A 57,099-nucleotide genomic window follows, 5' to 3' on the forward strand; every position below is an offset into this window, starting at 1 on the left:
AACCCGGTCGCGCGCAATGCGCTTGCCAACCTGCATCGCCCGGGCTCATCCACCGGCGCGCTGGTAACCGCCCTCGGTTTCGGACTTTCGGCCTTTGTCCTGCTGGCAGCGGTTCAGAGCGCCATCGACGGCAATATCGCCAAACGCGTGCCGGACCGTGCGCCCGACTATTTCGTGCTCGATATCCCGCGCGACCAGGTGGACGAATTCGAGACGTTGGTCCGCAATGCCGATCCGGGCGCAAGCTGGCGCATGGTCCCCGCGCTGCGTGGCTCCGTGCTCGCATTCGGCTCTGAAGGGGCAATGACCCGCACCGCTGATCTGGACGAAATTCCGGACGGCGCGTGGGCCCTGCGCGGGGAACGCGGCCTGACCTATGCCGATCGTCTGCCGGAAGGCAACGAGTTGACCGAAGGCACGTGGTGGGGCCCAATGTATGCGGGCGAGCCGCTGGTTTCGGTCGACGAGGATTTTGCCGACGCCGCAGGCCTGAAGGTCGGCGACATGCTGACCTTTGGCGTACTCGGCGTAGATCGGACCGCCCGCATCGCCAATCTGCGCCGCATCGACTGGGAAAGCATGGGCTTCAACTACGTCTTCGTGCTCAGTCCCAACGCCCTTCAGGATGCACCGCATAATCTCGCGGCGACCGTCGAACTCAGCCGGGGCACGCCGACCGGTCCACTTCTGCAATCGCTGGTGGCCGCCCTCCCCTCGACTTCGGTGATCGAGGTTGGCGGTGTGCTGGAACAGGCGCGGACCATCCTGGAACAGGTCGGCTTTGCCACGCTCGCCGCCGCCAGCGTCGCGGTCCTCGCCGGTCTTGCCGTTCTGCTGGGCGCCATTGCCGCCGCGCGCGCGGCGCGGACGTACGATACCGTCATCCTGAGGGTGCTAGGTGCCGATCGCCGCCAGATCATTGCTATGCAATTGATTGAATACGTCGCCTTGGCGGCAACGCTTGCGGTCGTGGCGCTTGGCATTGGCAGCCTTGCTGCATGGCTGGTCATCACGCAGTTGTTCGAATTCGACTGGCTGCCGGATTGGGGCCAAGTGCTCGCTGTGCTTGGCCTCGGCGTCTTCGTCGTTCTGGCCTTCGCTCTTGGCGCTTCGATGCCGCTACTGCGTGCCAAACCTGCGCAGGCGTTGCGAGACCTCTAAGAGCCAATGCGATCCAAAAAAAAGCCCCGCGAGAACGCGGGGCTCTAAGATAAAGCGCTCGGTGCAATGCACGAGCCCTTCGGGTCGCATCTGCGATATATCACGCATCCAGCTGGACTACCGCGTAATGCGTATATGCTGTGCCGAAATGGGACAAAAGAAAAAGGGGGCCACGCGGGCCCCCTTCTCCATTCCAATTTTTCCCGCGATCAGAAGCGATAGCGAACCGTGGCGCCGTAGGTGCGCGGCTGGTTGGGATAGCCCGAGATCGTACCCGGCTGTGCAACACCCGGGAAGATCTGCGACAGATAGCGCTGATTGGTCAGATTACGGACAAAACCGCTGATTTCGAACCCGTTTTCGAGCGCGAGGGTCAGCGACCCGTTTACCTGATTCACTTCACGACGATAGTTGCGCGCAAGGGCGATCGGATCCGGAGCGTCGGGTACGCCGTCGATGATCTGAGTGTTGCTTTCGTGATAATAGTCCAGGCGGCCAATCAGCAGATTGCCCGTATTGCCGAACTCGTGTGTGTAGGTTGCCGAAGTCGCAATGGTGAATTCCGGAACACCGGCGACCTGCTGCCCGGAAAGGTCACCAACGACCGATCCGGGGAAGCTGTCATACTTCGAATCCAGATAGGTCAGTGCGAAGGTGAACACGAGCGGATCGATCGGCGTGAGCGTCGAATCGAATTCGAAACCACGGACCGACTGCGATCCGGCGTTGACCAGCGCGAAACCTGTCCCGGTGAAGGCGTTCGACTGGAAACCGTCGATGGTCTGATCGAACAGTGCCAGGTTAAAGGCCATCCGGTCGAAATCGGCCTTGAGGCCCACTTCGTAAACTTCCGATTCCTCCGGAGCCGCGAAGCGCGAGCCAGTGGAAAGGTTCGGCACCGCAATACCGGCATCGCGGATCGGCGAAGATGGCGCGAGGATGGTCGAACCGAAAGGACCAGGCGTGTAATCGGCGTTGGTCGGGCGGCTGTCGCGTGACAGGTTGACCGAGCTGGCCTTGAAGCCCGTCGCATAGGTGAAATATGCATTCAAGCGATCGCTGACATCGTAAGCCACACGAAGCGTGTAGCTCAGATTGTCATCATTCGTCCTGCCCGGCTCTACTGCGTTGGGCACCGCCAGGAACGGCGGCAGGAACTGCAGCGCCTGGAGGGGGAGCAACTGGTTACAGGCGGGCGGCGGCGAACCGGCCGAGCACGGCGTGGTCGCAATCGCTGCGATTTGCTGGAAGCCGGCCGGCTGGGCAGCAGCGAACTGCTGGATCACGCCGGGCGTCACCTGTGAGGTGGGGATCTGCAGCGCCTGCGCGATACCGCCAACGATGACAGCATCGACGAAGTTCACATTCGCCAGCGGATCGAAGGAGTCCTGACGGAGCGAGAAATCCTTCCTGTCGTCGGTGTAGTTGAAGCCGGCGGTGAGGGTCAGGCGATCCGTCACTTCGAAATCGACCTGCCCGAAGACCGAGTAGGATTCGTTATCAAGCGTGAAGAATTCTCGGGTCGAAGGGCCTTCTGCAAAGGTAGCGCCGACCGGAATGCCGAGCTGCGATTCAACGAAGGACAGCGTGCCGGGAGTGCCGCCACCTGCCAGCAGATCGAAGAACGCGCGTGCATCTTCGCCATTGTCGAGACCGCTGTTCTGCTTTGCCTTCTCGTTGAAGTAATAGCCGCCGAGCAGGAAGTTCACCGGACCGTCGAAGTCGGAAGCGACGCGCAGTTCCTGCGTGAAGGTGTCGACCGCCTGGTTGCGGAACTCGCTGACCACGGCCGCGCTGGAGAAGTCCACGTCCTGCTGGTTGAACGCGCGCAGTTCGCGATAGGCCGTGATCGACGTCAGCGTCAAAGAGCCGAGGTCGAGGTCGGCCTGAACCGAACCACCGTAGTTCTCGATGTCGTTGACCGGCAGCGTGTCGAGGAAGGCACGGTCGGAAAACACATCTTCAACTGCCAACTGGCCGCCAACGGCGAACAGCAGCGGAACGGTCGGACCGGCAAGAACGTTGCCGGCATAGCAGCACAGTTCGTCGATCTTGGAATAGTCGCCGATCGCGCGAATCCTAAGCGGGCCACCATTGTCGAACAGCAACTGGCCGCGAACGACGTAGCGATCGCGTTCGTTGATCTTCTCATCGAGGTTCACGACGTCGACGAAACCGTCGCGCTTGTTGTAGGTGCCGTCGAGAGAGAAAGCGATCGAGTCAGTCAGCGGGCCGGTAATGTCGGCCTTGGCGACGATCTGGTCAAAATTGCCGTAGGTGAAGCTGGCCGAACCGCCGAACTCGAACTGCGGCTCACGGGTAACGACCGAGATGACGCCGGCGCTGGCGTTCTTGCCGAACAGCGTGTTCTGCGGTCCGCGCAGCACTTCGATGCGGCTCACATTGGCGAGGTCGTTGATCGAGGATGCCGAGCGCGAACGATAGACGCCGTCGATGAATACACCGACGGACGGTTCGATACCGACGTTGTTGGCGCCGTTGCCGAAGCCGCGAATGATGAAGGTGGTGTTCGCCGAGCTCTGAAGCTGGCTGACGCGCAGCGACGGGGCCACGGTCTGAAGGTCCTGCAAGTCGCGGATTTCCGCACGCTCCAGCGTTTCGCCGCTGGTGACGCTGACCGAGACGGGCGTTTCCTGAAGGGTCTGTTCGCGCTTGGTGGCGGTAACGATGATGACATTGCCGGTCGAGGCATCGGCAGCATCGGGGATGTTATCGCCGTCGCTGTCGGTCTGCTGCTGGACCTCTTCCAGATCTGTATCTTGTGCCGAAACGCTCGCCGGGATGGCTACAGCAGCTACCCCTGCAAGCATGACGGTACGGACGGTCGCGGTGCGGCCGAAAGCGGTGAATTTCATGAAAGGTCCTCTTCTCTCAAGACGTATCTTGGTCCGCTGCGCGGCTCCCAAAATGCGCGCATGCAAGGGCGCAACTACCAGACTCCCCCGCCCTCTCAAGCATTTAGCGGACCAACGCCATAGCTGACTCGACGACTGTGCCTTTCGCGCTACACCGCAACACCTTGCCGCATTGCAGCATCTCCGCTAGGGGCGCGACCGAAACAAGCAGTGCCACTGGGCGTTGACGCTACGGCACCCTAATCGAAAGCACACTTCATGTCCCGCGACCTGCGCAACGTGGCGATCATCGCCCACGTCGACCATGGCAAGACCACTCTTGTCGATCAGCTTTTCCGCCAGTCCGGCACCTTCCGCGAAAACCAGCGCGTGGAAGAACGCGCGATGGATTCGAACGACCTGGAAAAAGAACGCGGGATCACGATCCTTGCAAAGTGCACCAGCGTCGAGTGGAACGGAAAGCGCATCAATATCGTCGATACCCCGGGCCACGCCGACTTCGGCGCCGAGGTCGAGCGTATCCTTTCGATGGTCGATGGCGTCATCCTGCTGGTCGACAGCGCCGAAGGCCCAATGCCGCAGACCAAGTTCGTTACCGGCAAGGCACTCGCCCTCGGTCTGCGTCCGATCGTCGTGGTCAACAAGATCGACCGTGGCGATGCGCGTCCCCAGGAAGTTCTCGACGAAGTCTTCGATCTCTTCGCTTCGCTCGATGCCAATGACGACCAACTCGATTTCCCCAGCCTGTGGGCTTCGGGCCGCGATGGCTATGCCAGCGATGACGAACACGCCCGCGACGGCAATCTCGAACCGCTGTTCCAGTTGATCGTCGACCACGTACCCGCGCCGGGCCTCGATGCGGAAGCGCCTTTCAGCTTCCTCGCCACTCTGCTCGACCGCGATAATTTCATGGGCCGTGTTCTGACCGGACGCGTTCAGTCGGGCAAATTGAATGTCAACGATCCGATCCATGCGCTCGATTCACAGGGCAATGTGATCGAAGTCGGCCGCGCGACGAAGCTGCTGAGCTTCGATGGCCTCGACCGCGTACCGGTCGATAGCGCCGAAGCGGGCGACATCATCGCTCTTGCAGGTCTGGAAAAAGCCACGGTGTCGAACACCGTCGCAGATCCGAGCGTAAAGACGCCGATCGAAGCGCAGCCGATCGATCCGCCCACGCTCGCCATGCAGTTCTCGGTCAATGACAGCCCCCTCGCCGGTCGCGAAGGCAGCAAGGTCACCAGCCGCATGATCCGCGATCGCCTTTACCGCGAAGCGGAAACCAATGTCGCCATCCGCATTACGGAAAGCGAAGACAAGGACAGTTTCGAAGTCGCCGGTCGCGGCGAACTCCAGCTCGGCGTGCTCATCGAAACGATGCGCCGCGAAGGGTTCGAACTCGGCATCAGCCGCCCACGCGTGCTGTTCCGCACCGAGGATGGTCAGCGTATGGAACCGTTCGAAACGGTCGTCATCGACGTGGACGACGAACACTCCGGCACCGTCGTAGAGAAGATGCAGCGCCGCAAGGCAGAGCTTACCGAGATGCGCCCGTCGGGCCAGGGCAAGACGCGCATCACCTTCTCCGCTCCCAGCCGCGGCCTTATCGGCTACCACGGCGAATTCCTGTCCGACACGCGCGGCACGGGCATCATGAACCGCCTGTTCGAGAAGTACGATACCTATCGCGGCCCTATCGAAGGACGCCAGAACGGCGTGCTTATCTCGATGGTCCCGGGTGAAGCAGTCCCCTATGCGCTTAACGCGCTGGAAGACCGCGGCGAATTGTTCATCCGTGGCGGCGCCAAGATCTATGAAGGCATGATCATCGGCGAAAATGCCAAGCCGGACGATCTCGAAGTGAACCCGATGAAGTCGAAGCAGCTCACGAACTTCCGTTCGACCGGCAAAGACGACGCCATCCGCCTGACTCCTCCCCGCGTCATGACGCTGGAACAGGCCATCGCCTATATCGATGACGACGAAATGGTCGAAGTCACGCCCGAGAGCATTCGCCTGCGCAAGGCGATCCTCGATCCGCATGAACGCAAGCGCGCCAAGCGCGCAGCGCAGAGCTAAGCTCTTCGCCGACGCTGCCGTCGGCATCGGCTACGGAAAGTAGCGCGGCGGCAGCAGCAAATCGGGCATACAAAAAGGGCGGCCGCAGCGATGCGACCGCCCTTTCTATTTTAGCTTGTGACCTGGATCAGAAGCGGAAGTTGAGACCCGCACGGAACGAGTTCACTTCGAGCTGACGTCCGGTCGAACGCAGGTTCGTTTCGCCCGAGTCGAGCAGAAACGGGTTGGTTGCAGGAGCCGAACCGGCGCCGACTACAACGTAATAATCGTCCTTTTCGAAGTGGGTACGAAGGTATTCCACGTTCAGGCTGATGCTGTCGGTCAGGTAGATTTCTGCACCTGCGCCGTACTGTGCACCCCACAGCCACTCATCGCCGTTCACCGGGGTGAAGCTGTTGGCAGTGTTGGTCGTGGTGAATTCGTGATCGATCCGGCCATACGTCACACCACCGGTAGCGTAGAGAAGACCGCGGCCATCACCGGGCGAGATACCGAGGCGTGCGCGAAGAGCGCCAGCATAATCGATCTCACGGGCAATGGTATAGCTCGCAGGCGTCGTGCTGAACCCGGTGGTGTAATCGGTAGCGTTCGACTTCGAACCTTCCAGCACCACACCGGCTACGAACATGTCGCCGATGCGACGGTCCATACCGATCTTGATGGCGTAGCCCAGTTCCTGTTCATCGTCGCTGCAGGTCGGCGTAGCCGGACCGGCATTCGGCCGACCGTTGCACAGACCGGGCGAGAACGCATCTGCACCGGTAATGGTGCGCACGACATCGTTGTATTCACCGTCGCCGTCGGTGTCGAAAGCCAGACCTTCGTCCTTGCCATCGTCGATGGATTCGACGCTGAGCGTGCCGCCGACATAGACGCCGTTGAAGTAGTCCGGATTGCTGTCCTGCGCGAAGGCAGGCTGAGCGATTGCGCCCGCCAGAACGGCGGTTGCCAGAAGTGTCGATTTTTTCATTGAGAAACCCTGTAACTGTTTGACCCTGTTGCAACACAGACGCCCGAGGCTGGCCCGCGTTCCCTTGCTAAATGCAGCTTTTCTGAAGTGTCGCTTTCAAGTCACACTTGGGTTTTCGCATCGGTGCGGTATCGATGACGCACAGCGGCGGTTCTCCACCCGAAACCCGTGCAGTGGCCATTGGTCCGCGGTTCTGTTAAAGGGCGCACCCATGCCAACGGGAACATATATTTCACTCGCCTTATATTTTATTCTCATGATCGCGATCGGTCTGTGGGCTTGGAAACGCTCCACCGATACCAGCGAAGGGTATCTCCTCGCCGGTCGCAATCTGCACCCTGCGGTGGCCGCGCTTTCGGCTGGCGCTTCGGACATGAGCGGCTGGCTGCTGCTCGGTCTGCCCGGCGCGCTCTATGCCAGCGGCCTGGTCGAAGCATGGATCGGCATCGGTCTTTTCATCGGCGCGCTAGCCAACTGGTTTATCGTGGCACCGCGTCTGCGTGAACAGACCGAGAGCTACGGCAATGCGCTGACCATTCCGGAATTCCTCGCCAATCGCTTCCCGGACAGGGCCGTGGCGCTGCGGGTTGTGTCGGCTTTGATCGTGGTGGTCTTCTTCGCGGTCTATACCGCCGCGGGACTTGTCGGTGGCGGCAAGCTGTTCGAAACGAGCTTTGCGGGCTTGTTCGGCGATGTTGGCATGTCTGATTACATGCTGGGCATCTGGATCACGGCGCTTGTGGTGCTTGCCTATACCATGGTTGGCGGTTTTCTGGCGGTGAGCCTGACGGACTTCGTCCAGGGCCTCATCATGGTCGTCGCGCTGGTCGTAATGCCCTTGGTCGTGATGTTCGGCGAAGGTGGCAGTGCGGGCGGTTCGCTCACGCAGGTTCCCGTCGAAGGCTTTCTCAGTCTTACCAACGGCCTGACCGTGCTTGGCTTCATCAGCGCTGTAACCTGGGGTCTTGGCTACTTCGGTCAGCCGCATATTATCGTGCGCTTCATGGCAATCGATACGGTGGCGAAGGTTCGGCCCGCTCGTAACATCGGCATGACGTGGATGGGCGTAGCCCTGCTCGGCTCCATCGGCATCGGGATCGCGGGCCGCGCCTTTACGCAGCGCAATGGCATCGTCGTCGAAGATCCCGAAACGATCTTCATCGTCCTGGCGAACCTATTGTTCCATCCACTGGTGACCGGCTTCCTTCTGGCCGCGCTGCTAGCGGCCATCATGTCGACAATTTCCTCCCAGCTCCTGGTCGCATCCAGTTCGCTGACCGAGGATTTCTACAAGCTTTTCTTCCGCAAGAATGCCTCCGAACGTGAGAGCGTGAATGTGGGGCGCATCTGCGTCGCTCTCGTGGCGATCGCGGCCATCATCATAGCCAGCGACCCCGAGAGCGAGGTGCTCGGCCTCGTTTCCAACGCATGGGCCGGCTTCGGCGCGGCGTTCGGGCCGCTTATCATCCTGTCGCTGACGTGGGATCGCATGACGGGCACCGGTGCAGTTGCCGGTCTCGTTACTGGTGCTGCCGTTGTGATGGCCTGGATCGCGCTCGGCTGGAATTCGGCCCTGCCGGGAATGAATCAGGGCCTGTACGAGATCGTACCCGGCTTCATTGCCGCCTGGATTGCAATCGTCATGGTGAGCAAGGCAACATCGGGAACGACCGAGCGCCCCTTGCCAGCCTGACACGCTTTCTTCACACGTCTCCCAAACGGAGGAGACGAATATGAAAGCGTTACTGACCGGCGCTGCCGCCCTTGCCCTGACCGTGAGCCCTGCCACCGCGCAGGTCTCCGCGGATAAGCCCTCTGTCGAGCAGCAGATTGGCGCCGGCGGCCGTCCGGTCGGCGCGAACTGGTCGCGCAGTCCGGTAATCGCACAGCATGGCATGGCGGCCACCGCGCATCCCCTTGCCACGCAAGTCGCGCTCGACGTTCTCAAGGACGGCGGCAACGCGGTCGATGCGGCGATTGCCGCCAATGCCGCGCTCGGCCTGATGGAACCCACTGGCAATGGCATAGGCGGCGATCTGTTCGCGATCATCTATGATCCCAAGAGCGGAAAGCTTTACGGCATCAACGGTTCGGGCCGCAGCCCCAAGGGCCAGACGCTCGACCAGCTCAAGCAGAAACTGAACGGCGCCGATGCCCTGCCTCCCTATGGCGCCTTGCCCATTACCATTCCGGGCACGGTCGATGCGTGGTTTGCCATGCACGAGCGGTTCGGCAAGCGTCCGATGGCCGATAACCTCGCGCCTGCCATACGGTATGCCCGCGAAGGCCACCCCATCGCCCCGGTCATCGGAATGTATCTCGACCGGGCGTTCAAGGCCTATTCCGCTCGCGAGGATGAATTCGATTTTTCCAATGCGCGCAAGGTCTGGTTCGCCGACGGCGCCGCCCCCGAGGCTGGTGAGATTTTCCGCAACCCCGACCTTGCCAATACGCTCGAGACTATCGCCCGCGAGGGGCGTGACGCCTATTACGATGGTGCGCTCACCGATGTCATGGTGGACTATCTCCAGGCTCAGGGCAGCGCCTTCACCCGCGAAGATTTCGCCTCCCATCACAGCGAGTGGGTCGATCCTGCCTGTGCGGACTACAAGGATGGCTACGAACTGTGCGAATTGCCACCGAACAGCCAGGGCTTTGCTGCTTTGCAGATGGTCAACATTCTCAAGAATATCGACCTGTCGCAGTGGGAGCGTGGCAGTCCCGAAGCGATGCACTATCTCGTGGAAGCGAAGCGCCTCGCTTACGCTGACGTTGCACGTTTCTACGCCGATCCGGATTTCAGCCCGTTCCCGCAGGCCTTGCTGTCGGACGAATACGGTGCGGAGCGGTTCGGACTCATCGATCCGGCTCGTGCCACCCCGGAATTCGGACCGGGCGAGCCGAAGCTGGAGGGCGAAGGCGATACCACCTACATGACAGTGGTGGACGGCGACGGCATGATGGTCAGCCTTATCCAATCGAACTATCGCGGCATGGGCGGCGGGCTGGTTGCGCCCGGGACCGGCTTCATGTTCCAGGATCGCGGCGAGCTATTCAGCCTCGATCCGGCGCATCCCAATGCCTACGAGCCCGGGAAGCGCCCCTTCCAGACGATCATCCCGGCGTTCGTGAAAAAGGATGGCCATCCCTACATGACCCTTGGCCTGATGGGCGGCGGCATGCAGCCGCAGGGCCATGTGCAGGTACTCGTCAACATAGTCGATTACGGCATGAACCTGCAGGAAGCAGGCGATGCCGCACGCTTCAACCACGATGGTGGCCCACAGCCGACAGAGGCGTTGAACGGTCCCTTTGCCGACCCGCTCGGCACCCTCTTCGTCGAACCCGGCATTCCTGCCGAAACGGTGGAGCGGTTGCAGGCCATGGGCCACAAGGTCGAGGTGATCGACAACGGCATCATGTTCGGTGGATATCAGGCAATCGCCCGCGATCCCGAAACCGGCGTGCTGACCGGCGCAACCGAAATGCGCAAGGATGGGCAGGCCAGCGGGTACTGATCCCGCCCCGGCCTGCCCTTTCCGGCAACCTTAGAAGTCGACCGAGACCGATCCGCGGAAGGTACGCGGGCGCCCCTGCAGCAGCCGCGCCGTGTCTCCCGATGCGAACGCGCTGTATGAGGAGCTCCAGAACCGTTCGTCGGTCACATTGTCGACGCCAAAGCGCAGGGTGATCGGCGCGCCGCCCGCTGCAAGCACATAGCGGGCTCCGAGGTCGAGCGTGGTCCAGTCGTCCAGATAGCTGGTATTGGTCACGTTTGCAGCCTGCTCGCCCGTATGGATGGCGCGTCCGGTCAAGGTGAAACCGGGCACGAAGGGCACGTCCCATTCGACATTGGCGTTAAGGGTATAGTCGGGCACACCCAGCGCATCGTTGCCTTCGTTCACGCCTCCAGGGGTACGCTTGAGCTTCGCATCGACCACCGACCCGCCGGCTATCAGGCGCAGTCCATCTGTCGGCTGGACCGTAAAGAACAGCTCGATCCCACGGTTGCGCTGCTCCCCATATCGGCCGAACCGCAGCTGCCCCGGCACGTCGGGATCAACCGCCAGATAGCTGCTGGGCTGTTCGATCGTGAATAGCGCAAGGCTTGCCTGTACACGATCCAGCCCAACCTTGCCGCCGACTTCATATTGCACGGACCGCGCCGGTGCGAGCGCCTGTCCACCATTGGTAACCGGCAATTCTCCCGACCCGGGATTGTCCGGATCGATACCGCTGACAGGCGCGCGGGCGCCGGGTTGCAGCCCTTCGATGCGGTTGGCGAACAGCGAAATTCGCTCGGTCGGCTTGACCACCAGGCCGACAACCGGGGTAATCGCAGAGGTGCTGAGCCGGCCCGTGAAGTCGCCGGTGGCAACGTCGTAGTTCTTCTGCGTGATTTCCTGAAGCCGCAACCCGCCCGTCAACAGGATGCGATCGTTCCAGAAACCGATGGTGTCGGAAGCAAATGCGCTAAGCTGGACCGATCGCGAATTTAGCTTTGGATCGTCCAGATCCCCGCTGGCAAAAGTGCTGACAGGGGAAATGGGCGCGTCCACAGGGTCGTAAAGATTGGTGTCGTACCCCGCGCGGAAATCGAAGGCGGTACGGAATTGCTGCCAGTTGATATTGCCGCCGAAGTTGATTTCGTGCGTCACGGCCTCACCCAGTTTGACGCGCAGCCCCGCTTCCACTGCCTCATTGTTGATACGCGCGGGAATGATGGACGGGCCGATCGTGCCAGCACCGGTGTCGGCATCGGTTATGGTGATCCCGCCGTAAGTGCCCTCTTCATTGCCATCCAGCGCGCCGCCACTGACATAAAGCATGGCATTGTCGGCTACATCGTATTCGATGCGGGCAAGGCCGAAAATGTCCTGCAGCTCGGTACGGGCGAAAGACGGACCATAATTGAGATCCGCCTCGGGCACTTCGGGAATTGCGCCGTTGCCGATCACTACCTGCGGGCGAAGATGGTTCACCTCATAACGCTGATAGGCGCCATCCAGCGTGACCCGCAGATTATCGGTAGTCCAGTCGAACGATGCGCCGCCAACGATGGTGCGGCGAAACTCGTCGTTCACTGCGACATCGCCGCTGCGGTAGGCACCGTTGACCCGCACACCGAACTGGTCATTTTCGCCAAACCGGCGCGCAATGTCTGCGCTGCCGCCGAAGTGGCTGTCGGACAGATAGCTTGCCGTGACTCGCGTCAGCGGGCTGTCACCTGCACGCTTCAGCTGCAGGCTCACATTGCCGCCGATCCCGGTTCCGCCCGGCGCCGCGCCATTCAGAAATGCGTTCGCCCCGTTCAGCACCTGAACACCCGAATACAGCTCGGGCGCGATCAGCTGGCGTGGGCTGATGCCGTAAAGACCGTTCATCCCGATATCGTCGCCGTAAAGCGGGAAACCGCGGATCACGAACTGTTCCGCTGCATTTCCGAACGCGTAGGTAGTCCGGATCGAAGGGTCGTTTTCCAGAACCTCTCCCAATGTCAGCGGTTGCTGGTTCAGGATCAGGCTTTCATCGAATGTGCGCACCACGAACGGTACGTCCAGAGCATCCTTGGCGCCCAGAACTCCCAGCGTTCCGCCCGCGATGACTTCCGTCTGATTGGCCCGCTGGGCGGAAACGACGATCACTTCCTGTGACGTCCCCTCCTGCGCCTGCGCAGGGGCAGCAATGACCGAGGCAATGGCAAGTGCCGGAAGCGGGAGGAGGTGCAGTTTCATCATTGGTTCTTTCATCGGTTCTAGCGGGAAGTACGGCGCGCTAGCGCCGCGAAAATGACGGTCGGGGCAATGCCGACCAGGATCCAGGCTAAAAGGTCACGCGCGCCATCGCCGGTCAGTCCGAGTACGAGTCCGGCGAAGGAAGCCACGCCGATCGCAATCGGCCAGCGAAACACCGCGGCAGTGCTCTGACGATGCCGCGTCCTGTGGCTCATGCGCGCATCTCCTTGCGTGCACCAAGGGCGATCTCATCGACGCGGCGGTCGATCTCCCCGCCACGGCGGCGTAGCCACAGAAAGATGCCGGTCCACAGCACCGAGATCGTTGCCAGCGTCAGCAGCGCCCACAGGATTTTGAGCGGCAAGCCACCATAATCACCGAAGTGCAGCGGCTTGGACATCATCAGTGCCTGATTGATTGCAGGCATGGTCCGCGCATCCGTGAGTTCGCCCGTCGCAGCATCGACTAGCGCCGGGGTCAGCAGGTGTTCCGTGACAGGGCGGTCGCCCTGAAAGAAAATCGCATAGTGATGACCGGAACTCCACGATCCGCCGGGAAATCCGATAAACTGCGGGTTACGGCCGGGTAGTGCGTCCTGCGCCGCAGCCATGGCCTTGTCGATCGAACCGTAATCTGCGGGCGCCAAGGGCTGCGAACTGGCATAGGCGGCCGTCATTTCCGCAATTTCGCCATTGCGCCACGCGTCCGTCAGCGGATCGGCAAAGGCATTGATCGCACCCGTCGCGCCTACGACGAGCGCCCAGACCAGTGTGACGATACCAAGGAAATTATGCCGATCGAGCCGTTTGACGCGCAGGCTGCGTCGCGTGCGCAGCGTGCCGAACCGCAGTCGGCGCATGAATGGTGCATACAGTACCGTGCCGGATATCAGGGCGACGATGAAGCTGATGCCCATTACGCCGAGAAAAAGCATCCCGGGCAGGCCGAGAAACATGTCCGTATGCAGTTGCAGCAGAAAGTCGAGCAGCGGATTGACCGGCGCAGGCCCCAGCGCTTCGCCTGTAACGCGATCGAGAAATTGGAGATGCATGTCACCGCTTGCCGCATCCGGCGCCGGGCCGGTCGTAACGGTCAGCAGCGGGCTGTCCTGACTGAACGCCATGAACAGAGGGACTTCACCGGGCCGTTCCGCCAGTGCGCGGTCCAGCATCGTATCCAGCGGTAGTCCGCCTTCCGACGAAGCGACGCCCGACAGCGATTTCTCCGTGTCGAAGCCCATGGCGGCATCGATCTCGTCGTGAAAGATCAGCGGCAGTCCGCTCACGCACAACATGAGCAGGAACGCCGTCGGGATGAGGCTGCTCCATTTATGGATCAGATACCAGATTCGGATAGTCGTGCGGCTCACGCCCCGCCCGTTACGAACTCATGGACGGATTGGCAATGATAATCATTCGCAATAGCATGGCTCCGTGTTTGCGTTGCCGAATTTCTACACTTGCGGCGCTCGGGTGCATCTCTTTTTAAAGTCCGTTAGGACGAAATTAACCATGTCTGGTAAATACATCGCTCGATGCGATTGCAGCCTGCCTTCTTAGCCTTTCTCCTTCTGGCCCTGGCGGGTTGCGGCGCAGTACCTGGTTCCAAGCCGACTGAACGGGTCGCGCGGCAGGCAGGGTCCGTCCCTGTGGCTGTTGCGCGACCCGAAGTTCGCCAATGCCAGGCCGAATTGGGACAGACGGGCTCGCGCTTCTCTCCTTTGACGGACAGGTTTTACGGAGCTGGCTGCTCGACCACGAACAGCGTGAGCCTGCAGGGCGTCGGCGGCGACCGGGGCGAATTTACTGTTACCAATCTGGGCGCTGTGGCCTGTCCGCTCGCCAATACCTTTGCCGCTTGGGCGCGGTACGGGGTTGATCGTGCAGCACGCCAGATCCTTGGCAGCCCGCTGGTTCGCATCGAAACCATGGGCAGCTACTCCTGCCGCAATGTCGCCGGAACCGGCCGTTTGAGCGCCCATTCGCGCGCTGAAGCGATCGATGTCTCCGCTTTCGTTCTGGCCGATGGACGGCGTATTTCGGTGTTATCGGGCTGGAACGCCTCTCGCCAGGAACGCGAATTCCTGCAGGTCATCCATAAAAGCGCGTGCAAGCGCTTCGGCACCGTACTGGGTCCCGATTACAATCGGGCGCATCACGACCACTTCCATCTGGAGCACGGAACAGGAAATTTCTGCCGCTAGGCCGCGTTGGCCCCGATATCGGGTGTTGGGTCGTCGCCCAGCCGCGCTTCGAAAAACAGCTTCACTGCCTTGGCCAGATGATCGGCATCCAGCTTCGTCATCATGTTTGCCCGGTGGATTTCCACGGTGCGCGGACTGATATGGAGCTCGCGCGCGATGACCTTGTTGCTGCACCCTTCGGTCAACCAGTCGAGCACCTGCCGCTCGCGCGGAGACAGATTGGCAATCCTGTCGCGCGCTTCCGCAATTCTGCGCCGCGCCATCACGTGATTGTCGGCATCGGTCAAAGTTCGCGAAATCGCTCGGGTGACGCGCTCGCCGCGCAGTGGCAGCTTCATATAGTCCAAAACGCCCGCCTTGATCGCTTCCACCACATGGGTCGGTCGCGGTTCCTGGGACGTTGCTATGACCGGGATCCAATGCCCTCTGTCTGACAACGCCTTGAGGACGTACGCAGCGTTCTCGCCCTCCGGATCGTCATAGGCCATTACTATGCCCGAGTGAGGGGGGCGCTCCATGAGCTCGGCGACATTACCATAAATTTCAGAGTGAAGCCCGAGACTGTAAATCAGATGAGCCTGCTCCGCCCTGCATCTGCTATTACCACCTACGATATGTACCGTATGTCGTTCGTTCATGATTGACGAGGTGAGGGAATCCGGCACCGACCGTATATCCGTAATATTACGGGTGCGGATTATTACCGAGGCCACAGACCCCTGATCGGGTAATTTTACCTAGTCGATACGCTATAGTAAAACCCTGTTTTCGTTAATCTTCTCGGTAAAAGCTGTAATCCGGCAGGGAATGAAAAGCGCTTTTGAGCGCGTCGCCCCAGCTCGAAGAGATCGCCTGGAAGTACGGATCGTCATGCGTGATGCGATGTTCGTGCTTCGGTTTGAACCCGTTGCGTTCGATCACCTGCAGATCCAGCGGCAAACCGACCGAAAGGTTCGCCTTCAGCGTGGAATCGAAACTGACCATCAGCAGTTTCACCGCATCTTCCATGCTCATCTCCGGATCATAGCCGCGGATGATGATCGGTCGTCCGTATTTGGTCTCGCCGATCTGGAAGAACGGGGTGTCCCGGCTCGCCTCGATGAAGTTGCCTTCGGGGTAGACCATGAACAGCCGCGGCTCCATGCCGGCAATCTGCCCTGCGACGATGATCGACGCCGTGAAGCGCCCCCTGCCCTTTACCCCGTTTGAATCCTGGCGTTCCGCGATGATCGTTCGCAGCAGCTTGCCGATTTCGGTCGCGACCTGGAACATGGTCGGCGATTTGAGGATGATGTTGTCCCGCTCGTCGGGTTCCTTCATCCGTTCCTCGAGCTGGCTGATGACCGCCTGCGTGCTGGCGAGATTGCCGGCCGTCAGCAGGGTGATGATCCGCTCGCCCGGGACGTTCCAGGTGAACATCTTGCGAAAGACCGAGATATTGTCGACGCCGGAATTGGTGCGCGTATCGCTCATCAGGACGAGTCCCTTGTCGAGCATCATGCCCACGCAATACGTCATCTGGATTTTCCTCTCGGCAGAATTACTGCTGCACTTGCTGCTGCTCTACCGCCACATCGACTTCGAGCACGGTTGACGTCGTGCCGAAACTGATTCCGGTCACAGGCGCGGCATCGCGATAATCGCGACCGGTTGCAACCCGTACATATCGTTCGTCCGGGCTGATCCCGTTGGAAATATCGAATCCGACCCAGCCGAGTTCGTCGACATAGGCTTCCGCCCAGGCATGGCCCGCCTCCTGCTCGACCCGGTCGTTCATCATCAGATAGCCGCTGACATATCGCGCCGGAATGCCCAGCGATCGGGCGATACCGATGAAGATATGCGCGTGGTCCTGGCACACGCCGTTTGCCGCCGCATAGGCCTCTTCGGCGATGGTGCGCGAATGGGTCGTCCCGGTCTTGTATTCGACCCGGTCGAGGATCGCGCCGGACAGGTGATGCAACGTATCGAGGCGACTTTCGCTGCGCTTGCCCACTTCGCCGGCCAGCTTGCGCATACCGGGGCCCGGCGTCGTCTGCGGCGTCTGCGCAAGAAAGCTCCACAGCGGAAGATGTCCTGCATGGCGCCCGATCACGCCGGCATGATCGTGGGTATCCACCCGCCCGTGGCAGGTGACGGTCACCTCCTGCGCCCCGGTTTCGACCGAGACCAGGTTTACCGTGTTGTGATGCTGGTCCTCGTAAACGAACTCGGGATGGGCATTGTGATATTCCATCTCCCATTCGAGGATTTCCTGCCCCTGCGTCTGCTTCGGGGTCAGCCGCAGGCGCTGCAGCGCATGAACGACGGGCGTGTCGAAAAGATAGCGAGTCGTATGACGGATAGAGAGGCGCATCAGGCAAGGAACCTGTAATCTGTGGCGATCGCTTGTCCGATCGCGACGTTCGACGCCATGAAGTCGACAAGGAACTCGTGCAGCCCCTGATCGAAGACGTCCTCGATGGTAAGGTCGGCTATTCGCGTATCCGCCTCGCGCATCAGGCTGTTGCTTACGCCTTCCTGGCCGTGCAGCCGGGCCAGCGCTGCAAGGTTGGCGCGCAGTTCGGAATGGCAGAACGCCAGGCTGCGCGGGAATCCGTCGTCCAGTATCAGGAATTCGCAGATCCCGCGGGCATCGATCTGTCCGGCGTTGAGCCAGCGATAGGCGCGGTCCCCGGAGACGGAGCGCAGGACCTGATCCCACTGCCCTGTATCCAGGCTCGATCCGACGTAGGAAAGCGACGGCAGCAACAGGTAGTATTTGATGTCGAGGATGCGGGCGATGCTGTCGCCGCGCTCGATAAAGGTGCCGGCCTGTGCGAAATGGTACCCTTCGTCGCGCAGCATGGAACCTTCCATCGCCCCGTGTGCCAGCGTGCCGGCGCGCCGGATGGTGGCGACCGTATCCATGACGCGGTTCTCCCCCACTGGCTTTGCCAGCTGGTCCTTGATCTCCAGCCAGGGTTCGTTGATCGCTTCCCACAACTCGCTGCTGATCGCATTGCGCGCCTGCCGCGCGTTCTGGCGAACCTGCCCGAACATGGCGAGGATCGAGGACGGATTGTCCTTGTCGCGAAGAATGTGGTTCCAGGTCTGCATGCCCGTATATGTCGCATGCTTCGCCTCGTACCCGACCCGCTGGCCGGCCGTGGCGATGACCGATCGCCATTCTTCCTCCGCCGTCACCAGATCGCGGGTCAGCGCCATGCGCAGACCGGCATCGAGAAGACGCGCCGTGTTTTCCGCCCGCTCGAGATAGCGGAACATCCAGAACAGGCCGTTGGCTGTCCGCCCTAACATGATGAATTCCCGCGCATCAGTCTTTCAGCACCCAAGTATCCTTGGTGCCCCCGCCCTGGCTTGAATTCACGACGAGCGAGCCTTCCTTAAGCGCGACACGCGTGAGCCCACCGGGCGTAATGTCGATCTTGTCCGGTGAAACCAGCACGAACGGCCGCAGATCGACGTGGCGCGGCACCAGCCCCTTCTTCGTAAAGATCGGGCAGGTCGAAAGCGCCAGCGTCGGCTGGGCAATGTAATTCCACGGCTTGTCGACGATCTTGCGCCGGAATTCCTCGATTTCCTTCTTGGTCGCGGTCGGACCGATCAGCATTCCGTACCCGCCGGAACCGTGCACTTCCTTCACCACCAGCTCGGCCAGATTGTCGAGCACGTATTTGCAGGATTCCTCATCTGCGCAGCGATGGGTTTCGACATTGGGCAGCAACGGCTTTTCGCCGGTATAGAACTCGACGATCTCGGGCATGAAGGAATAGATCGCCTTGTCGTCGGCAACGCCCGTCCCCGGCGCATTGGCGATGGTCACGCCGCCGCTCCGATAGACATCCATGATGCCCGGCACGCCCAGCACGCTGTCCTCGTTGAAGCTCAGCGGATCGAGGAATTCGTCGTCTACCCGCCGGTAAATCACATCGACGGGCTGGTAACCGTGGGTGGTACGCATCGCCACTCGACCATCGACTACCCGCAGGTCGCTACCTTCGACCAGTTCGGCACCCATCTGGTCGGCCAGAAACGCGTGCTCGAAATAGGCGGAATTGTAGATGCCCGGCGTCAGCACCGCGACAACCGGTTTGCCGCGCGTGCAATCGGGGGCACAGGCCGCAAGGCTCTTGGCCAGGCGGCGTGGATAGTCCGATACCTGCTCCACCGGGACGCGCATGAACAGCTCGGGGAACATGGCCATCATCGTCTCGCGGTTTTCCAGCATGTAGCTGACACCGGACGGCGTGCGGGCGTTGTCCTCCAGCACATAGAATTCATCGGGCCCGGTGCGCACCAGATCGATACCGACGATATGGGTGTAAATCCCGCCGGGGGGCGTGAAGCCGACCATGTGCGGCAGCCATGCGGCATTATTGCTGAACAGTCGTTCGGGTATGCGGCCCGCCCGGATGATCTCCTGCCGATGATAGAGATCGTGCATGAATGCGTTGAGCGCCGATACGCGCTGTTCGATCCCGCGGGTGAGCTTGCGCCACTCGGCCGCGCTGATGACGCGCGGCACCATGTCGAACGGGATCAGCCGCTCTTCGGCTTCATTCTCGCCGTACACATTGAACGTGATGCCAGTCTTGCGGAAATTGGTCTCGGCTTCGGCATGTTTGCGCCGAAGCAAGGCATTGTCCTGTCCGTCAAACCATTGGCAATAGCCTGCGTAGGCATCTCTCACGCCGCCATCCGGCTTGCGCATTTCGTCGAAATAATCGGCGCTGCCGGTCATGGGTCCCCGAACTGGATGTGATGTCGTCCTTGGACAAGACGACGCGAGGGCAGGAAGCCCCCCTTCAAGGGAACAAGTATCTAATCCCTATCCAGTTCCCCCAGCACCGCTTCGACCGCTTCATTTGTCAGCACGAAGCCCATGTGCGAACAACGCAACGCGCGTGCACGGTCACGCTCTCCCGGCTTGCCGCAGGCAGCGCGCGGATCGACGATACCATCGCACGGGCTCCAGAAAGCAACCGTTTCGACGGGGGGTTTCTCATGTACGACGGTATCGATCTCGGGTTCATCGACCCGGTGGCCGGCAATTGCCTGATAGGCACGCCAGCCATTGTTCGCTCGCGGGCTGCCTGAAAACGGCGATCCCATCGTGACGACCTTGGCGACCTTGTCAGGATGGGCCTTTGCCAGTTCGCGCGCCATGACGCCGCCCAGGCTCCATCCGACCAGATAGATGGGCGTGCCGGTCCGGCGATAGATATCGACCAGGCGGCGTTCGACCATCTGGAACCGCGCCTGGGTGGCGCCGAAATTATAGCCCAACCCCCATTTCTTGGTAATGTGCCCGGCCTTTTCCAGCTTGCGCGCCATCCACCGCATACGGATGGGATGGGCGCCAAACCCGGGCAGCAACATCACGGTCTTCGGAGTTTGGGCCGCGGGAATCTCCAGCGGCGGACCTACCAGACGGCGCAACGGTTCGATCGGCCACAGGAATTCCCGCAGCATCAGCTGCCAGCGCGGTCCGCACGCGTCGTCGGGGCATGGCTCGGCGGCCAGCGCCCAACGTCGCGCGATTTCCTCGCGGTGCGTGATCACGGTGTCTTTGAACGGTAACGTTGCCATCACCGCGTAATAATGCGCGAAGCCGATTAATGGCTCCCGAATTTCAATTCGTCATTCAAGCGTCGCAATCACCTAGGCGCTGCTGCGAACTTTTCATCGTCATGGTCATGGTCTGACCGTCCGGCCCTTCGCCGTTCATGGTCATGTTCATTTCCGACGATGTTTCGGTGCCGGTTCCCGTCATGACCATGCGGGCCGTGCCCTGCCCTTCCGCCTTGCAGTTCATGACCGCATCGATGCTGCCGCCATCGACATCGAATTTCTCGAATGTGCAATCCGAATTGCTGTCCTGCGCCTGCCGGGCCATTTCCTCGAAGCCCTTGTCCGCTTCTTCCTTGGTCAGGCAGTATTCGTGCGATTGCGCTTCCTTGTCGAACATGCTGCGCATCATGTCCTGTACCTGCTGGGGCGCTCCTGGCATGGATACGTCGACGAATTCTACCGTGGCGCGATACTTGCCCGGCTGCGGTCGGACCATGTCGGCCGACCTTGCGGCTGCCTCTTCCATACTGATCTCGCCATCGCCATCGGCGTCCGCATTGCTGCCTCCACAGGCGGCGAGAGTCAGGCAGGCGGCAGCGGCAATCACGAAACGGCGCATCGAATATTCTCCCGAATTGGTGCCCGAAAGCTAGCAGTCGGATCGCCCTTGGCAAGCACCGTTGCGCCTTGCCCCCATGTTCCCCATATGTGCGCATATGAGTGAACTCGTCATCCGCCGCGGCCTCGAAGAACCCGACACAACCGGCGAATTCGTCCCTCACAAACCTGCCCGCCCGGAAAAGTCGATGGGCGGCAAGAAGTTCAAGCTTGTCAGCGAATATACGCCCGCCGGCGATCAGCCCACTGCGATTGCCGAACTGACGGGCGCCGCCAAGGATGGCGAACAGACGCAGGTGCTCCTCGGCGTTACCGGATCGGGCAAGACATTCACCATGGCCAAGGTGATCGAGGAATTGCAGCGCCCCGCGCTGATCCTTGCGCCGAACAAGATTCTGGCTGCGCAGCTCTACGGCGAATTCAAGAGCTTCTTCCCCGAAAACGCGGTCGAATATTTCGTATCCTATTACGACTATTACCAGCCCGAAGCCTATGTCCCGCGGTCCGACACCTACATCGAGAAGGAAAGCTCGGTAAACGAGGCGATCGATCGGATGCGCCACTCGGCCACGCGCGCCCTGCTTGAACGAGACGACGTGATCATCGTCGCCTCCGTATCCTGCCTCTATGGTATCGGTTCGGTCGAAACCTATTCCGCGATGATCTTCGACATCAAGAAGGATACACAGGTCGACCAGCGCGAGCTCATCCGCAAGCTCGTGGCTTTGCAGTACAAGCGCAACGATGCGGCTTTCGCACGCGGCAATTTCCGCGTCCGCGGCGACAATCTCGAAATCTTCCCGTCCCACTATGAAGACATGGCCTGGCGCGTCAGCTTCTTTGGCGACGAGATCGAGGAGATCAGCGAATTCGACCCGCTGACCGGCAAGAAGGGCGCCAGCCTCGACAAGGTGCGGGTCTATGCGAACTCGCACTACGTCACGCCGGGGCCGACGATGAAACAGGCCGCCGAAGCCATCAAGTTCGAATTGCAGGAACGGCTGAAGGAACTGCACGAAGAAGGCCGGCTGCTCGAAGCTCAACGTCTGGAACAGCGGACCAATTTCGATCTCGAAATGATCGCGGCAACGGGCAGTTGCGCCGGGATCGAGAATTACAGCCGCTTCCTCACCGGCCGCCTGCCCGGCGAACCGCCGCCGACCCTGTTCGAATATCTGCCTGAAAATGCGCTGCTGTTCGTCGACGAAAGTCACCAGACCGTGCCGCAGATCGGCGCGATGGCGCGCGGGGACCATCGCCGGAAGATCACCTTGGCCGAATACGGTTTCCGGCTGCCGTCGTGCATCGACAACCGCCCGCTGAGGTTCAACGAATGGGACGCCATGCGCCCGCAGACCTTCGCGGTCAGCGCCACGCCGGGCACGTGGGAAATGGAACAGACCGGCGGCGTTTTTGCCGAACAGGTCATCCGCCCCACCGGCCTGATCGACCCTCCGGTCGAAATCAAGCCGGTCGAAGATCAGGTTCAGGACTGCATCGAAGAATGCAAGGCGACGGCCGCCAAGGGCTATCGCACGCTTGTCACCACGCTGACCAAGCGCATGGCGGAAGATCTGACCGAATTCATGCACGAAGCGGGCGTTCGCGTGCGCTACATGCACTCCGATGTCGAAACGCTGGAGCGTATCGAACTGATCCGCGACCTGCGTCTCGGCGTCTACGATGTGCTCGTTGGCATCAACCTTTTGCGCGAAGGTCTCGACATTCCCGAATGCGGCCTCGTCTGTATTCTCGATGCCGATAAGGAAGGCTTCCTGCGCAGCGAAACCAGCCTCATCCAGACCATCGGCCGTGCCGCGCGAAACGTGGAAGGCCGCGTCATCCTTTACGCCGATCGCATCACCGGCAGCATGGAACGGGCGATGGCCGAAACCGACCGGCGCCGGGAAAAGCAGCGCGAATACAACGAAGAACACGGCATCACGCCGCAGACGATCAAGCGCCAGATCGCCGATATCGTCGCCCATACCGCCGCACAGGACGGCGTCACCGTCGATACGGGCGATGACGAGCGCAACAATCTCGTCGGCCACAATCTGCGGGCCTATATCGAAGATCTCGAAAAGCGCATGCGTACGGCTGCTGCCGATCTCGAATTCGAAGAAGCCGGGCGCCTGCGCGACGAAATCCGCCGCCTCGAGAATGACGAGCTCGGCCTCGGAGACGAGGAAAAGAAAGCTCCGCGCGTCGGTCGCAGCGATGCCGGGCGTCCGGGAACCCGCAAGACGCGCTACGGAAAGACCCGCTATAAACGGATGGGCGGCAAACCCTGATCGACGGACGTATTTGACGCGGCTTCGCCTCCCCCCTCATAGACTGTCCGACAAGGGGGACCGAACACCGTGACAAAGAACCGTATTCTCGCCGGCCTGTGCGCCGCCACCGCCCTGACGCTGGCGCCGCAGGCCGTCGCTGCACAGGACAGCACCGACGCCGCGGCGGCTGCCGAACAGCCCCTCACAATCGAACCGCAGGTCCGCACCCGCGACATGACGGGCACGTTCGGCGGGCAGCGCGTTTCCTACACGGCCACCATCGCCGAGACCGTGCTCAAGGCCGACGACGGCAAGCCGGAAGCGGTCATCGTCACCACCAGCTACGTGAAGCAGCCCCGCGACACCGCGCGCCCCGTCTTCTTCCTCTTCAACGGCGGCCCAGGCTCGGGCTCGGTATGGCTGCAAATGGGTGCCTTTGGCCCCAAACGCGTCGCGATCCCCTCCGACGCGCGCGACGATGGCGCGCCGCCCTACCCGCTGCTCGACAACCCCGACAGTCTGCTCGACGTCGCCGATCTCGTCTTCATCGATCCCCCCGGGACCGGCTTCAGCTATCTGACCGACGGCACCGATCCGAAGAAGTATTACGGGCTGGAACCCGACGCAGAGGCGGTCGCCAAGGTCATACGCCTGTGGCTCAACAACAACGGCCGCTGGAACAGCCCGAAGTATCTCGGCGGCGAAAGCTACGGCACCACACGCACCGCGATGGTAGCCCGCGAACTGGAAGGCGCGACGTACAACGATGTCGGGCTCAACGGGCTGATCCTGATCTCGACGATCCTCGATTTCGCCGGACGCGAGCCCACACCGGGCAATGAGATGGCCTATGTGGTCACCCTGCCCAACATGGCAGCGGCGGCCTATTATCATGGCAAGGTCCAGGCCCCCTCGGTCGAAGCGATCGTGGAGGAAGCGCGCCAGTTCGCGATCGGGCCGTTCGCGACCGCGCTCCTCAAGGGACAGGATCTTCCCGATGCGGAACGGGCTTCCGTCCGGGCCGAACTGTCGCGCCTGACCGGCCTGTCCGAGCAATATCTGGACAATGCCGACCTGCGCGTGACGGACCAGCGTTTCTACAAGGAACTGCTGCGCGACCGGGGCCTCACAATCGGGCGGCTCGATTCTCGCTATACCGGCCAGGATTATGACAATGCGGGCGAGTACCCGGACGACGATCCCAGCTTCTACGGCATCGATGCAGGCTATACCGCGGCAATCAACAGCTGGGCACGCGACACATTGGGTTTCGAAACCGATCGCGAATACCAGTCCATCGGTCGAGAACCGGGCCGCAACTGGCAGTGGACGCTCAATCAGGGACGCGGCGCCTATCTCAACGTCGCCCCCTTCATCGGGCAGGCCATGCGACAGAACTCCGGCCTCAGGACATTCGTCGCGCAAGGATACTACGATTTCGCCACGCCCTTTTTCGGTGCGGAATACTCTTTGAACCGGACCGGCATTCCGCAGGACCGGGTGGAGTTCCATTATTACGATGCCGGCCACATGATGTATGTGCGCGACGAGGATCGGGCCAAGCTGTCGAGCGATATTCGCGCCTTCATCCGCAGCGGACGCTGAGGATAGCTTCGGCTGGCAGCTTGAACGCCGTCACGCCTGTGTCATAGGCCGAAAATGCGTCGCACACTCGCCCTCCTTCCGCTCGCGCTTCTGGCCGCTTGCAAACCGCCGGCTTCGGACGACTATATCGAGCGTGCGAGGATCGACGAACCCGCCGAGGGCCCGTCGGAACCGATCGATTCCCCCGACACGGACGACGCGATCTGGGCACCGGCCGAAGAAGGCGCGCGTCTGCTCTACGGCAATCCCGGCGAACATCCCCTGTTCGCGATCGAGTGCCTCAGCGACGGCAGCGAGCCCATGCTCGGCTATACGCGCTTCGCCCGCGCGGATGCCCATGCCAAGGCGATCCTTGCCCTGATCGGCAATGGCCACGTTTCACGGCTCAATATCGATGCTGTGCAGATCGGCGATATATGGCGCTGGGAAGGCGCCATAGAAGCGGACGACCGGCGGCTCGACGCGTTGACCGGACGGCGCGAGGTAGAAGCGACGGTGCCCGGCGCGGGAAGCGTCATTCTCAATGCGAGTGCGTTGCCCGGCGAATTGGTCGAACGCTGTCGCAATCTTGCCGAACCGCTTACTGCGGAGCAGCCGATGCCTGCGCCTTCTTCACCAGAAGATCCGGCGTAAGCACCTGCGGCAACTGCTCGGCATCGCCGCCGGGTTCGTACCAAAGATAAAGCGGCACGCCGGCGGCTCCCTGCTCGTTCAGCATCCGGCTGATTTCCTCATCGGGCTGAGTCCAATCTCCGCGCATGGCAACGACCCCGGCCTGCTCGAAAGCAGCTCGAGTAGCCTCGCGTTCGATTGCTACACCCTCATTGACTTTGCAGGTGACGCACCAGTCGGCGGTAAACCATACGAACACGGGCTTGCCCGCCGTTCGCGCCTCGGTCAGCGCCGCTTCGCTATACTCGACCGGATCAAGCAAGCTTGCCTCAGACGCCGCCTGCGCTTCGGGCTTCGGCAATACCACTATGCCCAAAGCCATTACGGAAAGCAGGGCCACCATCGCTATTCGTACGCTGCCGCGACCGCTTCGTTGAAAACGGCCGATCACCGCCAGACCGACAAGCGCAAGCACGGCCAGAAGCGCCACGAGCGCCAGATAGCCCGCCCCTCCGATCCGCCACACCAGCCATGCCAAGGCGATTGCCGTGAGGCCCATGGGCAAGGCCATCCAGCGACGGAAGGTTTCCATCCAGCTTCCCGGTTTCGGCAAACGACGACGGATAGCGGGAACGAAGCCGATCAGCAGAAACGGTAGCGCCAAACCGACGCCAAGTGCGACAAAGACCAGCAAACCATAGATCGGTTGAATAACGAGCGCAGTACCAAGCGCCACGGCCATGAATGGTCCCGTACAGGGTGTCGCGACGAAAGCGGCCAGCAGGCCGGTCGAGAACGAGCCGCCGCGGGACGGCGCTCCGCCCGAAATCGCTACTCCCGGCACTTCGAACAATCCGGCGAAATTGGCGGTGATCGCCAGCGACAGCAAGAACAGGCCGACCACGACGACTGGCTGCTGCAACTGGAATGCCCAGCCCACCTGTTCACCCGCCGAACGCAGTAACAGGATTGCAGCCCCCAACCCAGCACAGGCGATCACTACGCCGGCTGTATACGCAAGAGCATCGCGCCGCGCCCCGCGTTCTTCGCCACCGGCCTTGGCCAGTGCCAGCGCCTTGAGGCTGAGAATTGGAAAGACGCAGGGCATGACGTTCAGCAACAGACCGCCTGCCAATGCAGCGAGAAGCAATTGCCAAAGCACCGGTTCCGCATCACCGCCACGGATCGGCTTTGCCCCTTCGAGCGGCACGTCCCCCGGCTGCGCAGTGAAGCGCACTCCGCGCCCCTCGCCCAGATCGAGTATGCCGCCGATCGTTGCGGGTCTTGGATCGGCACCCGGGTTGGCACTGCTTGTCGGCGCCAGGCGCTCGATCGGAATTTCTGCAACCAGTAGATTGCCTTCGCTGATGAAAGTTTGCGTCGCGGTGTAAATGGGCCTGTCGCCCTCGCCCAGTTCGCCCGTGCCGAGAAAAACATGCAGATCGCCGAGCGCCGTTTCGGACGGAATGGGAATTCCAACACGCAGATGCGTCGCCGTGAATTCGAAATGCGCAGGGCTATCGAGTTGCGGCACGATGGCGGATTGCCAACCGGCAAAGCGCGGATCAGCCGAAATGCTCGAGGGATCCAGTGAGAGCCTCGCCTGCTGGGGGACGCAAATAGTATCCGTGCAGGCGAGATAGCTCGCCGTAACTTCGATCGGACCGGACTTGCCCACGTCAGCGCCCAACGGCACCGAAACCGGTACCAGCACGGCGTATTCGCCCTCGTACACGTGGTTCATAAGGCCGCCGATTACCAACCGATGCGGTAAAGGATACAGCGCATCACCCGCCTCCCATCCGTCCGGCAGCTGCCAGTCGAGCTGCATACCGAGGCCGGCATCGCCGGGGTTTGACCAGTAGCCGTGCCATTCAGGCGTCGATGGGAAAAAATGTAGCGCGACCATCCACGTATCGCCGGGCACCGGCGCACCGTCCGCCGCGATTTCCACCGGCATCCGGTCGCTGCCGGGCCCGCGAATTTCCTGTTGCGCACTGGCCGGCAGCGCGAGCGCCAGCAAAACGAGCATCGCCAGTGCGGCAAGCCGCTCCATAATCCTTGCGTGGGTCACGTCCGCCGCTCTAGGGACACACCCTATGACAGACAAGCGAGACCTGCTGATCCTGGGCGGCGGCCTGGTGGGCATGACACTGGCGATGGCCGCTGCGAAAAAAGGGCTGTCCAGCCATCTTGTCGATCGGGCCGATCCGGCGAGCCTGACCGCAGAAGGTTTCGACGGTCGCGCATCCGCGATTTCCACCGCCAGCTGGCGTCTTTTTCGTCATCTCGGGCTTCACGAAGTCCTTGAGCCGCATGGGTGCGACATCGCAGCCATCGCCGTCCTGGACCAGATGAAATCCGGTCGGCTGGACTTCAGGCCTGAACCGCACGAGGGCACGCTGGGCCGGATGTTCGCCAACCGCCAGCTGCGCCTTGCCCTGCACGAAGCGGCAGCGAAAGAACCATTGATCGAATGGCATGCTCCGGTTGAAATCGTCTCACGCGAGCGGGGCAAGTTCGGCGTATCGACCACCCTTGGTAATGGCCGCGTACTCGAAGCAGCCTTGATGGTTGGTGCCGAAGGCCGGGGATCGCCCAGCCGTGATGAGGCAGGGTTCAAGATGGCGAGCTGGGACTACAGCCACCGCGCCATGATTGCCGGCCTGGACCACAGCAAGCCTCATGAAAACGTGGCATGGGAGATATTCTACCCTGATGGTCCGTTCGCTCTGCTGCCTATGCTCGATGGACCGGACGGCCAGCATCGCAGTGCACTGGTGTGGACGGTCGACGAGAAGGATGCGGCGGGTGTATTGAAACTGTCCGATCGCGCCTTCCTGGCCGAAGTCCACAAACGCATGGGCGACCTGCTCGGCGAACTGACGCTTAACAGCGGACGGTCGTCCTATCCACTCAGCTTCCAGCATACAGCGAAGATCGTAGAGCATCGCCTTGCGCTGATTGGCGACAGCGCGCATGGTATGCACCCGATTGCGGGTCAGGGCCTCAATCTGGGCCTCCGGGACGTCGGAGCGCTGGTGGAAGTGCTCGACGAGGCGATCCGGCTCGGTCTCGATCTTGGGGATGCACAGGTGCTCAAGAAATATGAAGAATGGCGGGCGCTGGATGCCTTGATGGTCATGGGCGCGACCGACAGCCTGACACGGATTTTCGGTGTACCCGGCAAATCGGCAAGCGCCATACGCCGTCTGGGCATGGCAGGAATTCAGCGTTCGGGCTGGCTCAAGCGCTTCTTCATGGACGAAGCCCGCGGTATTTCGGGAAAGCTTCCCGAACTGCTCAAAGCCTAGCTTTCGTCAGCGGGGCTCGGCTGTTCGATCCTGTTCCCCGCCCCGTCGCGTAGCCGGCGAGGTTCTAGCACCGCAGCGGTTTCGATAAGATCGAGCGCACGCTGCACAGCGGCATAGCGCTCCGCATCGCGGATCCAACCTTCCGCGCTGCTGGCGCCGGGCAGATTGCGAACCTCGGCAATAGCGGAATCCGTCCGCCCGCTTTCGAGAAACAAACGCGCCCGATCAAGCCGACGTTGCGGTTGCGGAGACGGCGCGCTTTCCCGGCGCACAACGAATAGCTGCGAGAGTTCCTCGCTCAGACGCGCAAAGCCGAACTGACCGTTGGTTTCGGAAAGCCGCGGCGAAAGTCCTTCAAGCCGCGCGATCAGCTGGTCCAGCGTGATCGGATTGCGGCTGGTGCGGATGATCGTGTCTACCGCATTGGGCATCGCATCGCCAAAGCGCAATCTCAACTGGTCGGAGAGGTAACCGAGCTCCGCCCCTTTTTCGAGAGCGCGGCGCGTGGCGAAGGCGATCAGCAATCCTTCAGCGCGGGCCGTGTTGCCGGCCGCGGCCTGAGCCTGCAGGTCCAGCCGCGCGAGCCGCTGCTCCGCTGCAGCCAGCCGGCTGTCGATACCGCCCTGCTGTTCGGCAACACGCTGTACCGCCTCCCGCGCCGCCTGGCTTGCCGTCGCCTTGGGGGTCGGTACGGGAGACGAAGCCGGACTGGACAGCGTTTGCGGCTTGGATGGCGCGTTACCGGTTGCGGCGGGTGTGCGGTCCGTCATGGAGTAGACGGCATAACCTGCCACGGCCCCGCCAAGCAGGAAACTTGCAAGCACGGCCACAAGCACGGGCTTCGCCGAAGGCCCCTTGCGCCGGGTACTGGTGTAATCGTTCATGTGCTTCCGTTCTGCGACCCACTCGTCCCGCTGACGCGGACCCTCCAGCCCATTACTCGTCGGTCTGGCACAAAGCTCGCGCCAAGGCCAGTAGCTCGCTGTCCCCGGGGGCGTCTGCAATTTCGACGGATCGCCAACCCTCGCCAGCCATTTCCGCGACACGGGGCCCGATCACTGCCAGATCGACCTGTGATCGGTCCATGTCATGGCGGTCGAATTCAACCTGCAGTCGCTCGGCCGCGGCGCCGGAATGCAGCGCAACAACGCCGCCCGTGCGCAGCCGCGCGATGTCGTCGTCCGTCATGCTCTGCGGGACAGCTCGATAGACGATCTTCGTCTCTATCCTGATCTTTTCCGGCAGGCGCAAGGTTACGCGGTCCTCGCCCGCAAGCCGCAGCAGATGGAGTTCACGGCCATCCAGTTCGTCCAGCAGGGATTGCAATCCGCCCCGCCCTGTCCGGCCGATCAGAAAACCCGCACTTCGCGCAGCGTCGGCGGTTGCATCGCCCACTGCGTGGACCGGCAATTTGGTCAGCCGGTCGATCTGCTTTCCGCCGTGACGGAACACATTGGCACTGCCAACCAGCAGGCCGTCGAACTGTTCGGGATCCGACACTTCCCAATCAACGGGTTCGACCGTGAACAAGGGCGCTCCCGATACATCAAGGCCCATGTCCAGCGCCGTTTTCGAACTGACCGACCAGCCTGGCTCCGGCCGAAAGAGGAACAATGTCTTCATGTCGCTTCCCCGAAATGTTCGGCAACTTCGGGCGGCGCATTGTTCAGCAAAGTCCGCGCAAGTTCGAGCGGGGCCTGACCGTCGCCCACCTCGAATTCGGCGGCATCGGCAATACGCACAGTGCCATCGGGACTGAAGATTGCCGCTTTCAGTTCGATCCGCCCCGCAGATATCCGCGACAGCGCCGCGATCGGACTGCTGCACGATCCCCCAAGCCCCTCGAGCAGGCGGCGTTCCGCAGCGATTTCCGCATGACTTTCCGCGTGATCGATACCAGCCAGCAATTCGCCCATTCGCGCATCGCCACGCCGGCATTCGATCCCGATCGCGGCCTGCGCCGGAGCAGGCAACCAGACCTGTGGGTCTAACCGCACGCCGACATCGTCTTCTCCGAGACGATCGAGACCGGCCGCTGCCAGAAATGTTGCGTCAGCCTCCCCCGCTTTCAATTTCGCCATACGCGTGGCCACATTTCCGCGAATGCCGACGACAGTCACATCCGGGCGCATATGCAACAGCTGTGCCGCGCGGCGTGGCGCACTGGTACCGACCCGTGCGCCTGCCGGAATTTCGGCTATCGAGGCAGCCCCCAGCAATCGGTCCGCTTTGTCCGCCCGAGGCAGGATCGCTGCGATAGCGATGACGTCGGGTCGAATAGTTTCGACATCTTTCATCGAATGGACCGCGGCATCGATACGCTCTTCCACCAGCCATTGATCGAGTTCGCGGGTCCAGAGCGCCTTGCCACCGATGTCGGCCAGAGGACGATCCTGCACCTTGTCGCCGCTCGCCACGACGGGGACGAGTTCGACTGCCGATTCGTCCCAGCCGTGAGCTGCGCACAGCCTTGCACGCGCCTCGTGCGCCTGCGCCATGGCAAGCGGTGAGCGGCGGGTTCCAAGTCGGAGAATAGGTTGGACTGGCATAGGGTCCGCTTGCCCTAGCGAGCCATGCCGCTAAGGGAAAGCGGGATGGCACTGGTTCTCGGCATAGAAAGTTCGTGCGACGAAACCGCAGTCGCACTCGTCGACAGCGATCGTTGCATCGTGGCGCAGCGCATCGCATCGCAGGATGCGGAACACGCGCCGTTCGGCGGCGTCGTGCCGGAAATTGCCGCGCGCGCCCATGCCGAACGGCTTGCTCCGATGATCGACGGCGTACTCACCGATGCCAATATTGCGCTGACGGATTGCGATGCGATTGCCGCCACCGCCGGGCCGGGCCTCATCGGGGGGGTCATGGTTGGCCTGGTCAGCGCGAAGGCACTGGCAATGGCCACCGACATTCCCCTCATCGCGGTGAACCACCTGGAAGGCCATGCTTTGAGTCCCCGCCTTGCCGACGAAAGCATCGACTTTCCTTATGCCCTGCTTCTCGTATCCGGCGGCCACTGCCAGATCCTCAGGGTTGAAGGCGTGGGCCAATATCGCCGGCTGGCCACGACCATCGATGACGCGCTGGGCGAGGCTTTCGACAAGACGGCAAAAATCCTGAAGCTGGGATTTCCCGGCGGTCCGGCGGTCGAGCGCAAGGCGATGGAGGGTAATCCCCGCGCCGTTCCGCTCCCCCGTCCGATGGTCGGCAGCGGCGAACCGCACTTTTCCTTTGCCGGGTTGAAGAGCGCGGTCCTGCGCGCGCACGAAAGTGGCCGGTACGAAGTGGCCGACATAGCAGCCAGCTTCCAGCAGGCTGCCGTGGACTGTGTAACCGATCGGTTGCGTATCGCGCTTCGATCCATGACTAGCGTGGATACGCTCGTTGTAGCAGGGGGCGTCGCCGCGAACGCCACCGTTAGGGGCGCATTGGAAAAGCTGGCAGCCGATCACGGCATGCGCTTCGCGGCCCCGCCGCCAGCACTATGTACCGATAACGCAGCAATGATCGCGTGGGCAGGGATCGAACGCCTCGGACAGTCGGACCCCCTTGATATTTCCGCCCGTCCCCGCTGGCCGCTCGATCCTGAAGCAGAGCCGGTACGCGGCGCAGGAGTAAAGGCATGAGTGGCGGGCATCACGGTCGCGTCGGCGTTCTCGGAGCGGGCGCTTGGGGCACGGCACTTGCCCAAATGCTGGCGAGCGATGGACGGGAGGTGCTCATTTGGGCGCGCGAGCGAGAACTCGTCGACGAAATCAATTCGGCGCGCTCGAATTCGATTTATCTGCCGACTGCCACCTTGGCAGATACTATCCACGCAACCGGCGATCTGGTCGATATGGCCAAACTCGATGCTCTGCTTGTGGTGACGCCGGCCCAGCATATGGGCAGTGTGCTCGCTGCCATGCCTGCTCACCCGCATGATCTCGTACTGTGTTCGAAAGGCATCGAAGCCGGCAGCGGGCGACTCATGAACCATGTCGCAAAGGATGTTGCCAAGGGCAGCGCCATCGCGGTCCTTTCCGGACCGACCTTCGCACATGAGGTCGCAGCGGGACTGCCGACGGCGGTAACCCTCGCCTGTGACGGCGGAGAGAAACAGTGGGACCGTATTTCTGCGATGATCGCACGGCCAACTTTCCGACCTTATTACTCCGATGACATTATCGGTGCGGAAATTGGCGGTTCTGTAAAGAATGTTCTCGCCATCGCCTGCGGCGTAGTCGACGGACTCGGTCTTGGCCAGAATGCACGCGCAGCCCTCATTGCTCGGGGCTATGCCGAAATGCTCCGTTTTGGCGAAGCACTCGGCGCTCGGGCCGAGACCTTGGCGGGATTGTGCGGTTTGGGCGATCTCGTATTGACCTGCTCATCCACTTCCAGTCGCAACTTCTCGCTCGGCAAGGCGCTGGGGGAAGGTAAGATCGCCGATACTCTAATGGCGGATCGCCGCACCGTTGCAGAAGGTGCCCATACCGCACCCGTGCTCGTCGAACTTGCCGAGCAGCGGGGCGTTGCGATGCCCATTGTCGAAGCGGTGCACAATTTGCTCACGGGCGGGGCACCGCGCGAAGTAGTTTCCGATCTCTTGTCCCGGCCACTACGGGCAGAACAGGGACCTGCCGGGTGACAGCGGAAAAACCGGACGAAGACCTCTCCGCCTTGGCAAAAGGTGGGCGGCAGAATTTCTTCGGCTTCATTTTGCGCCTCGTGGCGCGTCTGCCGTTCCTGTTCATCGCGGGACGCCTCTACGGCCCGGACGCCCTGGGTCGCTTCGCGTCGGCGCTGGTCGTGGTCGAACTGGTCGCGTTGATCTGTGCGATGGGCGAAAAGCGGGGCCTTGCGCAGCGTCTTTCCGATGGCGAGGGAGTGCATCCGGCGAACCTCGTTTACGATGGGATGCTGCTCGCAGTCCTATTTGCGTCGCTGGCTGCCGTATTCTTCTGGTTCGTCCCTGCTCCCCTATTTCCCAGTGGGGAATATACCGAACTCGATCGGTTCATCGTCCTTGCGATCCCCGGCTACGCGTTGACGGAAATCGTCCTGGCAGCGCAGGCGTACAAGTACGATATTGCTACCACAGTTCGCGCACGCGCCGTGGTCGAACCCTGGACCATCTCGATCATGGCAGGGGCGTTCTATTTTGTGCCGTCGATGAGCGAATCCGGACTTTCGATGGCATATCTGGCTTCGATCTACGCGGGCTTGGCTACCGGGCTCTGGTCTTTCTTTCGCAGCTATGGTCCCCCGAAAGAATGGCGCCCCCACCCCACTTATATGAGCAAGATGACCGCGCGGGCTCTGCCACTGGCAACTGCCGATGCGATTGAATGGGGCACTCGGCGTGTCGACATCTTTATCCTTGGCCTCTTCGCGGCTCCTGCCGCAGTGGGCGTTTATTATATTGCACAGCAGGTCGCCAGCCTTCCGCAAAAGCTCAAGACCAGTTTCGAACCGATCCTCGGCCCCGTCATTACCAAGAACCTGAAGACCAAGAACTACAAAGCCATCGCAAGCCAGATCTGCCAGGTCGGTTTTTGGATCGTGGCGATGCAGGCAGGTATCGCGCTCGCACTGGGTGTCCCGGGTGAAGCGGTGATGGGGTTGGTCGGGCCGGAATTCGTCGGCGGGACGGGCGCCCTCGCATTCCTGCTCGCGGCAGAAGTCGTCGCTGCTACCGCTGTCGTTTCGGAAGCGGTACTGGTTTATGTCGCCCGAGTGCGCAATTTGTGGATCTCGATCGCCACTATTGCATTGCAGGCCATACTGACGGTCGTGCTAATCGAGGCCATGGTTGCTGGCGGCTACGGCGAACCTTTCAAGGCAGCTGCTGCGGCAATTGCGCTCATGCTGGCTCTAGGCACCGCCAGCCTGGTCAAGGCCATGCTGCTGTCGAAAATTCTCGGCCAGCGGATCAACACCTTCCGCTGGCCGCTGGTATGGGCAGCAGCCCCCGCCGTCCTTGTTGGTTGGCTCGCCACGCGATTGCCCGAATGGGCCGAACTGATCATCGGCATCCCTGCAATCCTCGGCGTTTACGGTTTTATTATCTGGCGACGTGGCTTCGGGCCGGAAGATCGTGTCCTGTTCAAGCGAAATCTGGATAAGGAAGAAGCGGCTGCGGATTGACGGCTTTCGTCGCTGACAGGAAACGTTCAGTCCGCATTAACCCCTCGATGATGTAACTCTGTATCAAGCCAACTGTCTTGGGGAGGACATCATATGCGTTTCGCCAATCTTGCCGCCGCTTGCGCTGCTGCCGCACTCATCGCGGGTTGTGCGTCAAAGCAAGGTGGCGAACAAATCGTCACAACCGGCGCCCGTACCGCTGCTACGGATGGCAAACTTCCTCCGCCGCCACCCCCGCCTCCGCCACCTCCGCCATCGCTGATGGCGCCGCAGGCTATGATAGTTTCCGGCTCTCGAATGGCGCAAGAAACGGCTCCGGATACGACTGAAACATCCATTGCAGACGCTAACTACCGCTATTTTCCGCCGGTATTCGTTCCGACGCCCCCCAGCCGGGACAAGTATGACGGTGAAGAGGTGTCATCGGTCAAGGTTGTAGCCAACCAGCCCGTATCCACCTTCTCGGTCGATGTGGATACTGGCGCCTACACCAATGCGCGTCGCTTTATCTCGGAAGGTAGTTTGCCGCCCAAAGGCGCGGTTCGGACCGAGGAATTCATCAACTACTTCCGCTATGATTATGAACGCCCGGACAGCATCGCGCAGCCCTTTACCGTCAATACCGATGTCGCTGTAACACCTTGGAACAGCAGTTCGCGCCTCTTGCGGATCGGGCTGGCTGGCTACGAGATGCCGGAACAGGAACGACCGGCCGCAAACCTCGTCTTCCTGCTGGATGTATCCGGGTCCATGTCCAGCCGCGACAAGCTGCCGCTGGTCAAGACCGCCATGCGTCAGCTTGCCGGCATGCTGAGCGACAAGGACCGCGTCTCGATCGTCGTCTATGCAGGGGCCGCCGGTCTCGTTCTCGAACCCACGAATGACGAACGCAAGATCAAGGACGCGCTCAACCAGCTGGAAGCAGGCGGATCGACGGCCGGCGGAGCGGGCATCGAACTTGCCTATCGCGTGGCCGAAGCGAACCGGATCGACGGCGGCGTCAACCGCGTAATCCTGGCGACTGATGGTGATTTCAATGTCGGCACTTCGGACAGGGAATCTCTGATCGAACTGATCGAGAAAAAACGCGAAACCGGCGTCACACTATCTGTACTCGGCTTCGGCCGCGGCAATCTGAACGATGCGATGATGGAACAGGTCGCCAATAACGGCAATGGCAACTACTCGTATATCGACAGCGCGTTGGAAGCCCGCAAGGTCTTGGGCGATGAAATGGGCGCCACGCTCGTTACCATCGCCAAGGACGTGAAGATCCAGGTCGAATTCAATCCGGCAGTGGTCAGCCAGTACCGCCTGATCGGTTACGAAAACCGCATCCTGCGCGAAGAGGATTTCGACAACGATGCGATCGATGCGGGCGACATCGGCGCCGGCCATCAGGTCACCGCGATTTACGAGGTGGTTCCGGTTGGCGGCAAGGGTTGGATCCCGGCGCGTCGATACGAAGACCAGCCAGCTGCAAAGGCCAGCCAACTCGCCGCCGAAGCGGCCTTCATCAAGTTGCGGTACAAACAGCCCGACGGCGACACGTCCACGCTAATCACCAGCACGCTGCCCAGCTCATCTTTACAGACTACTCGCGCGCCAAGTGGTGATTTCGCATTTGCCGCTGCCGTAGCGGCATTCGGTCAGAAGCTGCGCGGCGATCCCATGTTGTCCGATTTTTCTTATCCGCAAATCGCCGCGCTTGCTGGTGAACAGACCGATTTCTGGCGGCAGGAGTTTGTTCAGTTGGTAAGGACGGCTGACGGGCTGGAATAGCGTCCTTGGCAGGAAGGGCGGATGATGGCTAAGAGCCATGCCATGCCGATCCGCCCATCCCTCGTCATCCTTGCCGGAGCCGTATTGACCGGCGCCAGCGCCTATCTGCTGGCCGAACCTATGGCACCCGGCTTCATCGAAGGTCTGGAAACAAAATCGGCGGCCGCTATCGAACAGGCAGGTGGCGGGAAGGTAACTGCGCGCTTTGCGACGGAAAGCGGTCTTCCCACGCGCCATCCCATCCTGTCTGGGGGCGAAACGCTCAACGATTCCACGCGCGCCGATGTCGCACAGGCCGTATACGCCGTGCCCGGCGTTGGCGGCGTCAGATGGAGCGATGGTTCCAGCAGGGCGGAAAGCCGCGAACAAGTCTATCAACCGCTGCACTGCCAGGAAGACGTCGAAGGGTTGCTGCGCAGCAGATCAATACGGTTCGAAGAAGCCAGCACCGCGCTTCTGCCTGCCAGTCAGGTCCTGATTGACGAGGTGGCCGAAGCGCTGCGACCATGTCTCGGCTCGCTCATCGCCGTGACCGGGCACACTGACAAGCAAGGAAGCGATGAGGTCAATCTGGCACTCAGCGTGGAACGGGCCGAGGTCGTTCGCGAAGCACTGGTTCGCCGCGGTATCCCCCGCGATGGCTTGCGGGCAACCGGAGTGGGTTCGCGCCAGCCCGTCGAAGGGCTGACGCCCAGCGACCCAGCCAATCGCCGCATCGAATTCTCCGTTATTCGCACAGAACCCGTCCGCCCCACCCCGGTCGACACTCCGGGAGCACGCTGACATGCCACTGTGGTTCGAACTCGCTGCCCTGATGATCGCCGCCTACGGTGCCGGGATCGGCATCGGTTGGGTCATCTGGGGCAATCACGACCAAGACGAGGAATAGATCGATGAACGAATTACTCCAGACCTATTGGCCCCTGATCGTTGCCGCACTGCTGGTCGGCTTGGTCATCGCCTGGTACGTGTTCGGTGCTTCTCGCCGCACGCGTGTGACCGGCGCCAGCCGCGATGTCCTGGACGAAGGTGCGGCGCCTGCAGAACGTAACAAGGCGTTGATCGACAGCGCTCCTGCCGCAACCCCGATGCAGCCTGCTGCAGGTGTCCCAACGATGTCGACACCGGCGCCATCGGCTGGCGACGACCTCACCCGGATAAAGGGTCTGGGTCCAAAGCTGGCCGCGACGCTGCAAGGCATGGGCGTGACCACCCTTTCGCAAATCGCGCAATGGGATGATGCAGAGATCGATCGCATCGATGCCAATCTTGGCCGCTTCCAGGGCCGCATCCGCCGCGACAACTGGGTAGACCAGGCTAAATATCTATCTGTCGGAGATGAAGCAGGGTTCGTCGAACGTTTTGGCAAGCTCTCCTGAAATTCGGAACGAATCGATTGGTGTGGTATTCCTTTACTTGGGTCGAACACGAGGAGACCAAGGATGGGACAGCGATTACGCGTGCTCGTTGCCGAAGACGAGTTCATAATCGGCTGTGACCTGTGTCACACAGTCGAAGAAGCCGGTTATATCGTCGAAGGCCCGTTCGAAGATCTGTCCTCCACTATGCTGGCTTTCCAGAAGAACAAGCCTGACATCGCCATTCTGGACGTTCAGCTCGAAGACGGCATCGTCTACCCCCTCGCCGAACAGATGATCGCGGAGAACGTGCCGGTGATCTTCCATTCGGGTGAAATGACCCCGGCAGAAGTGGTCCGTCGGTTCCCCAGCGCGCTGGCGCTAGCCAAGCCCTGTCCTCCGGCCGAAGTCATCGATTCGATCCAGCGCGCCACACATCACGGCTAACGGCCATTTTGCGTTTCCCTGGGCCCCGCCCCGGGCGACGGTCGCGTCGGTGGGTTGACGCGTACGCTCGATGCGCATGCGATCCCGCTGATCGGCCACACCTCTTGCTCCCGCCATGCAACCCTGCCACTGGCAAGCGCATAACAGAGGAGATTACATGGCTGGAATGGTGCCGTTTGCTTGGGACGATCCCTTCAACCTCGACGATCAGCTAACCGAGGAAGAGCGGATGATCCGCGACGCCGCCCACGCTTTCGCGCAGGGCGAGCTGCAACCGCGCGTGATCGAGAATTTCAGCAACGAAGTCGACGATCCCGAACTGTTCCCGATGATGGGCGAAGCAGGCCTGCTGGGCGCGACCGTGCCCGAGGAATACGGGGGCGCCGGCGCCAGCTATGTCGCTTACGGCCTGATCGCGCGCGAGATCGAACGCGTGGATTCCGGATACCGCTCGATGGCCTCGGTCCAGTCGAGCCTCGTGATGTTTCCGATCCATGCCTACGGGTCCGAAGAACAGCGCAGGAAATACCTGCCCGGCCTCGCCAGCGGCAAGCTGATCGGCTGTTTCGGCCTGACCGAACCCGATGCGGGCAGCGATCCCGGCGGCATGACGACGACAGCCAAGAAGGTCGACGGCGGTTATGTCCTGTCGGGCTCGAAGACCTGGATTTCCAACGCCCCCTTTGCCGACGTCTTCGTCGTTTGGGCGAAGAGCGAGGCGCATGGCGGCGGCATTCGCGGCTTCGTGCTGGACAAGGGGATGAAGGGCCTGTCCGCCCCCAAGATCGAAGGCAAGCTGTCGCTGCGCGCATCGACCACCGGCATGATCGTGATGGACGAAGTCGAGGTAGGGGAAGACGCGCTGCTGCCCGACGTGCAGGGCCTCAAGGGTCCGTTCGGCTGTCTCAACCGCGCCCGCTACGGCATCAGCTGGGGCGCGATCGGTGCCGCCGAATTCTGCCTCCACGCCGCGCGCCAGTACGGGCTCGACCGGCACCAGTTCGGCGTCCCGCTCGCCAGCAAGCAGCTCTACCAGCTCAAGCTCGCCGACATGGTGACCGAGATTTCGCTGGGCCTGCAATCCTCGCTGCGGGTCGGCCGCCTGATGGATGAAGGCAAGTTCGCGCCCGAGATGATCAGCATCGTGAAACGCAACAATGTCGGCAAGGCGCTGGATATTGCCCGCAAGTCGCGCGACATGCACGGCGGCAACGGTATTTCGGAAGAATACCAGGTCATCCGCCACATGGTGAACCTGGAAACGGTCAACACCTACGAAGGCACGCATGATGTTCATGCGCTGATCCTGGGACGGGCCATTACCGGGATCGCCGCGTTTTGATCCGCCTACACGGCTACTACCGCAGCTCGACCAGCTACCGCCTGCGCATCGCGCTGGAACTGAAGGGGCTGGATTACGAATATGTGCCGGTGAACCTGCTTGCGTCCGAACAGAAGGGCGCGGCGTTCACCGCACGCAACCCCTTCGGCTCGGTCCCGCTGCTGGAAGTCGACGGCAAGCACTATGTCCAGTCGATGGCGCAGATCGAATGGCTCGACGAAGGCTTTGCCGATCGTCCGCTGCTGCCGTCCGACCTGCACGATCGCTATGTCGCGCGCGAACTGGCCTATGCCATTGCCACCGAACTGCACGCACCGCTCAACCTTCCGGTCCTGAAATACCTGAAGGACGAATACGGCAAGTCGCAGGACGAGATCGGCGTGTGGTATCGCCACTGGCTCGCCCGCACGCTCGCCCCGCTGGAGGCGCGCCTGGCGCAGCTCGGCACGGGCGATTTCCTGTTCGATGCCCCCGGCTTCTTCGAAGTCTGCCTGCTGCCGCAGGTCTACAACGCAAGGCGGTTCGAATTCGATTTTTCGGACATGCCGCACATCACCCGGATCGAAAGCGCCTGCCTGGCCCTGCCGGAATTTCAGCGCGCCCATCCGGACAACCAGTCCGACAATCCCGAGAACACGTAAGCCCCGAGAGGAACCCCATCCATGAAGCTCGCAACGATCCAGGACGGCACCCGCGACGGCAAGCTGGTGGTCGTGTCGAAAGACCTCACCCGCTACTGCGCCGCCGACAACATCGCCCCCACGCTGCAGGCCGCGCTCGACAACTGGGACGAAGTCGCCCCGAAGCTCGAAGCGCTCTATACCGATGTCGAACACGAGGCGGTGCCGTGCGAGCGGTTCCATGAACGCGAGGCGCATTCGCCGCTGCCGCGTGCTTACCAGTGGGCCGACGGCAGCGCCTACATCAATCACGTCGAACTGGTGCGCAAGGCCCGCGGCGCCGAGGTGCCCGAGAGCTTCTATCACGATCCGCTGATGTATCAGGGCGGCAGCGACACCTTCCTGCCCCCGCGCGCCGATATTCCGCTGAAGGACACCAGCTGGGGCTGCGACATGGAAGGCGAGATCGCGGTCGTCACCGACGATGTGCCGATGGGCGTGTCGAAAGAAGACGCCGCCGGCCACATCAAGCTGGTCATGCTGGTCAACGACGTGTCCTTGCGCGGATTGATCCCGGGCGAACTGGCCAAGGGCTTCGGCTTCTTCCAGTCCAAGCCCGCCAGTGCGTTCAGCCCCGTCGCGGTCACGCCCGACGAGCTGGGCGATGCCTGGCAGGGCAGCGTCATCCACCTGCCGCTGATGGTCGATTACAACGGCCAGCCCTTCGGCCGCGCCAATGCGGGTGTCGATGCGACGTTCAGCCTGGCAGAACTGGTCGCCCACGCCGCCAAGACGCGCGACCTGGGCGCCGGGACGATAATCGGATCCGGCACGGTGTCGAACCAGGGCCCCGACGGCGACCCGGGCAAGCCGGTGGCCGAAGGCGGCCTCGGCTACAGCTGCATCGCCGAAATCCGCATGATCGAGACGATCGCCGACGGCGAGGCCAGGACCCGCTTCATGGAACCCGGCGACACCGTGCGCGTGGAGATGAAGGACAAGGACGGCCATTCCATCTTCGGCGCGATCGAACAGAAGGTCGTCGAAGCCTGAACACGAATAAGAGCGGGGTCACATGGGCCCCGCTCCCCGATCATTTCCCGCGAGCGACGTGACGTTTCAGCGGACCATGACAGCAGTCGACTTCCTGCATCACTTCTTCGGTCGGTTCTTCGGTACCGGAGATGATCGAAATGTCGCCCGTGCTCTCCAACACCATCGACCGCACGTCCGCCAGGTCTGATATCCCTGCGCTGCGGATCTTGTTGAGAATATCGCTTTCGGACACGCGCGTTTCGGCAAGTGCCCCTTCCAGGATTTTACCGTCATACATCAGCATGGTCGGGTCGTTTTCCAGCAAGAGCTGAAACCTGCGTGATCCGCGCCGCAGCCGCGCCAGAACAAGCTGCGCTACCAGTAAAGCCATTATAGCGCTGAGCGCCTGTACGAGCGCAGTCCAGTCGGTAACCGTCGCTGCCGAAGCGAGGAGCGATCCGGTCGCCAGCGTGACGACGAAATCGAATGCCGTCATCTTGGAGAATGTGCGCAGTCCGATCGTGCGTACCAGCACGATGACCCAGATCAGCGCGATCACCCCCAGTGCTACGCCTCGCAGGATGGCGTCGGGATATTCGGAAAGACCGAACATGGCTTTACGTCGCTCCCGCGATGGGCCGATCGATTGCGTAATCGATCGGCTTGAAGGTTCCACCACAGGAATCGTAAGCGGAACAGGCCGTCAGCCCGATGATCAAGGGGGACAAGGCTCGCATGGAAATGTGATCTCCCGATTTGGAAACGGGCGGCTCCACCGCCAGCCGTCCGGTCGCGCCGTCGACCGGCACGTTCATGAATAGGTTGAAGGCGGTCGGGATCATGTCCGCTTCGACACCATAAGGCGCCAGCGCTTCGACCAGATTGCCGAAGCAGCCGCGATGCACCGGCTTGTCGGCATAGAAATGGCGAAAGGTCGCCTCGCTGCATGGCGTCAGCAGAAAATCGTGCCGCCCGACCGTGTCCTCGACAATTTCGAGCATGGGTTTGGACCGGTTCGACCATAGGCGATTACCTTGCCCAAGGGAGATGGTCTCCTCGTAATCGAAAGTGCGCCCATTCGAGATGACTTCCCGCACATCGTCTGCATTGAAAGCAAGCAGGTCGGAAACCTGGCCGCCTTGCGGGTCGACGACGGTTAAGGTTTCGCCCTCCTCCAATCGGAAGGCGACCCCGGAACGCGGGGCAATGCGGTTGGGGTTCATGCAGCCCTCGTGTCGCTGAATGGGCAGACCCAATCCTCATCGACCACCCGCCCGCTATATTGTGCAGCAGGGCTGGCTTCACCGTGGCGTGCCAGCATCGGATTGGGCGAACCGGCCAGCGCGATGTCGCGATCGATGATCGTTTTGCGCATCTTCTCGTAACGCCCCTGTTCGCGCAGAGCTTCGAACTGGTCGTGCAAGTTGAAAACCAGTGTCGGAAAGGCAAACCGGCGCGCAACGCGTGATGCCCTCGGATGTAGCCCCACGACGAAATAGGCTTCCCCCCCGAAACTGAGCGAGAAGTGTGGATCGTCCGGATCGGAACTGACACGCGGATCGCGCGGTTGGTCGCGCCAGGTGTCTTTGTCGCTGAGCGACTGGATGCGGTCCCATAGCGCCTGCTCGAACCGTTCCTCGCTCAAGTCTTCAGGCCCTTCGAACACCACCGCAAGACTCCTCAGCCCGCTTTCGATACGCTCCTCGCGATACCGGTCGCTCCATTCGACCAACGCGCGGTGGATTTCGAGGTCGTTCCAGGCGCTGGTGATATCGCGAGCATGAACAACGCTCAGATTGCCTTTGGCTAGTGCCGACTTGGCCCCGACACAGGGGAAGCCTGCTTCGCGTATGTGGGTTTCAAGAGCATGCGCACTCGGCGCGTCGGCGGGGATGACAACTTGCATGATTGGCGAATGTTTGACCGGCCGGATCGTTGCATCACCAAATATATATCAATCGCTTTTCATCCGGCCCGTCGCGACGTCAATCTCTCTCCTCGCGCTGTTTCACCTCAATCTCTCTCATCGCGCTGTTTCACCTCAATCTCTCTCATCGCGCTGCTTCACCTCGTCTTCCCGCGCATGCATGTCGCGCCAGAGCTTTTCCGTCCCAGCTTCCTGCGCCTTGTTCACGAACTGCGAAGCGACCAGCCAGCCCTTGATGGGGCGAAGCGGCAGAACGCATCCAATGGCCATCAGCGGGATCGCGATCGCAAGCAGGACGATCAGCGGAAGTTCCAGCGAAACCTGTAACCAGACGATGAAGAACAGCAGCGGGAACGCCACGAACGTCAGAGAGAAAAAGGCCGGGCCGTCATCCGGTGACGCGAACCGGTAATCCAGTCCGCACACTTCGCATCGGTCGCTGACTTTCAACCACGACTTGAACATTTTGCCCTTGCCGCATCGTGGGCACAGTCCTTTCCATCCGGATTTGAAAATCCAGGCAGTCTTTTCGCTGTCGTCAAGTTCCATAGATGGTTCCAAAATTCCAAAGGCATGGATGCGCGCAGAAACGCTTGGTCGCTCCATAGCTGAGGATCGGTGTTGCAAGGTCGCCGAACAAGCGAATTAATGTGCACGCAGGTTGCGATAGGAGCACGTCAGCGCGCAAACGAGTTCTTACGCCGCCGGTTTAGAACCCCGGCAGTGTCTCTAATTCGCCGGATCGTCCGTTCGCGCTGCTGCTACATCGATCGGGCGATGACCATCTTCATGACCTCGTTCGACCCGCCGAAAATCCGCGTGATACGGCTATCCCGATACATGCGAGCGATCGGATAATCGTTTATGAAGCCGGCACCGCCATGGAACTGCAGGCATTTGTCGACCACTTCGCCCTGTAATTCCGTGACCCAGTATTTGGCCATGCACGCAGTCGGCACGTCAAGCTCGCGCTTCAGGTGCTTGGCGATGCAGTCATTGACGAAAATCTTCGCTGCGGTCGCGCGGGCCTTGAGGTCCGCCATGACGAATTGCGTGTTCTGAAAATCCCAGATGGTCTGGCCAAAAGCCTTGCGATTCTTGACGAAGTCCAGGGTCGTCTCCAGCGCCTTTTCGATGCCTGTCATGGCACCCATCGCAATGATAAGGCGTTCCTGAGGGAGCTCGCCCATCAACTGGTAGAAGCCTTTGCCCTCTTCCCCGCCCAGCACATTTTCCGCCGGTACGAACACATCGTCGAAAAACAGTTCCGACGTGTCGGACGCGTCGAGTCCTATCTTGTCAAGCTTCTTGCCGCGCTGGAAGCCCTCTGCGCCTTCGGTCTCGAGCAGCATCAGCGAAATGCCCTTGGCCCGTTCATTGGGATCGGTCTTGGCGACGACGATGATGAAATCCGCGGTCTGGCCATTGGAGATGTAGGTTTTCGCGCCGTTGATGCGATAGCCGTTCCCATCCTTCAGCGCAGTCGTCGTGACGCTCTGCAGATCGGACCCTACGCCGGGCTCGGTCATGGCTATCGCGCTGACCAGTTCGCCGCTTACCAGCTTTGGCAGATACTTCTTTTTCTGCTCTTCGGTGCCATGGCGCACGAGATAGGGCAGGATCACGGTGTTGTGCAGCGATGCGGCAAAGCCCTCCACTCCGTGCTTCGCCTGCTGGTCGATTACGACCATTTCGTGCCGGAAGTCCCCGCCATGGCCGCCGTATTCTTCGGGCACCGATACACCCAGCAGTCCCGCCTGACCCGCTTCGTTCCAGAATTCGCGTTCGACCTGTCCATCCTCGCGCCATTTGAGGACACGTTTTTCAGGGGCATGCTGCTGATAGAACTTGCCGACCGCGTCGGCGAAGATCGAGATTTCCTCGTCCTCCATGAATTCGGGCTGGGGTACATTGATTGCGGGCATCTGTCTGGTCCTCTCCGGATATTGTTATGGCGCGCTGAAGGGTCTTATTTGCCCTTCCAGTTAGGCGCGCGTTTTTCGGCGAAGGCGGCAGCCCCTTCGCGCGCATCTTCCGATACGAATACGGGCGCAATAAGCTGGGTCTGGCGCGTATAGCGCTCATCCATGGGCCAGCCGCGCGACTGCTTGATCACCTGCTTGGACACACGCACGGCTAGCGGCCCGTTGGCGACGATGCTGGCGGCCAGTTCCTTTGCCGCCGCAAGTGCCTCGCCGTCGGTTATCCGGTTGATCAGACCAAGCTCATACGCACGGGCCGCATCGATGAAGTCGCCGGTCAGCGCCAATTCCATGGCGATCCGTTCCGGGATCTGGTCGGGCAGCATCATCACCCCGCCCGCTGCAGCCACCAGGCCACGTTTTACTTCGGGGATGCCGAATTTGGCACCCGTACTGGCCACTACCAGATCGCATGCGATCATCAGTTCCAGCCCGCCTGCCAGAGCATATCCTTCCACCGCAGCGATCAGCGGTTTTTGCGGTGGCTTCTGGACGATGCCGCCGAAGCCGCGTCCCTCGATACTGGGCGATTCCCCGCGCAGGAACCCCTTCAGATCCATGCCCGAACAGAATGTTCCGCCGGCTCCGGTCAGGATACCGACGCGCAGGGTATCGTCGCTGTCGAGCCGGTCCATGGCCGCGGCTATGCCTTCCGCCGCAGCCTTGGTCATGGCGTTCTTTGCCTCGGGACGGTTGATGGTGACGACCAGAATGCCGTCCTCCTCGCTCGTCAGGACTTCCTCGGACATCGCGCTCTCTCCCATTGCAAATCGAAACTTGTCTTGCGCCCTTGCTGCGTCACGTTTACGCAAACGTCAACCGGCATTCGCCGCAAGAATCGAAAAGTGGAGAGGAGTTTACGCTATGGCTGAAGCCTACATCATCGATGCCGTCCGGACCCCGCGCGGGATCGGTAAGCAGGGCAAGGGATCGCTGGCGCACATGCACCCGCAGCACCTTGCAGCCACCTGCCTCAAAGCCATCAAGGATCGCAACGATCTCGACACCTCCACGGTCGATGACGTGATCTGGTCGGTCAGCACGCAGGATGGCATGCAGGCGGGCGATCTGGGCCGCATGGCAGCGCTCGACGCCGGATATGACGTGACGTCCTCCGGCACCACGCTCGACCGGTTTTGCGGCGGCGGGATCACCAGTGTGGCGCTCGCTGCGGCACAGGTGATGAGCGGGATGGAAGACTGCGTCGTTGCGGGCGGCACCGAGATGATGAGCCTCACGGCACAGATGTCCAAAGACAAGATGGCCGCTGGCCTCAAGCCGCCGATGATGGGCAGCTATAACGAACGTCTCATGCGGACACATCCGCAAAGCCATCAGGGTGTTTGCGGCGATGCTATCGCAACCATGGAAGGCTTCAGCCGCGAAGAACTGGACGAGGTCGGATATCGCAGCCAGCAGCGCGCCGCCAAGGCTATTGAGGAAGGGCGTTTCGACAAGTCGCTCGTCCCGGTAACCGACGACGATGGCAATGTCGTTCTCGACAAGGAGGAGTTCCCTCGGCCGCAGACAACCATGGAAGGTCTTGGCGAACTGGAACCCGCTTTCACCAAGATCGCCAATGTCCCGCTCGACAAAGCCGGCACCACTTTCTCTGGGCTGATCAACGCCAAATATCCCGACGTCGATATCAAGCACTTCCATCACGCGGGCAACAGTTCGGGTGTTGTCGATGGCGCGGCAGCCGTCTTGGTGGCAAGCAAGGATTATGCGCAAAAGCATGGGCTCAAGCCCCGCGCGCGCATCGCCGCCACCGCCAACATGGGTGACGATCCGACGCTCATGCTCAACGCCCCGGTTCCGGCGGCGAAAAAGGTCCTGTCGAAGGCAGGCCTGACGACCGACGACATTGATCTTTACGAAATCAACGAAGCCTTTGCCGTCGTCGCAGCCAAATTCGTTCGCGATCTCGATCTCGATTGGGACAAGGTCAATGTGAACGGCGGCTCCATCGCACTCGGTCACCCGATCGGTGCCACCGGTTCGATCCTCATCGGCACGATGGTCGACGAATTGGAACGCCAGGGCAAACGCTATGGCCTCGTGACCATGTGTGCAGCCGGCGGCATGGCTCCCGCCATTATCGTCGAACGGGTCGACGATTTCGTCGATTGATCCCGCCCTGACATGCGCGCCCTCGCCTATGGCGAAGAAAGCGGCTAGAGGGCGCGCATGCATTTCCTCGACCAAGCCAAAATCTACCTCAAGTCCGGCGGCGGCGGCCCCGGTGCCGTCAGTTTCCGGCGCGAAAAATACGTCGAATACGGCGGCCCCGACGGCGGTAACGGTGGCAAGGGCGGCGACATCGTATTCGTGGCCGTTCAGGGCCTCAACACGCTGATCGACTTTCGCTATTCGCAGCACTTCAAGGCCAAGCGCGGCAATCATGGCCAGGGCAAGGACCGGACCGGCGCTGGGGCGCCGGATCTGGTTATCGAGGTGCCGGTCGGCACGCAGGTCCTGTCGGAAGACAAGGAAGAGGTGCTGGCCGATTTCACCGAAGTGGGCCAGCGGGTCGTCTTTCTCGAAGGCGGTATGGGCGGGCGCGGCAATGCCAGCTACAAAACCAGCACCAATCGCGCCCCGCGCCAGCACCAGCCCGGCATTCCGGGCGAGGAAATGTGGGTGTGGCTGCGGCTGAAGCTGCTTGCCGATGTCGGCCTTCTGGGCCTGCCCAATGCGGGCAAAAGCACTTTCATCAACCAGGTTTCCAACGCCAAGGCCAAGGTCGGGCACTACGCCTTTACCACCTTGGTCCCCAAGCTCGGTGTCGTGACCCACAAGAACCGCGAATTCGTGCTGGCCGACATTCCCGGCCTGATCGAAGGCGCCGCCGATGGCGCTGGCATCGGGGACCGGTTCCTTGGCCATATCGAACGCTGCCGCGTGCTTATCCACCTGATCGACATTTCGGGCGATGATCCGGCAGAAGCCTACAGCACGGTCAACGCCGAACTCGAAGCTTATGGCGGCGGTCTTGCGGACAAGCCGCAGCTCGTGGCGCTGAACAAGCTCGATCTGGCAGATGACGAACTCGGTCAGGGCTTTGCAGAAGAACTGCTGGCCGCCGGCGCGGACAAGGTTTTCACCATTTCCGGCGCTACGGGCGCGGGGATTCCCGAACTGCTCGACGGCGTGCTGGGCTATCTTCCCGACCGTACGTCGACAGAAACCCACGCCGAAGAAGTGGAAGACGAAGACGATACGGCCGAATGGTCGCCTCTCTGAGCGCGAAGTCGTGCTTCGGGCGCGCCAAGCGAAGCCGGCTTTCGCGTGCCGCTGCGTTTTCCTAGTGGGTCGACGATGACCATTGCCGCCCTCGCAGACCTGCGCAACGCGCGCCGCCTTGTCATCAAGGTCGGCTCGGCTCTGCTTGTGCAGGATGGAAAGCCGCGCGCACAGTGGCTGGCGACCCTGGCCGCCGAAATCGCGGATATTCGCCGGAACACCGAAGTCATCGTCGTTTCCTCAGGCGCGATTGCCCTCGGCGCGGCGAAACTCGGACTGGCAAAGGGTGGACGCGGCAGTCTCGCCGATGCGCAGGCATCCGCCTCTGTCGGTCAGGTCGAACTCGCCCGCCTGTGGTCCGATGCGCTGGAAGCGCACACGATCACGGCGGCGCAGATGCTCGTGACGCTGGGCGATCTGGAAGACCGCAGACGCTATCTCAACGCTTCGGCTACCCTCGCCCGCCTGCTCGACGCAGGGGCCATCCCCGTCGTCAACGAAAACGATAGCGTCGCCACGGAAGAAATCCGTTTCGGCGATAACGACCGGCTCGCTGCCCGCGTCGCCCAGGCAGCAGGTGCCGATGCCGTCGTGCTGCTGTCCGATGTCGATGGCCTGTTCGATCGCGACCCCCGCGAACCGGATGCCACCCTCCTGCCACAGGTGGAAGGTGTGACGCCGGAAATCATCGCCATGGCCACGGGCGCATCGACATCCGGCCTCGGCTCCGGCGGAATGACCGCCAAACTGCAGGCGGCACGCATTGCAGAACGGGCTGGCATCGCCCTGGCGATCGTCAACGGAACCCACCCCTCGCCCCTTGCCCGCGCCATCGACAATGGCACCGGGACGATGTTCCTGCCGCAATCGAATGCGAGTGCGCGCAAGGCCTGGCTCGGCGGTCGTCTTGCCCCCTCTGGCGTCGTCTCCATCGATAGAGGCTGCATGATGGCCCTCGAAAACGGGGCAAGTGTTCTGGCTGCAGGCATCATCGACATAGAAGGCGAATTCGAACGCGGCGATCTGGTCGCGGTTCACGGTCCGCAAGGCGAACGCCTTGGCCAGGGGCTGATCGAATATACGTCGGCAGAATGCCGCACGATCATGGGCCTCAGGGAAGAACAGCAAGCCGACAGGCTTGGCTACGCCCCGCGCGCCGCCGTCATTCACCGCGATCACATGGTGCGAATATGACCGTTTCGCTTACCGGGGCAACCGGCTTTGTCGGACAGGCCGTGCTCGATGTCGCAGCGCAGGTCGAAGAGCCTGTTCGCGCACTTACCCGCCGCCCGCAGGCCGATCGCAAACACGTTGAATGGATTGCAGGCGATCTCTCCAATCCCGCCGCTCTTGCGCGGCTGTGCGACCGTACCGATGCCGTCATTCACGTTGCCGGCCTCACCACCACGCCCGATCCCGCCGATTTCGAAGAAGCCAACGTCACCGGAACCGAACGGCTGATCGCCGCGGCGAAACAGAAAAAGGTCCGCCGCTTTATTTTCGTATCCTCCCTTTCCGCCCGCGAGCCCGACCTATCGGTCTATGGTGCGTCCAAGGCGAAAGCGGAGCGCCTGGTCGAAAACAGCGGCCTCGACTGGACGATCGTCCGCCCGCCCGGCGTCTATGGCCCGCGCGATGTCGATTATTTCGAAATGTTCCGCAGCGCGCGCATGGGCTTTGTCCCGCTCCCACCCGGGGGCGCCAGTTCGATCATCCATGTCGATGATCTCGCTCGCTTGCTGCTGACGCTGGTCGACGCTCCGCCAGCCCTCGTCCGGCGGCAGATTTTCGAGCCCGACGACGGGCGCGAAGGGGGCTGGTCGCACAAGGAACTGGCAAAAGCGATCGGCGCCGCCGTGGGTCGCCGCGTCTTCGCCCCGCACCTGCCCCGCGCCGTCCTCGAAACCGCCGCCAGGGCCGACCGCCTGATACGCCGCGACAAGGCCCGCCTCACCGCCGACCGTGTAGGCTACATGACCCACCCCAATTGGGTGGCCCGATCCAGCCGCAAGGTGCCCGAAGCCGTCTGGTCGCCACGCATCTCGGGCAAGGCAGGCCTCGCATCGACCGCTGCGTGGTATCGAAAACAGGGCTGGCTCTAACCGCTAGGCATTCCCAGCGCCAGTATGAGCCGACCTGTGGCCGATACTTCGCAAACAGCTGGTTGAAGTGTCGCAATGGGGCTGGACTTTTGGAAGCCTTTGCTTGAAAGGCGCTCTCCGGTCGCCGGCTTAGCTCAGTTGGTAGAGCAGTTGATTTGTAATCATCAGGTCAGGGGTTCGACTCCTCTAGCCGGCACCATTCCCTCATCCTGTGGGGCGTCATCATCAGCGACAGCCCCCCAACGGCTGGTTCCGGTGATTTCTCTACTATCACTATTGGCCGCTTTTTAGGGTTCGGACTGGCAGGTTTCGGCCAAATTCTCGGCTGACTTGTCGTCGGCGACTGATCCGGCGAATATCTGTGGGGGATCTGCCGCTACATCGTCGCTATCTAGGCTATCGCGAAAAGCACTGTCGAGGCCAGCCCGAGCAGGCTTCTTATATCGTGAAGGCGCCCCCAGGCCACAAGCTGGGCCCTTGTGTCGGAGCCTGCCTGTTCTGGATGAACGGCCTGAAGTCGTTTGTTCGTCGGCATGATTGCTATGATGGTAAACGGCCAGTTTCCAAGAAGTGCGATGCTTCCAACGATCCACAACCATTGGGTCGATAAATACCAAGCCGCCAATCCGCATACACCGCCGATAATAGCCAAGCCGGACTGTATCGGGAGCGCTTTCGCGTAGCTTGATTGCCACTGTGTGAGTAGCGGCCTGTCTTCCAGCAACAGGCGGGCCGGGTGTTCGACCAGACTGATATAAGCTGCCGCACCGGCAAACAAGGCGGCGGACACCAGTGCAATGATATAGAAAAGCGACATCAGGGTTCCTCGGCATGAGCCGGGGAGACGCGAAAAAAAACAGCCAGCGCCTCCCCAAACAAGTTGGGTCAACGCCGCGGCTGAGAAGAACCCAGATGTGGGTGCAGGAGCTACCAACCTGCCACTCTATTTTCGGCTGTCGTATAATGGAGAAAATATCACGACCGCTCAAGCCCAATATCTGCAAGGGCGTCGTTAACAACCGGTCCGCTTTCACCGCGTTTGCCTGATCATCGAACCGTCGGCTTTCAAGCGCTGTGCGAATGGCCGGGAAGGTCTGCGTTTGGGGTGGCAAGCGGACGTTAGCCGAGGCGTTTCCGCCAAGCCTCTAAGCGGCTGGTGATTCTCGGGGAAAGCGCATCGAACGAGGCCCAGCTGTCATCTACGTGGTAGAGCGACTCAGCGCTTGGAAACGCCTTGCAGTAATCATCTAGGTAAGAGCCAGCGCTGCTGTGCAGCCCCTCTCCGCTCCCGTAATAGCTCGTCGCGAACGAGTTACCCTCTCGGCTCAGGTCTTCGGTGGTGAACTTCTCGTCACAGGCATGAATGAACCAAAGGGTTGGCGTAATCTCGCGCGACTGAAGAAGCGCAAGGTCTTCGGGAGCACCCTCAGTGTGATAATTACCAGCCAATCCGTTGAGAACGGCCCACGCAACGAACATAGCGATGTGTGTGGCACCAGCTTCGGGCTGCAACTCGCCGGGGAAGTCACCGCCGTAGTGCCATGACGCGTCATCATACTTCATTTGCGAACCATCCCAGTTAGGCTCAATGTCCGTAATGGGGTCGTTAGCAGCCGGACCACTTTTGTCGCGCCGCTAGATTATTGGATGGTCGGCTTCGAAGCGCTGAAACAACTGCGGGTAAGGTCTGCAATGGGGTGGGGAACTGACAAATAAATTAAGCTGGTGGAATCCCGCTTGGATAATCCGCATCTCCTCTGCGGCGAAATGCAATCTCAACGAACCCGGCATTTCTCACAGTGCGATCTGCGCGACTGGCACATGATCCGGCACCATTGGCCACGACTAAATCTACCCGCCGTGACTTATCTGGAAGGTCCCTCATCCATTCGGAAAGTTGTCTTCTGTTAACAATCATATCCTGAATCTGAAACAGACAATCCGATCCTTTGCTACCGACGAATACAGGGTAGCCCGCCTCTAATTCACAAGAAGCATAAGTTAGAATTGGCGTGGCGATGCAGCCGCTAAGGCTAAGAGCCAAAAGGCAACTGACCGACTTCATAGCTGACTCGATAACACGTCAGTGAACGTCCGCAATGGGGGCGGTAGCAGCCGACCGCCCTTGTCGCGCTTGCTCCATTATCGGACAGTCAGCTTTCAGGCGCTCCGACACCGCGCGAGAAGTCTGCAATTGGGGTGGTTAGCGGACATTTCAGTAAACTTGCGCTTGTTGTTTCGTCAGCATCTGCACATGTAATGGGTAGCCCTCATCACGCGCCCGCTCGAAGATACAATGAATAGCGAGGTCGTTTTGGGGCACGATCTCTATGAGGGCGAAAGGCACCCCGTCGACGCCATTCGATTGCTTCATGAAAAACTCCTTCGCGCCGCATTCTCGAAGCAATCGCCCGCTAGTTGAAGCGATCTCTTCGATTCTCTCGATCTCTCCTTGCTCGAACGGTCGCTCCGATACGGCGAGGTAGGGATGCTTTTCTTCAGCTGGTACGATGAGTAAGCGAGCGACGATAGCCGCAAGTGCGGTGACAGCTGCTCCAAGAGCAAACCAGATCAATCTTTGACGCCTCAAAACCTACCCTCGCGCGGACTAGTTGAGTGCAGCTCATGATGCACGGAAGGCTGCCCCTTCACAATGTCCGCAATAGGGTCGGTAGCAGCCGGGCCGCTTTTATCGTGCGTGTGCGATTAGCAGACGGTCGGCTTTCAGGCGCTCCGCATGTAGTCGGGAAGGTCTGAATTGAGGGTGGGAAGCGGACATTCCAATTAATTATCCGAGCCGAGCTTTCACCAACCTAAGGCCAGCGACCGCGAGAGCGCCAAGAGCAGAACCTGCAAGGCTGAAACCGAAGACGAACTCAGTAAAGCGAACTGATCCGGAACCTGCTGCGAGTGAGACTAAGCACGGAAAAGGCGACGGCAGCCACTAACTTCCAGCGTGTTGAAGTCAGAAATCCATGAGCAAGAAAACTTGCCACGAAGGCGGCGGCGCATGACCCGAACAAAAACAGTCCTACGCCCACGAAAACCTCACTGCGGCTCTGACATCAATGGCTATCGCCATTACCTACGGCAATTTGGAGTGTCCGCAATGGGGTCGTTACCGGCTGGTCCGCTGCCGGCAGATCGCTAGGTCGGTCAGCGCGTCACGAAAGAGGGTGGTTTCCTGCCGAAAGCACTCGTATGTTCTGAGACGTGAGAGACGAGCATCCCAGCAGCAATTATGAGGTCGAAGCCACGGGCGAAAGCAGTGGCAAATGCGATTGTTGTGGCAACGAAAGCCGCAGTGTTTGGGGCTTTGTTCACGAAGTAGCTGGCCCCACGGTTGCTGCCTATTTCATACATTGGGCGGCTGGGCATCTGAATGATGAAGGTGCTAATCTCGATTTGGTGATTGGACCCTGGGGCGATGGCACAACCAGCAAGGAACGTTGCGGCGTGTCGCTATTGCATCGAGATCAGGAGCATGGGTCGCCATCCCTCATGGTGATCGACGCCGCAGGCAGGCCGATCGGTGATGGAACCTTGGCAGCAACCACGCTGGGAAGAAGCGACGTGATCGGCACCCCTCTCGCGCCACAGGTTTTTTCAATCGTGGATGCCATCTACGAGCAAGACAGCCGCTTTTTCTAATGGGCCCTAAGTCCGCTTTGGGGCCGATAGCGAAATGTCTGCTCTTAGCCGCAAATCGAGAAATGCTGGCAATCGGCTATGGCTCTGCCCTAAATAACTGAACCTTCGCAAGTTGGGTGGCTAGCGGAACGCAAGCTTCAGTCGCGGCGGCCACATTCTGCGAAAAGGAATATTCCGCCCGCCCTCCATAACAATGTCGAAGGAACGGATGCGCCGCACTTGACGAAAGATTTTGACGGAGCGACGAGTGTGCGCCCTTGACGGCGCGTCATTTCCACACACGTAACACGCTGTTTCATGCACCTAGGTGGTCGCAATGTCGCTGAACTTTCGATCGGCCGCTGATATCATTTCCTGCAAGGCTCTGGCATGCTGGCGAAACGCACGGCGCCCCTCGGCGGTCAGTGCGGCCCAGGTCCGTTGACGGCCATCCCTTGGCACTTTTTTAATCGAAACATACCCCGCTTCCGCCAGAGCCGAGAGATGTTTGGAAAGAACTGAGTCGCTGACTTCAACTATGTCGCGAATGATGGCGAACTCAGCCTCGTTGGCGCGCGCGAGGATTGCGGCGATTTGCAGGCGCACTGGCGGATTGAGCACATCGTCCAGAACCGCGCTCATACAAGACGCTCGCGGATATCTTTGCGATAAACGCGTTCCCAAACCAGGCTGAGGATGGAGGTACCCGCAAACATAACCACCAGCGTAACCCAAAACACCGGATCCCGGGCCCCGCTTCGAACTTGCGTAAGAACAACAAAGAGAGCCGTCAGCGCCAGCACGATGATGGCAGCCACTACCCAACCGGTCCGGCCGCGCTGATATCCACTAACGAACATTCCATAACGCTTTTTGTCGTCCCTAACGATCACGGTCGCCAAAACCATTGCCGTGATCATAGCGGCGGCAGCAAATGCTGGTGGAAGGGCTGCTGCAGCGATAATCACGGTCATGAGCATACCGCCAGCCATGTGCCTCCACAGGGGCCAGGTCATGTGATTGGCCAGCCTGTCGTTCGTTGCGTCGAGCGCGGCCAGCGCTGCTTTTGAATCGTTAATCCTGCTCATCCCTTCCGCTCCGCCTTAGCTGCTGACGCTACTACCGGGCGCGCCATCGCGATTGGCCAAGTAATGCGAAACGGCGGGCCTAATGATTAGGCCCATCAAATCAATCAGAACATGCACCACCATCGGCTTGAGAATCGATCCGCTCGACAGGTAAAGCCAGAACAGAAACGCACCCACCGCACTTGTTGCCAACACGCCTTTCCACCCTTGATACCAATGCGCCAGCCCGAAGGCCGCTATCGAAATCAGGATGGACGCAACAACCGAACCGGTGGCCTCCAGCGCCAGTATCGGAAGAGCCACCCGGTAGAAGATTTCTTCGCTGATGCCCGCATTAAGTGCCAATGGGACGCTGGCAGCAATTTCCTTGCGGTTGCGGGGCAGGAGAGCTTCGATGTCGCCAATCACAGGCTGCCGCATCTTCTTCAAACGGTTGCGCCAGATAATTGCCGGAACCGTCAAGCCAAGCGCTATCCCGATTGCCATTCCCAGAAGTGAGTCGGACGCGGAGTTTTCCGATTGGCGAGCAACTTCGAACGGTGCGATCAGTTTCGTGAATTCGGCGGGCAGATCCCAGAGAGCGTCGATCCTGCCGAGCGAAAGCAACAAGCCGTAACCGCCGATGCCGAAAAGGGCCAAGGGGATGAGGGTCCAGCGACGATAAAATCGAATACGATCGATGCTCGCCGTGAGCAGCTTGAATTCTGCGTAGTCGAGAGAATCGCGCCAAGACATCCATGACAGTGCGGCCAATACGGCGACGAGCACCAAAGCTGCCATACCACTCATCCTCGCACTCCTTCACTTTCCAATATGGAAAATCACTGGCAGTCACTTTCCAAATCGGCAAGTGAAAACTTTCCAATTTGGAAATTCAGTTGCTCTCTACTGCGGTTTGATCAGCTGCGAAAGCGGGGCCCATATTTCCCAACGCCGGGCTTTAAGCCTATACCGGCCCTCTCGGGTCGCGACTCGTGAACGGAAACATCCGCCTTCGCCATCGGGTCGCGAACGGAGGATCATTACATGAAATATCTGATTGTGCTCGCCGCAGCGACTGCGCTCGCCGGCTGTTCAAAGCCTGCCGAACAGGAACCTGCCGCGCAAGCTCCCGAACCTGCTGCAACGCAACCTGCGCAAGTCATGGCCGCCGACGGCCAGCCTGCGCCGGGAACCTACCGCGTCACTACCGAAGGCGGCGAAGTCTTCACGGAAGAACTCAAGCCCGACGGCACATACATACAGACCGATGCGGATGGCACCGTGGTCGAGACCGGCCGCTGGGTCCAGAAATCACCCCAGGACTATTGCTGGACGGTCGACGAACAATATCGCGAGGAAGGCGATACGGGCGCAGAGAAATGCAACACGGAAGCGGTCAGCGCCGATGG

Annotated in this window: 53 protein-coding genes and 1 tRNA gene (2 of these 54 running past the window's edge); 26 read left to right on the top strand and 28 right to left on the bottom strand. The window is 61.0% G+C overall.

The window, feature by feature from the left end; translation table 11 throughout:
• Positions 1 to 1,161, top strand: partial view of an ABC transporter permease gene (locus KYK83_RS07610; protein ID WP_222827790.1) — the 3' portion only. It extends 1,347 nt beyond the left edge of the window; only the last 1,161 of its 2,508 coding nucleotides appear in the window; its start codon lies off the left edge, out of view; its stop codon occupies positions 1,159 to 1,161.
• A 209-nt stretch (positions 1,162 to 1,370) separates the two neighbouring features.
• On the opposite strand, the gene KYK83_RS07615 is transcribed toward KYK83_RS07610, so the two are convergent.
• On the bottom strand, positions 1,371 to 4,037 hold the full coding sequence (locus tag KYK83_RS07615; RefSeq protein ID WP_222827791.1) for a TonB-dependent receptor: 2,667 nt from the start codon (positions 4,035 to 4,037) through the stop codon (positions 1,371 to 1,373).
• A gap of 258 nt (positions 4,038 to 4,295) precedes the next feature.
• Between KYK83_RS07615 and typA the strand changes: the two genes are divergently transcribed.
• On the top strand, positions 4,296 to 6,116 hold the full coding sequence (gene typA / locus KYK83_RS07620; RefSeq protein WP_103024303.1) for a translational GTPase TypA: 1,821 nt from the start codon (positions 4,296 to 4,298) through the stop codon (positions 6,114 to 6,116).
• 127 nt (positions 6,117 to 6,243) lie between these two features.
• Here the strand turns inward: typA and KYK83_RS07625 are convergent, their stop codons facing one another.
• On the bottom strand, positions 6,244 to 7,086 hold the full coding sequence (locus KYK83_RS07625) for an outer membrane protein (protein ID WP_103024302.1): 843 nt from the start codon (positions 7,084 to 7,086) through the stop codon (positions 6,244 to 6,246).
• A gap of 211 nt (positions 7,087 to 7,297) precedes the next feature.
• Here KYK83_RS07625 and putP point away from each other — a divergent pair, with 211 nt between their 5' ends.
• A complete protein-coding gene (gene putP / locus KYK83_RS07630; RefSeq protein WP_221598606.1) occupies positions 7,298 to 8,779 on the top strand; it encodes a sodium/proline symporter PutP in 1,482 nt (493 codons plus the stop codon).
• 40 nt (positions 8,780 to 8,819) lie between these two features.
• Positions 8,820 to 10,604 (top strand): gamma-glutamyltransferase, encoded by a 1,785-nt coding sequence (gene ggt / locus KYK83_RS07635; RefSeq protein ID WP_222827792.1) that lies wholly within the window; start codon positions 8,820 to 8,822, stop codon positions 10,602 to 10,604.
• 30 nt (positions 10,605 to 10,634) lie between these two features.
• On the opposite strand, the gene KYK83_RS07640 is transcribed toward ggt, so the two are convergent.
• The 3 genes from KYK83_RS07640 to KYK83_RS07650 are packed head-to-tail and all read right to left on the bottom strand — an operon-like array spanning position 10,635 to position 14,190.
• Entirely contained in the window at positions 10,635 to 12,821 is a 2,187-nt protein-coding gene (locus tag KYK83_RS07640) for a TonB-dependent receptor (RefSeq protein ID WP_222827793.1), read from the bottom strand.
• A gap of 20 nt (positions 12,822 to 12,841) precedes the next feature.
• A complete protein-coding gene (locus tag KYK83_RS07645; protein WP_222827794.1) occupies positions 12,842 to 13,036 on the bottom strand; it encodes a hypothetical protein in 195 nt (64 codons plus the stop codon).
• Positions 13,033 to 14,190, bottom strand: coding sequence for a PepSY-associated TM helix domain-containing protein (locus KYK83_RS07650; RefSeq protein WP_222827795.1), 1,158 nt, complete (start codon positions 14,188 to 14,190; stop codon positions 13,033 to 13,035). The genes KYK83_RS07645 and KYK83_RS07650 overlap by 4 nt, the downstream gene beginning before the upstream one ends.
• A gap of 279 nt (positions 14,191 to 14,469) precedes the next feature.
• On the opposite strand from KYK83_RS07650, the gene KYK83_RS07655 reads away from it, so the two are divergent.
• On the top strand, positions 14,470 to 15,024 hold the full coding sequence (locus KYK83_RS07655; RefSeq protein WP_346729435.1) for an extensin family protein: 555 nt from the start codon (positions 14,470 to 14,472) through the stop codon (positions 15,022 to 15,024).
• On the opposite strand, the gene KYK83_RS07660 is transcribed toward KYK83_RS07655, so the two are convergent.
• The 7 genes from KYK83_RS07660 to KYK83_RS07690 all read right to left on the bottom strand — a co-directional run bounded on the left by KYK83_RS07660 (position 15,021) and on the right by KYK83_RS07690 (position 21,217).
• Entirely contained in the window at positions 15,021 to 15,512 is a 492-nt protein-coding gene (locus KYK83_RS07660; RefSeq protein ID WP_248284334.1) for a response regulator transcription factor, read from the bottom strand. The genes KYK83_RS07655 and KYK83_RS07660 overlap by 4 nt on opposite strands.
• Positions 15,513 to 15,795: 283 nt before the next feature.
• Positions 15,796 to 16,542 (bottom strand): proteasome-type protease, encoded by a 747-nt coding sequence (locus KYK83_RS07665; protein WP_222827797.1) that lies wholly within the window; start codon positions 16,540 to 16,542, stop codon positions 15,796 to 15,798.
• 22 nt (positions 16,543 to 16,564) lie between these two features.
• Positions 16,565 to 17,380, bottom strand: a complete 816-nt coding sequence (locus KYK83_RS07670) for a transglutaminase family protein (protein WP_103024293.1) — start codon at positions 17,378 to 17,380, stop codon at positions 16,565 to 16,567.
• A complete protein-coding gene (locus tag KYK83_RS07675) occupies positions 17,380 to 18,324 on the bottom strand; it encodes an alpha-E domain-containing protein (RefSeq protein WP_103024292.1) in 945 nt (314 codons plus the stop codon). The genes KYK83_RS07670 and KYK83_RS07675 overlap by 1 nt, the downstream gene beginning before the upstream one ends.
• 16 nt (positions 18,325 to 18,340) lie before the next feature.
• Positions 18,341 to 19,768, bottom strand: a complete 1,428-nt coding sequence (locus tag KYK83_RS07680; protein WP_196847939.1) for a circularly permuted type 2 ATP-grasp protein — start codon at positions 19,766 to 19,768, stop codon at positions 18,341 to 18,343.
• Between the two features lie 80 nt (positions 19,769 to 19,848).
• The gene (locus tag KYK83_RS07685) at positions 19,849 to 20,616 is read right to left on the bottom strand and encodes an esterase/lipase family protein (protein WP_221598613.1); all 768 of its coding nucleotides are present in this window, start codon (positions 20,614 to 20,616) and stop codon (positions 19,849 to 19,851) included.
• 55 nt (positions 20,617 to 20,671) lie between these two features.
• Complete coding sequence (locus KYK83_RS07690) at positions 20,672 to 21,217, bottom strand: DUF3617 domain-containing protein (RefSeq protein ID WP_222827798.1); 546 nt, start codon at positions 21,215 to 21,217, stop codon at positions 20,672 to 20,674.
• Positions 21,218 to 21,314: 97 nt separating this feature from the next.
• Between KYK83_RS07690 and uvrB the strand changes: the two genes are divergently transcribed.
• From uvrB to KYK83_RS07705, 3 genes are all read left to right on the top strand, one after another.
• Positions 21,315 to 23,510: an excinuclease ABC subunit UvrB gene (uvrB, locus tag KYK83_RS07695; RefSeq protein WP_222827799.1), complete on the top strand. Its 2,196-nt coding sequence runs from the start codon at positions 21,315 to 21,317 to the stop codon at positions 23,508 to 23,510.
• Between the two features lie 69 nt (positions 23,511 to 23,579).
• Complete coding sequence (locus KYK83_RS07700) at positions 23,580 to 25,097, top strand: S10 family peptidase (protein ID WP_430299084.1); 1,518 nt, start codon at positions 23,580 to 23,582, stop codon at positions 25,095 to 25,097.
• Positions 25,098 to 25,151: 54 nt separating this feature from the next.
• Positions 25,152 to 25,730 carry a hypothetical protein gene (locus KYK83_RS07705; protein ID WP_222827800.1) on the top strand — a complete coding sequence of 193 codons (579 nt, stop codon included), beginning with the start codon at positions 25,152 to 25,154 and terminating at the stop codon, positions 25,728 to 25,730.
• On the opposite strand, the gene KYK83_RS07710 is transcribed toward KYK83_RS07705, so the two are convergent.
• Positions 25,678 to 27,783 (bottom strand): protein-disulfide reductase DsbD family protein, encoded by a 2,106-nt coding sequence (locus KYK83_RS07710; RefSeq protein WP_346729436.1) that lies wholly within the window; start codon positions 27,781 to 27,783, stop codon positions 25,678 to 25,680. The two genes, KYK83_RS07705 and KYK83_RS07710, sit on opposite strands and share 53 nt — an antisense overlap.
• Positions 27,784 to 27,808: 25 nt before the next feature.
• Here KYK83_RS07710 and KYK83_RS07715 point away from each other — a divergent pair, with 25 nt between their 5' ends.
• The gene (locus KYK83_RS07715) at positions 27,809 to 29,023 is read left to right on the top strand and encodes an FAD-dependent monooxygenase (RefSeq protein WP_222827802.1); all 1,215 of its coding nucleotides are present in this window, start codon (positions 27,809 to 27,811) and stop codon (positions 29,021 to 29,023) included.
• Here KYK83_RS07715 and KYK83_RS07720 read toward each other — a convergent pair.
• The 3 genes from KYK83_RS07720 to hemC are packed head-to-tail and all read right to left on the bottom strand — an operon-like array spanning position 29,020 to position 31,572.
• A complete protein-coding gene (locus KYK83_RS07720) occupies positions 29,020 to 29,907 on the bottom strand; it encodes an MICOS complex subunit MIC60 (RefSeq protein WP_221598617.1) in 888 nt (295 codons plus the stop codon). The two genes, KYK83_RS07715 and KYK83_RS07720, sit on opposite strands and share 4 nt — an antisense overlap.
• 52 nt (positions 29,908 to 29,959) lie before the next feature.
• The gene (locus KYK83_RS07725; RefSeq protein WP_222827803.1) at positions 29,960 to 30,646 is read right to left on the bottom strand and encodes a uroporphyrinogen-III synthase; all 687 of its coding nucleotides are present in this window, start codon (positions 30,644 to 30,646) and stop codon (positions 29,960 to 29,962) included.
• Positions 30,643 to 31,572 carry a hydroxymethylbilane synthase gene (gene hemC, locus KYK83_RS07730; RefSeq protein WP_222827804.1) on the bottom strand — a complete coding sequence of 310 codons (930 nt, stop codon included), beginning with the start codon at positions 31,570 to 31,572 and terminating at the stop codon, positions 30,643 to 30,645. The genes KYK83_RS07725 and hemC overlap by 4 nt, the downstream gene beginning before the upstream one ends.
• Before the next feature lie 45 nt (positions 31,573 to 31,617).
• Between hemC and tsaD the strand changes: the two genes are divergently transcribed.
• The 10 genes from tsaD (at position 31,618) to KYK83_RS07780 (ending at position 41,751) form a co-directional block, all read left to right on the top strand.
• Positions 31,618 to 32,646, top strand: coding sequence for a tRNA (adenosine(37)-N6)-threonylcarbamoyltransferase complex transferase subunit TsaD (gene tsaD, locus KYK83_RS07735; protein WP_222827805.1), 1,029 nt, complete (start codon positions 31,618 to 31,620; stop codon positions 32,644 to 32,646).
• Positions 32,643 to 33,650 (top strand): NAD(P)H-dependent glycerol-3-phosphate dehydrogenase, encoded by a 1,008-nt coding sequence (locus KYK83_RS07740; RefSeq protein WP_222827806.1) that lies wholly within the window; start codon positions 32,643 to 32,645, stop codon positions 33,648 to 33,650. Before tsaD ends, KYK83_RS07740 begins: the two co-directional genes overlap by 4 nt.
• Positions 33,647 to 35,149, top strand: coding sequence for a lipopolysaccharide biosynthesis protein (locus tag KYK83_RS07745; RefSeq protein WP_222827807.1), 1,503 nt, complete (start codon positions 33,647 to 33,649; stop codon positions 35,147 to 35,149). The genes KYK83_RS07740 and KYK83_RS07745 overlap by 4 nt, the downstream gene beginning before the upstream one ends.
• A gap of 297 nt (positions 35,150 to 35,446) precedes the next feature.
• On the top strand, positions 35,447 to 36,931 hold the full coding sequence (locus KYK83_RS07750; protein ID WP_248284335.1) for a vWA domain-containing protein: 1,485 nt from the start codon (positions 35,447 to 35,449) through the stop codon (positions 36,929 to 36,931).
• Positions 36,932 to 36,952: 21 nt separating this feature from the next.
• Positions 36,953 to 37,714, top strand: a complete 762-nt coding sequence (locus KYK83_RS07755; protein WP_346729437.1) for an OmpA family protein — start codon at positions 36,953 to 36,955, stop codon at positions 37,712 to 37,714.
• Positions 37,715 to 37,824: 110 nt separating this feature from the next.
• Positions 37,825 to 38,310 carry a hypothetical protein gene (locus tag KYK83_RS07760; protein ID WP_222827809.1) on the top strand — a complete coding sequence of 162 codons (486 nt, stop codon included), beginning with the start codon at positions 37,825 to 37,827 and terminating at the stop codon, positions 38,308 to 38,310.
• A gap of 63 nt (positions 38,311 to 38,373) precedes the next feature.
• A complete protein-coding gene (locus tag KYK83_RS07765) occupies positions 38,374 to 38,736 on the top strand; it encodes a response regulator (protein ID WP_234036536.1) in 363 nt (120 codons plus the stop codon).
• Positions 38,737 to 38,902: 166 nt separating this feature from the next.
• Positions 38,903 to 40,078 carry an acyl-CoA dehydrogenase gene (locus KYK83_RS07770; RefSeq protein WP_222827983.1) on the top strand — a complete coding sequence of 392 codons (1,176 nt, stop codon included), beginning with the start codon at positions 38,903 to 38,905 and terminating at the stop codon, positions 40,076 to 40,078.
• The gene (gene maiA / locus KYK83_RS07775) at positions 40,078 to 40,719 is read left to right on the top strand and encodes a maleylacetoacetate isomerase (RefSeq protein ID WP_222827984.1); all 642 of its coding nucleotides are present in this window, start codon (positions 40,078 to 40,080) and stop codon (positions 40,717 to 40,719) included. The genes KYK83_RS07770 and maiA overlap by 1 nt, the downstream gene beginning before the upstream one ends.
• A gap of 21 nt (positions 40,720 to 40,740) precedes the next feature.
• Positions 40,741 to 41,751, top strand: a complete 1,011-nt coding sequence (locus tag KYK83_RS07780) for a fumarylacetoacetate hydrolase family protein (RefSeq protein WP_222827810.1) — start codon at positions 40,741 to 40,743, stop codon at positions 41,749 to 41,751.
• A gap of 40 nt (positions 41,752 to 41,791) precedes the next feature.
• Here the strand turns inward: KYK83_RS07780 and KYK83_RS07785 are convergent, their stop codons facing one another.
• The 6 genes from KYK83_RS07785 to KYK83_RS07810 form a co-directional block, all read right to left on the bottom strand.
• Positions 41,792 to 42,346 carry a DUF421 domain-containing protein gene (locus KYK83_RS07785; protein ID WP_222827811.1) on the bottom strand — a complete coding sequence of 185 codons (555 nt, stop codon included), beginning with the start codon at positions 42,344 to 42,346 and terminating at the stop codon, positions 41,792 to 41,794.
• A gap of 4 nt (positions 42,347 to 42,350) precedes the next feature.
• Positions 42,351 to 42,956 (bottom strand): DUF1989 domain-containing protein, encoded by a 606-nt coding sequence (locus tag KYK83_RS07790; protein WP_222827812.1) that lies wholly within the window; start codon positions 42,954 to 42,956, stop codon positions 42,351 to 42,353.
• Positions 42,953 to 43,639 carry a guanitoxin biosynthesis heme-dependent pre-guanitoxin N-hydroxylase GntA gene (gene gntA, locus KYK83_RS07795; RefSeq protein WP_222827813.1) on the bottom strand — a complete coding sequence of 229 codons (687 nt, stop codon included), beginning with the start codon at positions 43,637 to 43,639 and terminating at the stop codon, positions 42,953 to 42,955. The genes KYK83_RS07790 and gntA overlap by 4 nt, the downstream gene beginning before the upstream one ends.
• A 135-nt stretch (positions 43,640 to 43,774) precedes the next feature.
• On the bottom strand, positions 43,775 to 44,209 hold the full coding sequence (locus KYK83_RS07800; protein WP_222827814.1) for a DUF983 domain-containing protein: 435 nt from the start codon (positions 44,207 to 44,209) through the stop codon (positions 43,775 to 43,777).
• A gap of 212 nt (positions 44,210 to 44,421) precedes the next feature.
• Complete coding sequence (locus tag KYK83_RS07805; RefSeq protein ID WP_103024270.1) at positions 44,422 to 45,585, bottom strand: acyl-CoA dehydrogenase family protein; 1,164 nt, start codon at positions 45,583 to 45,585, stop codon at positions 44,422 to 44,424.
• A gap of 44 nt (positions 45,586 to 45,629) precedes the next feature.
• The gene (locus KYK83_RS07810) at positions 45,630 to 46,391 is read right to left on the bottom strand and encodes a crotonase/enoyl-CoA hydratase family protein (protein WP_222827815.1); all 762 of its coding nucleotides are present in this window, start codon (positions 46,389 to 46,391) and stop codon (positions 45,630 to 45,632) included.
• 115 nt (positions 46,392 to 46,506) lie between these two features.
• Between KYK83_RS07810 and KYK83_RS07815 the strand changes: the two genes are divergently transcribed.
• From KYK83_RS07815 to KYK83_RS07835, 5 genes are all read left to right on the top strand, one after another.
• A complete protein-coding gene (locus tag KYK83_RS07815; RefSeq protein WP_222827816.1) occupies positions 46,507 to 47,775 on the top strand; it encodes an acetyl-CoA C-acetyltransferase in 1,269 nt (422 codons plus the stop codon).
• A 57-nt stretch (positions 47,776 to 47,832) separates the two neighbouring features.
• Complete coding sequence (gene obgE, locus KYK83_RS07820; RefSeq protein WP_103024267.1) at positions 47,833 to 48,888, top strand: GTPase ObgE; 1,056 nt, start codon at positions 47,833 to 47,835, stop codon at positions 48,886 to 48,888.
• A 75-nt stretch (positions 48,889 to 48,963) separates the two neighbouring features.
• Complete coding sequence (proB, locus tag KYK83_RS07825; RefSeq protein WP_222827817.1) at positions 48,964 to 50,082, top strand: glutamate 5-kinase; 1,119 nt, start codon at positions 48,964 to 48,966, stop codon at positions 50,080 to 50,082.
• The gene (locus tag KYK83_RS07830) at positions 50,079 to 50,990 is read left to right on the top strand and encodes an NAD-dependent epimerase/dehydratase family protein (RefSeq protein ID WP_222827818.1); all 912 of its coding nucleotides are present in this window, start codon (positions 50,079 to 50,081) and stop codon (positions 50,988 to 50,990) included. The genes proB and KYK83_RS07830 overlap by 4 nt, the downstream gene beginning before the upstream one ends.
• A 123-nt stretch (positions 50,991 to 51,113) precedes the next feature.
• Positions 51,114 to 51,189, top strand: a tRNA-Thr gene (locus KYK83_RS07835).
• 192 nt (positions 51,190 to 51,381) lie between these two features.
• On the opposite strand, the gene KYK83_RS07840 is transcribed toward KYK83_RS07835, so the two are convergent.
• From KYK83_RS07840 to KYK83_RS07850, 3 genes are all read right to left on the bottom strand, one after another.
• Complete coding sequence (locus KYK83_RS07840; RefSeq protein ID WP_222827819.1) at positions 51,382 to 51,807, bottom strand: anthrone oxygenase family protein; 426 nt, start codon at positions 51,805 to 51,807, stop codon at positions 51,382 to 51,384.
• Positions 51,808 to 52,109: 302 nt separating this feature from the next.
• Complete coding sequence (locus tag KYK83_RS07845) at positions 52,110 to 52,553, bottom strand: DUF7832 domain-containing protein (RefSeq protein WP_222827820.1); 444 nt, start codon at positions 52,551 to 52,553, stop codon at positions 52,110 to 52,112.
• A 652-nt stretch (positions 52,554 to 53,205) separates the two neighbouring features.
• On the bottom strand, positions 53,206 to 53,565 hold the full coding sequence (locus KYK83_RS07850; protein ID WP_222827821.1) for a hypothetical protein: 360 nt from the start codon (positions 53,563 to 53,565) through the stop codon (positions 53,206 to 53,208).
• A gap of 638 nt (positions 53,566 to 54,203) precedes the next feature.
• Between KYK83_RS07850 and KYK83_RS07855 the strand changes: the two genes are divergently transcribed.
• On the top strand, positions 54,204 to 54,641 hold the full coding sequence (locus KYK83_RS07855; protein WP_222827822.1) for a hypothetical protein: 438 nt from the start codon (positions 54,204 to 54,206) through the stop codon (positions 54,639 to 54,641).
• A gap of 303 nt (positions 54,642 to 54,944) precedes the next feature.
• Here KYK83_RS07855 and KYK83_RS07860 read toward each other — a convergent pair whose 3' ends face one another.
• From KYK83_RS07860 to KYK83_RS07870, 3 genes are read right to left on the bottom strand one after another with little or no spacing between them, the layout of a single operon-like run.
• Complete coding sequence (locus KYK83_RS07860) at positions 54,945 to 55,262, bottom strand: transcriptional regulator (RefSeq protein WP_222827823.1); 318 nt, start codon at positions 55,260 to 55,262, stop codon at positions 54,945 to 54,947.
• Positions 55,259 to 55,708, bottom strand: a complete 450-nt coding sequence (locus tag KYK83_RS07865; RefSeq protein WP_103024260.1) for a hypothetical protein — start codon at positions 55,706 to 55,708, stop codon at positions 55,259 to 55,261. The genes KYK83_RS07860 and KYK83_RS07865 overlap by 4 nt, the downstream gene beginning before the upstream one ends.
• Positions 55,709 to 55,723: 15 nt before the next feature.
• Complete coding sequence (locus KYK83_RS07870) at positions 55,724 to 56,497, bottom strand: CPBP family intramembrane glutamic endopeptidase (RefSeq protein ID WP_222827824.1); 774 nt, start codon at positions 56,495 to 56,497, stop codon at positions 55,724 to 55,726.
• 237 nt (positions 56,498 to 56,734) lie between these two features.
• On the opposite strand from KYK83_RS07870, the gene KYK83_RS07875 reads away from it, so the two are divergent.
• Positions 56,735 to 57,099: the 5' portion of a hypothetical protein gene (locus KYK83_RS07875; RefSeq protein WP_222827825.1), read on the top strand. The gene runs 55 nt beyond the window's last position; only the first 365 of its 420 coding nucleotides appear in the window; the start codon lies at positions 56,735 to 56,737; its stop codon lies beyond the right edge, outside the window.

It is taken from the genome of Qipengyuania pacifica (assembly GCF_019857205.1).
GTDB classification, from domain to species: domain Bacteria; phylum Pseudomonadota; class Alphaproteobacteria; order Sphingomonadales; family Sphingomonadaceae; genus Qipengyuania; species Qipengyuania pacifica.

Coding starts and splice junctions, on each gene's coding strand:
- KYK83_RS07870 (WP_222827824.1), bottom strand. CDS start 56,497: ATGAGTGGTATGGCAGCTTTGGTGCTCGTCGCCGTATTGGCCGCACTG.
- KYK83_RS07670 (WP_103024293.1), bottom strand. CDS start 17,380: ATGCGCCTCTCTATCCGTCATACGACTCGCTATCTTTTCGACACGCCC.
- KYK83_RS07800 (WP_222827814.1), bottom strand. CDS start 44,209: ATGGAACTTGACGACAGCGAAAAGACTGCCTGGATTTTCAAATCCGGA.
- KYK83_RS07840 (WP_222827819.1), bottom strand. CDS start 51,807: ATGTCGCTTTTCTATATCATTGCACTGGTGTCCGCCGCCTTGTTTGCC.
- KYK83_RS07625 (WP_103024302.1), bottom strand. CDS start 7,086: ATGAAAAAATCGACACTTCTGGCAACCGCCGTTCTGGCGGGCGCAATC.
- uvrB (WP_222827799.1), top strand. CDS start 21,315: ATGAGTGAACTCGTCATCCGCCGCGGCCTCGAAGAACCCGACACAACC.
- KYK83_RS07740 (WP_222827806.1), top strand. CDS start 32,643: ATGAGTGGCGGGCATCACGGTCGCGTCGGCGTTCTCGGAGCGGGCGCT.
- KYK83_RS07830 (WP_222827818.1), top strand. CDS start 50,079: ATGACCGTTTCGCTTACCGGGGCAACCGGCTTTGTCGGACAGGCCGTG.
- KYK83_RS07770 (WP_222827983.1), top strand. CDS start 38,903: ATGGTGCCGTTTGCTTGGGACGATCCCTTCAACCTCGACGATCAGCTA.
- KYK83_RS07755 (WP_346729437.1), top strand. CDS start 36,953: ATGATGGCTAAGAGCCATGCCATGCCGATCCGCCCATCCCTCGTCATC.
- KYK83_RS07720 (WP_221598617.1), bottom strand. CDS start 29,907: ATGAACGATTACACCAGTACCCGGCGCAAGGGGCCTTCGGCGAAGCCC.
- tsaD (WP_222827805.1), top strand. CDS start 31,618: ATGGCACTGGTTCTCGGCATAGAAAGTTCGTGCGACGAAACCGCAGTC.
- KYK83_RS07675 (WP_103024292.1), bottom strand. CDS start 18,324: ATGTTAGGGCGGACAGCCAACGGCCTGTTCTGGATGTTCCGCTATCTC.
- obgE (WP_103024267.1), top strand. CDS start 47,833: ATGCATTTCCTCGACCAAGCCAAAATCTACCTCAAGTCCGGCGGCGGC.
- KYK83_RS07615 (WP_222827791.1), bottom strand. CDS start 4,037: ATGAAATTCACCGCTTTCGGCCGCACCGCGACCGTCCGTACCGTCATG.
- gntA (WP_222827813.1), bottom strand. CDS start 43,639: ATGCAAGTTGTCATCCCCGCCGACGCGCCGAGTGCGCATGCTCTTGAA.
- KYK83_RS07810 (WP_222827815.1), bottom strand. CDS start 46,391: ATGTCCGAGGAAGTCCTGACGAGCGAGGAGGACGGCATTCTGGTCGTC.
- KYK83_RS07750 (WP_248284335.1), top strand. CDS start 35,447: ATGGCGCAAGAAACGGCTCCGGATACGACTGAAACATCCATTGCAGAC.
- hemC (WP_222827804.1), bottom strand. CDS start 31,572: ATGCCAGTCCAACCTATTCTCCGACTTGGAACCCGCCGCTCACCGCTT.
- KYK83_RS07705 (WP_222827800.1), top strand. CDS start 25,152: ATGCGTCGCACACTCGCCCTCCTTCCGCTCGCGCTTCTGGCCGCTTGC.
- KYK83_RS07685 (WP_221598613.1), bottom strand. CDS start 20,616: ATGGCAACGTTACCGTTCAAAGACACCGTGATCACGCACCGCGAGGAA.
- KYK83_RS07760 (WP_222827809.1), top strand. CDS start 37,825: ATGAACGAATTACTCCAGACCTATTGGCCCCTGATCGTTGCCGCACTG.
- KYK83_RS07725 (WP_222827803.1), bottom strand. CDS start 30,646: ATGAAGACATTGTTCCTCTTTCGGCCGGAGCCAGGCTGGTCGGTCAGT.
- typA (WP_103024303.1), top strand. CDS start 4,296: ATGTCCCGCGACCTGCGCAACGTGGCGATCATCGCCCACGTCGACCAT.
- KYK83_RS07860 (WP_222827823.1), bottom strand. CDS start 55,262: ATGAGCGCGGTTCTGGACGATGTGCTCAATCCGCCAGTGCGCCTGCAA.
- KYK83_RS07765 (WP_234036536.1), top strand. CDS start 38,374: ATGGGACAGCGATTACGCGTGCTCGTTGCCGAAGACGAGTTCATAATC.
- KYK83_RS07865 (WP_103024260.1), bottom strand. CDS start 55,708: ATGAGCAGGATTAACGATTCAAAAGCAGCGCTGGCCGCGCTCGACGCA.
- KYK83_RS07805 (WP_103024270.1), bottom strand. CDS start 45,585: ATGCCCGCAATCAATGTACCCCAGCCCGAATTCATGGAGGACGAGGAA.
- KYK83_RS07665 (WP_222827797.1), bottom strand. CDS start 16,542: ATGACGTATTGCGTGGGCATGATGCTCGACAAGGGACTCGTCCTGATG.
- putP (WP_221598606.1), top strand. CDS start 7,298: ATGCCAACGGGAACATATATTTCACTCGCCTTATATTTTATTCTCATG.
- KYK83_RS07815 (WP_222827816.1), top strand. CDS start 46,507: ATGGCTGAAGCCTACATCATCGATGCCGTCCGGACCCCGCGCGGGATC.
- proB (WP_222827817.1), top strand. CDS start 48,964: ATGACCATTGCCGCCCTCGCAGACCTGCGCAACGCGCGCCGCCTTGTC.
- KYK83_RS07660 (WP_248284334.1), bottom strand. CDS start 15,512: ATGGCCTATGACGATCCGGAGGGCGAGAACGCTGCGTACGTCCTCAAG.
- KYK83_RS07790 (WP_222827812.1), bottom strand. CDS start 42,956: ATGAACCCCAACCGCATTGCCCCGCGTTCCGGGGTCGCCTTCCGATTG.
- KYK83_RS07785 (WP_222827811.1), bottom strand. CDS start 42,346: ATGTTCGGTCTTTCCGAATATCCCGACGCCATCCTGCGAGGCGTAGCA.
- KYK83_RS07640 (WP_222827793.1), bottom strand. CDS start 12,821: ATGAAACTGCACCTCCTCCCGCTTCCGGCACTTGCCATTGCCTCGGTC.
- KYK83_RS07680 (WP_196847939.1), bottom strand. CDS start 19,768: ATGACCGGCAGCGCCGATTATTTCGACGAAATGCGCAAGCCGGATGGC.
- KYK83_RS07845 (WP_222827820.1), bottom strand. CDS start 52,553: ATGAAGTATGATGACGCGTCATGGCACTACGGCGGTGACTTCCCCGGC.
- KYK83_RS07715 (WP_222827802.1), top strand. CDS start 27,809: ATGACAGACAAGCGAGACCTGCTGATCCTGGGCGGCGGCCTGGTGGGC.
- KYK83_RS07690 (WP_222827798.1), bottom strand. CDS start 21,217: ATGCGCCGTTTCGTGATTGCCGCTGCCGCCTGCCTGACTCTCGCCGCC.
- KYK83_RS07780 (WP_222827810.1), top strand. CDS start 40,741: ATGAAGCTCGCAACGATCCAGGACGGCACCCGCGACGGCAAGCTGGTG.
- KYK83_RS07645 (WP_222827794.1), bottom strand. CDS start 13,036: ATGAGCCACAGGACGCGGCATCGTCAGAGCACTGCCGCGGTGTTTCGC.
- ggt (WP_222827792.1), top strand. CDS start 8,820: ATGAAAGCGTTACTGACCGGCGCTGCCGCCCTTGCCCTGACCGTGAGC.